The sequence below is a fragment of the Caballeronia sp. LZ034LL genome (genome assembly GCF_031451215.1).
In the GTDB taxonomy this organism is placed as follows: domain Bacteria; phylum Pseudomonadota; class Gammaproteobacteria; order Burkholderiales; family Burkholderiaceae; genus Caballeronia.
On record NZ_JARUXR010000004.1, the window covers coordinates 113,856 to 169,831 of the forward strand.

General features: G+C 63.2%; 50 protein-coding genes and 2 pseudogenes (2 of these 52 cut by a window edge). 26 read left to right on the forward strand and 26 right to left on the reverse strand.

Going from position 1 to position 55,976, the window contains the following annotated elements; translation table 11 throughout:
- The 7 genes from QCE83_RS27905 to QCE83_RS27935 all read right to left on the reverse strand — a co-directional run.
- Nucleotides 1–151, reverse strand: partial view of a choline ABC transporter substrate-binding protein gene (locus QCE83_RS27905; RefSeq protein ID WP_309818958.1) — the 5' end (the start) only. Its footprint begins 797 nt before the window's first position; only the first 151 of its 948 coding nucleotides appear in the window; it begins with the start codon at nucleotides 149–151; the stop codon falls past the left edge of the window.
- 97 nt (nucleotides 152–248) lie between these two features.
- Nucleotides 249–1,241, reverse strand: coding sequence for a GlxA family transcriptional regulator (locus tag QCE83_RS27910; protein ID WP_309818960.1), 993 nt, complete (start codon nucleotides 1,239–1,241; stop codon nucleotides 249–251).
- Between the two features lie 11 nt (nucleotides 1,242–1,252).
- Entirely contained in the window at nucleotides 1,253–2,155 is a 903-nt protein-coding gene (gene choW / locus QCE83_RS27915; RefSeq protein WP_309818962.1) for a choline ABC transporter permease subunit, read from the reverse strand.
- Nucleotides 2,148–3,326 (reverse strand): glycine betaine/L-proline ABC transporter ATP-binding protein, encoded by a 1,179-nt coding sequence (locus tag QCE83_RS27920; RefSeq protein ID WP_309818964.1) that lies wholly within the window; start codon nucleotides 3,324–3,326, stop codon nucleotides 2,148–2,150. Before QCE83_RS27920 ends, choW begins: the two co-directional genes overlap by 8 nt.
- 432 nt (nucleotides 3,327–3,758) lie before the next feature.
- The gene (locus QCE83_RS27925; RefSeq protein ID WP_309818966.1) at nucleotides 3,759–3,911 is read right to left on the reverse strand and encodes a hypothetical protein; all 153 of its coding nucleotides are present in this window, start codon (nucleotides 3,909–3,911) and stop codon (nucleotides 3,759–3,761) included.
- Between the two features lie 260 nt (nucleotides 3,912–4,171).
- The gene (locus QCE83_RS27930; protein ID WP_309818967.1) at nucleotides 4,172–5,209 is read right to left on the reverse strand and encodes a hypothetical protein; all 1,038 of its coding nucleotides are present in this window, start codon (nucleotides 5,207–5,209) and stop codon (nucleotides 4,172–4,174) included.
- A 112-nt stretch (nucleotides 5,210–5,321) separates the two neighbouring features.
- The gene (locus QCE83_RS27935; protein ID WP_309818968.1) at nucleotides 5,322–6,005 is read right to left on the reverse strand and encodes an MgtC/SapB family protein; all 684 of its coding nucleotides are present in this window, start codon (nucleotides 6,003–6,005) and stop codon (nucleotides 5,322–5,324) included.
- A 134-nt stretch (nucleotides 6,006–6,139) separates the two neighbouring features.
- On the opposite strand from QCE83_RS27935, the gene QCE83_RS27940 reads away from it, so the two are divergent.
- On the forward strand, nucleotides 6,140–7,264 hold the full coding sequence (locus QCE83_RS27940; protein ID WP_309818970.1) for an AGE family epimerase/isomerase: 1,125 nt from the start codon (nucleotides 6,140–6,142) through the stop codon (nucleotides 7,262–7,264).
- A 35-nt stretch (nucleotides 7,265–7,299) separates the two neighbouring features.
- Here QCE83_RS27940 and QCE83_RS27945 read toward each other — a convergent pair whose 3' ends face one another.
- Nucleotides 7,300–8,841, reverse strand: coding sequence for a methyl-accepting chemotaxis protein (locus QCE83_RS27945; RefSeq protein ID WP_309818972.1), 1,542 nt, complete (start codon nucleotides 8,839–8,841; stop codon nucleotides 7,300–7,302).
- A 272-nt stretch (nucleotides 8,842–9,113) separates the two neighbouring features.
- Here QCE83_RS27945 and QCE83_RS27950 point away from each other — a divergent pair, with 272 nt between their 5' ends.
- Nucleotides 9,114–9,554 carry a PaaI family thioesterase gene (locus QCE83_RS27950; protein ID WP_309818974.1) on the forward strand — a complete coding sequence of 147 codons (441 nt, stop codon included), beginning with the start codon at nucleotides 9,114–9,116 and terminating at the stop codon, nucleotides 9,552–9,554.
- Between the two features lie 73 nt (nucleotides 9,555–9,627).
- Here QCE83_RS27950 and QCE83_RS27955 read toward each other — a convergent pair whose 3' ends face one another.
- From QCE83_RS27955 to QCE83_RS27970, 4 genes are all read right to left on the reverse strand, one after another.
- Entirely contained in the window at nucleotides 9,628–10,476 is an 849-nt protein-coding gene (locus QCE83_RS27955; protein WP_309818977.1) for an ureidoglycolate lyase, read from the reverse strand.
- A gap of 40 nt (nucleotides 10,477–10,516) precedes the next feature.
- The gene (locus QCE83_RS27960) at nucleotides 10,517–11,260 is read right to left on the reverse strand and encodes an SDR family oxidoreductase (RefSeq protein WP_309818978.1); all 744 of its coding nucleotides are present in this window, start codon (nucleotides 11,258–11,260) and stop codon (nucleotides 10,517–10,519) included.
- Nucleotides 11,261–11,333: 73 nt separating this feature from the next.
- Complete coding sequence (locus QCE83_RS27965) at nucleotides 11,334–12,170, reverse strand: amidohydrolase family protein (RefSeq protein ID WP_309818980.1); 837 nt, start codon at nucleotides 12,168–12,170, stop codon at nucleotides 11,334–11,336.
- The gene (locus QCE83_RS27970; RefSeq protein ID WP_309818982.1) at nucleotides 12,167–13,213 is read right to left on the reverse strand and encodes an aldo/keto reductase; all 1,047 of its coding nucleotides are present in this window, start codon (nucleotides 13,211–13,213) and stop codon (nucleotides 12,167–12,169) included. Before QCE83_RS27970 ends, QCE83_RS27965 begins: the two co-directional genes overlap by 4 nt.
- Nucleotides 13,214–13,588: 375 nt before the next feature.
- Between QCE83_RS27970 and QCE83_RS27975 the strand changes: the two genes are divergently transcribed.
- Together QCE83_RS27975 and QCE83_RS27980 are read left to right on the forward strand one after the other, a co-directional pair.
- Nucleotides 13,589–14,377 (forward strand): IclR family transcriptional regulator, encoded by a 789-nt coding sequence (locus QCE83_RS27975; protein WP_309818985.1) that lies wholly within the window; start codon nucleotides 13,589–13,591, stop codon nucleotides 14,375–14,377.
- A gap of 90 nt (nucleotides 14,378–14,467) precedes the next feature.
- Nucleotides 14,468–15,013 (forward strand): hypothetical protein, encoded by a 546-nt coding sequence (locus tag QCE83_RS27980; RefSeq protein WP_309818988.1) that lies wholly within the window; start codon nucleotides 14,468–14,470, stop codon nucleotides 15,011–15,013.
- Here QCE83_RS27980 and QCE83_RS27985 read toward each other — a convergent pair.
- Nucleotides 15,010–17,442 (reverse strand): GNAT family N-acetyltransferase, encoded by a 2,433-nt coding sequence (locus QCE83_RS27985; protein ID WP_309818990.1) that lies wholly within the window; start codon nucleotides 17,440–17,442, stop codon nucleotides 15,010–15,012. The genes QCE83_RS27980 and QCE83_RS27985 overlap by 4 nt on opposite strands.
- A gap of 707 nt (nucleotides 17,443–18,149) precedes the next feature.
- Here QCE83_RS27985 and parA point away from each other — a divergent pair.
- The 3 genes and pseudogenes from parA to QCE83_RS27995 all read left to right on the forward strand — a co-directional run.
- Nucleotides 18,150–18,812, forward strand: a complete 663-nt coding sequence (parA, locus tag QCE83_RS27990; RefSeq protein WP_309818992.1) for a ParA family partition ATPase — start codon at nucleotides 18,150–18,152, stop codon at nucleotides 18,810–18,812.
- A 24-nt stretch (nucleotides 18,813–18,836) separates the two neighbouring features.
- Nucleotides 18,837–18,942, forward strand: a pseudogene (locus QCE83_RS35185) (chromosome partitioning protein ParB); the annotation flags it as partial.
- Between the two features lie 92 nt (nucleotides 18,943–19,034).
- Nucleotides 19,035–19,901, forward strand: a pseudogene (locus QCE83_RS27995) (ParB/RepB/Spo0J family partition protein); the annotation flags it as partial.
- Between the two features lie 67 nt (nucleotides 19,902–19,968).
- Here the strand turns inward: QCE83_RS27995 and QCE83_RS28000 are convergent.
- Complete coding sequence (locus tag QCE83_RS28000) at nucleotides 19,969–21,336, reverse strand: replication initiation protein (RefSeq protein WP_309818996.1); 1,368 nt, start codon at nucleotides 21,334–21,336, stop codon at nucleotides 19,969–19,971.
- Between the two features lie 1,707 nt (nucleotides 21,337–23,043).
- On the opposite strand from QCE83_RS28000, the gene QCE83_RS28005 reads away from it, so the two are divergent.
- Nucleotides 23,044–24,243 carry a DNA-binding protein gene (locus QCE83_RS28005; RefSeq protein ID WP_309818998.1) on the forward strand — a complete coding sequence of 400 codons (1,200 nt, stop codon included), beginning with the start codon at nucleotides 23,044–23,046 and terminating at the stop codon, nucleotides 24,241–24,243.
- A 71-nt stretch (nucleotides 24,244–24,314) separates the two neighbouring features.
- Here QCE83_RS28005 and QCE83_RS28010 read toward each other — a convergent pair whose 3' ends face one another.
- Both QCE83_RS28010 and QCE83_RS28015 read right to left on the reverse strand, forming a co-directional pair.
- Nucleotides 24,315–25,310, reverse strand: a complete 996-nt coding sequence (locus tag QCE83_RS28010; protein WP_309818999.1) for a tyrosine-type recombinase/integrase — start codon at nucleotides 25,308–25,310, stop codon at nucleotides 24,315–24,317.
- 256 nt (nucleotides 25,311–25,566) lie between these two features.
- Nucleotides 25,567–25,926: a DUF2471 family protein gene (locus QCE83_RS28015; protein WP_309819002.1), complete on the reverse strand. Its 360-nt coding sequence runs from the start codon at nucleotides 25,924–25,926 to the stop codon at nucleotides 25,567–25,569.
- A 265-nt stretch (nucleotides 25,927–26,191) separates the two neighbouring features.
- Here QCE83_RS28015 and QCE83_RS28020 point away from each other — a divergent pair, with 265 nt between their 5' ends.
- Complete coding sequence (locus QCE83_RS28020; RefSeq protein WP_309819004.1) at nucleotides 26,192–26,380, forward strand: CsbD family protein; 189 nt, start codon at nucleotides 26,192–26,194, stop codon at nucleotides 26,378–26,380.
- 189 nt (nucleotides 26,381–26,569) lie between these two features.
- Here the strand turns inward: QCE83_RS28020 and QCE83_RS28025 are convergent, their stop codons facing one another.
- Nucleotides 26,570–27,166 (reverse strand): XRE family transcriptional regulator, encoded by a 597-nt coding sequence (locus QCE83_RS28025; protein WP_309819006.1) that lies wholly within the window; start codon nucleotides 27,164–27,166, stop codon nucleotides 26,570–26,572.
- Nucleotides 27,167–27,327: 161 nt separating this feature from the next.
- Between QCE83_RS28025 and QCE83_RS28030 the strand changes: the two genes are divergently transcribed.
- Nucleotides 27,328–28,530 (forward strand): glycine C-acetyltransferase, encoded by a 1,203-nt coding sequence (locus QCE83_RS28030; protein ID WP_309819009.1) that lies wholly within the window; start codon nucleotides 27,328–27,330, stop codon nucleotides 28,528–28,530.
- A gap of 142 nt (nucleotides 28,531–28,672) precedes the next feature.
- On the forward strand, nucleotides 28,673–29,710 hold the full coding sequence (tdh, locus tag QCE83_RS28035; RefSeq protein WP_309819011.1) for an L-threonine 3-dehydrogenase: 1,038 nt from the start codon (nucleotides 28,673–28,675) through the stop codon (nucleotides 29,708–29,710).
- 4 nt (nucleotides 29,711–29,714) lie between these two features.
- Here the strand turns inward: tdh and QCE83_RS28040 are convergent, their stop codons facing one another.
- Nucleotides 29,715–30,362 carry a YceI family protein gene (locus QCE83_RS28040; protein ID WP_309819013.1) on the reverse strand — a complete coding sequence of 216 codons (648 nt, stop codon included), beginning with the start codon at nucleotides 30,360–30,362 and terminating at the stop codon, nucleotides 29,715–29,717.
- Nucleotides 30,363–30,544: 182 nt separating this feature from the next.
- Here QCE83_RS28040 and QCE83_RS28045 point away from each other — a divergent pair, with 182 nt between their 5' ends.
- On the forward strand, nucleotides 30,545–31,063 hold the full coding sequence (locus tag QCE83_RS28045; RefSeq protein ID WP_309819015.1) for a hypothetical protein: 519 nt from the start codon (nucleotides 30,545–30,547) through the stop codon (nucleotides 31,061–31,063).
- 21 nt (nucleotides 31,064–31,084) lie between these two features.
- On the opposite strand, the gene QCE83_RS28050 is transcribed toward QCE83_RS28045, so the two are convergent.
- Nucleotides 31,085–31,978, reverse strand: a complete 894-nt coding sequence (locus tag QCE83_RS28050; RefSeq protein WP_309821150.1) for a LysR substrate-binding domain-containing protein — start codon at nucleotides 31,976–31,978, stop codon at nucleotides 31,085–31,087.
- A gap of 136 nt (nucleotides 31,979–32,114) precedes the next feature.
- Between QCE83_RS28050 and QCE83_RS28055 the strand changes: the two genes are divergently transcribed.
- The 4 genes from QCE83_RS28055 (at nucleotide 32,115) to QCE83_RS28070 (ending at nucleotide 37,426) form a co-directional block, all read left to right on the forward strand.
- Nucleotides 32,115–33,296, forward strand: coding sequence for a M20 aminoacylase family protein (locus QCE83_RS28055; RefSeq protein ID WP_309819017.1), 1,182 nt, complete (start codon nucleotides 32,115–32,117; stop codon nucleotides 33,294–33,296).
- Between the two features lie 28 nt (nucleotides 33,297–33,324).
- Complete coding sequence (locus tag QCE83_RS28060) at nucleotides 33,325–34,647, forward strand: MFS transporter (RefSeq protein ID WP_309819020.1); 1,323 nt, start codon at nucleotides 33,325–33,327, stop codon at nucleotides 34,645–34,647.
- A gap of 131 nt (nucleotides 34,648–34,778) precedes the next feature.
- Entirely contained in the window at nucleotides 34,779–36,491 is a 1,713-nt protein-coding gene (locus QCE83_RS28065) for an IlvD/Edd family dehydratase (RefSeq protein ID WP_309819024.1), read from the forward strand.
- A gap of 14 nt (nucleotides 36,492–36,505) precedes the next feature.
- Nucleotides 36,506–37,426 carry a dihydrodipicolinate synthase family protein gene (locus tag QCE83_RS28070; RefSeq protein ID WP_309819026.1) on the forward strand — a complete coding sequence of 307 codons (921 nt, stop codon included), beginning with the start codon at nucleotides 36,506–36,508 and terminating at the stop codon, nucleotides 37,424–37,426.
- A gap of 6 nt (nucleotides 37,427–37,432) precedes the next feature.
- On the opposite strand, the gene QCE83_RS28075 is transcribed toward QCE83_RS28070, so the two are convergent.
- Entirely contained in the window at nucleotides 37,433–38,413 is a 981-nt protein-coding gene (locus QCE83_RS28075) for a helix-turn-helix domain-containing GNAT family N-acetyltransferase (RefSeq protein WP_309819029.1), read from the reverse strand.
- Between the two features lie 210 nt (nucleotides 38,414–38,623).
- On the opposite strand from QCE83_RS28075, the gene QCE83_RS28080 reads away from it, so the two are divergent.
- Nucleotides 38,624–38,845, forward strand: coding sequence for a hypothetical protein (locus tag QCE83_RS28080; RefSeq protein WP_309819031.1), 222 nt, complete (start codon nucleotides 38,624–38,626; stop codon nucleotides 38,843–38,845).
- A gap of 65 nt (nucleotides 38,846–38,910) precedes the next feature.
- Complete coding sequence (locus tag QCE83_RS28085) at nucleotides 38,911–39,957, forward strand: Gfo/Idh/MocA family oxidoreductase (RefSeq protein ID WP_309819033.1); 1,047 nt, start codon at nucleotides 38,911–38,913, stop codon at nucleotides 39,955–39,957.
- On the opposite strand, the gene QCE83_RS28090 is transcribed toward QCE83_RS28085, so the two are convergent.
- The gene (locus QCE83_RS28090; RefSeq protein ID WP_309819036.1) at nucleotides 39,954–40,880 is read right to left on the reverse strand and encodes a LysR family transcriptional regulator; all 927 of its coding nucleotides are present in this window, start codon (nucleotides 40,878–40,880) and stop codon (nucleotides 39,954–39,956) included. The genes QCE83_RS28085 and QCE83_RS28090 overlap by 4 nt on opposite strands.
- Nucleotides 40,881–40,991: 111 nt before the next feature.
- Between QCE83_RS28090 and QCE83_RS28095 the strand changes: the two genes are divergently transcribed.
- Nucleotides 40,992–41,771: an SDR family NAD(P)-dependent oxidoreductase gene (locus QCE83_RS28095; RefSeq protein ID WP_309819038.1), complete on the forward strand. Its 780-nt coding sequence runs from the start codon at nucleotides 40,992–40,994 to the stop codon at nucleotides 41,769–41,771.
- A gap of 57 nt (nucleotides 41,772–41,828) precedes the next feature.
- Here the strand turns inward: QCE83_RS28095 and QCE83_RS28100 are convergent, their stop codons facing one another.
- Entirely contained in the window at nucleotides 41,829–43,238 is a 1,410-nt protein-coding gene (locus QCE83_RS28100; protein ID WP_309819039.1) for an MFS transporter, read from the reverse strand.
- A 263-nt stretch (nucleotides 43,239–43,501) separates the two neighbouring features.
- On the opposite strand from QCE83_RS28100, the gene QCE83_RS28105 reads away from it, so the two are divergent.
- A complete protein-coding gene (locus tag QCE83_RS28105) occupies nucleotides 43,502–44,269 on the forward strand; it encodes an IclR family transcriptional regulator C-terminal domain-containing protein (protein ID WP_309819041.1) in 768 nt (255 codons plus the stop codon).
- 244 nt (nucleotides 44,270–44,513) lie between these two features.
- On the forward strand, nucleotides 44,514–45,059 hold the full coding sequence (locus tag QCE83_RS28110) for a periplasmic heavy metal sensor (RefSeq protein WP_309819043.1): 546 nt from the start codon (nucleotides 44,514–44,516) through the stop codon (nucleotides 45,057–45,059).
- A gap of 246 nt (nucleotides 45,060–45,305) precedes the next feature.
- Here the strand turns inward: QCE83_RS28110 and QCE83_RS28115 are convergent, their stop codons facing one another.
- Entirely contained in the window at nucleotides 45,306–46,640 is a 1,335-nt protein-coding gene (locus QCE83_RS28115; RefSeq protein ID WP_309819045.1) for an MFS transporter, read from the reverse strand.
- A gap of 208 nt (nucleotides 46,641–46,848) precedes the next feature.
- Between QCE83_RS28115 and QCE83_RS28120 the strand changes: the two genes are divergently transcribed.
- From QCE83_RS28120 to QCE83_RS28140, 5 genes are all read left to right on the forward strand, one after another.
- The gene (locus QCE83_RS28120; RefSeq protein WP_309819047.1) at nucleotides 46,849–47,235 is read left to right on the forward strand and encodes a TerB family tellurite resistance protein; all 387 of its coding nucleotides are present in this window, start codon (nucleotides 46,849–46,851) and stop codon (nucleotides 47,233–47,235) included.
- Nucleotides 47,236–47,262: 27 nt separating this feature from the next.
- The gene (locus tag QCE83_RS28125; RefSeq protein ID WP_309819049.1) at nucleotides 47,263–47,853 is read left to right on the forward strand and encodes a universal stress protein; all 591 of its coding nucleotides are present in this window, start codon (nucleotides 47,263–47,265) and stop codon (nucleotides 47,851–47,853) included.
- A complete protein-coding gene (locus tag QCE83_RS28130) occupies nucleotides 47,811–49,427 on the forward strand; it encodes an alkaline phosphatase D family protein (protein WP_309819051.1) in 1,617 nt (538 codons plus the stop codon). Before QCE83_RS28125 ends, QCE83_RS28130 begins: the two co-directional genes overlap by 43 nt.
- A gap of 95 nt (nucleotides 49,428–49,522) precedes the next feature.
- The gene (locus tag QCE83_RS28135) at nucleotides 49,523–50,161 is read left to right on the forward strand and encodes a LysE family translocator (protein WP_309819053.1); all 639 of its coding nucleotides are present in this window, start codon (nucleotides 49,523–49,525) and stop codon (nucleotides 50,159–50,161) included.
- Between the two features lie 135 nt (nucleotides 50,162–50,296).
- Nucleotides 50,297–51,589 (forward strand): FUSC family protein, encoded by a 1,293-nt coding sequence (locus QCE83_RS28140; RefSeq protein ID WP_309819056.1) that lies wholly within the window; start codon nucleotides 50,297–50,299, stop codon nucleotides 51,587–51,589.
- Between the two features lie 33 nt (nucleotides 51,590–51,622).
- On the opposite strand, the gene zwf is transcribed toward QCE83_RS28140, so the two are convergent.
- The 3 genes from zwf to QCE83_RS28155 form a co-directional block, all read right to left on the reverse strand.
- The gene (gene zwf, locus QCE83_RS28145; RefSeq protein WP_309819058.1) at nucleotides 51,623–53,098 is read right to left on the reverse strand and encodes a glucose-6-phosphate dehydrogenase; all 1,476 of its coding nucleotides are present in this window, start codon (nucleotides 53,096–53,098) and stop codon (nucleotides 51,623–51,625) included.
- Between the two features lie 168 nt (nucleotides 53,099–53,266).
- On the reverse strand, nucleotides 53,267–54,175 hold the full coding sequence (locus tag QCE83_RS28150) for a LysR family transcriptional regulator (RefSeq protein WP_309819060.1): 909 nt from the start codon (nucleotides 54,173–54,175) through the stop codon (nucleotides 53,267–53,269).
- Between the two features lie 101 nt (nucleotides 54,176–54,276).
- Nucleotides 54,277–55,976, reverse strand: the 3' portion of a protein-coding gene (locus tag QCE83_RS28155) for a pyridoxamine 5'-phosphate oxidase family protein (RefSeq protein WP_309819062.1). 388 nt of this gene lie beyond the right edge of the window; 1,700 of the gene's 2,088 nt are visible here — the last part of the coding sequence; the start codon falls outside the window, past its right edge; it ends in the stop codon at nucleotides 54,277–54,279.

Below are 55,976 nucleotides of genomic sequence, written 5' to 3' on the forward strand. Positions count from 1 at the left end.
TCGTCGATGCGAGTCCGGTCGTCGCCGCGATATCGGTCCAGCCGACATCGGCAAAGCGCACGTTCCTGCACGCCGCAGGCTCGGCCGCGTGCGCCACGCTCACACCCGCCAGCATCGCCGCAGCGAGCGACGCGATCCACAAACGCTTCATGTTTTTCCTCTCTCTCAGCTTCATCAGGACGCAAGTCAGCCCGCGCGCGGCCCGTCACGAACCGGCGCGGAACAGAATAATTCAGACAATGGACGCGCTAGGCCGAGAGCCGCCGCTCCACGCTGGGCGCATGCCCGAACTGCGCGCGATACGCCTTGCTGAAGTGACAAGGCGAATGAAATCCGCACACGCTCGTCACACGTGCAATCGACGCATCCGTGTTGCGCAACAATTCGCGCGCGCGACGCAGCCGCAGCGTGAGGTAGTAATGCGTCGGCGAGACGCTGAGGAACATCTTGAACATGCGCTGCAAGTGCCGCTGCGACAGATGCACGAGCCGCGCAAGCTCTTCGAGCGAGAGCGGCTCTTCGATGTTCGCCTCCATCAGCCGCACCACTTCCACGAGTTCGGCGCGCGAGAAGCCCACGCGGGCATCGACGGGAATGTGCTGATAGTCCGTCGAGCCGCGTATCCGTTCGACGATGAACTGTTCCGATACCTGCGCCGCATGCGCCTGCCCCAGCCGCATGCCGACGAGATTGAGCATCAGGTCGAGCGGCGCGGTGCCGCCCGTGCAGGTCAGTCTGTCCCGATCGATCACGAACAGTTCGTCAGCGAAACGCACGTGCGGGAAGCGCTTGTTGACCGGCGACATGTCTTCCCAGTGCAGCGTGCAGCGATAGCCGTCCAGCAGCTTCGCGGCCAGCAAGGCGTACGGCCCGGTGCAGATGCCGCCCAGCGGAATGCCCGCCTCATGCGCGCGCTGCAGAAGGCCGATCACCTTGTCGTCGACGTAATCGGCGACCTGCCAGCCCCCGCAGACGATCAGCACATCGGGCATGCCGGTTTCGTCGATCGTCGTGGCCGGCTTGACCGTGATGCCGTTGCTGGCGCGCGCGGGTTCGCCGTCCGGCGTGATGATCGACCATCGATAATGCTGCGCACGGCCCACGTAATTGGCCATGCGCAACACCTCGACCGCGCTCGTGAATGCGATCATCGAGAAGTTCGGAAGCGTCACGAAGCCGAAGTGCGCGAGATTGGACAACGGTGAATCCACAGCCGCCGGGACGATCGCGTCGCGCTTCATGCACCAGCCTCTCAGCTTTGTTGGGTCGCCGGCGTGCGGCGCACTTTCATCACGCTCTTGAGACCGGCGAACAACGGAGCGCGCGCCATGCCGGGCGAGCGGCCGAAGCTTTCCGTGATGCGGTCCAGGATGATCGCCAGCAACACCACGGACAAGCCGCTCTCGAAGCCCAGGCCGATGTCGAGGCGCTGGATCGACGCCAGCACGTCGTTGCCGAGACCGCCGGCGCCCACCATCGACGCAATGATCACCATCGACAACGCCATCATGATGGTCTGGTTCACGCCGGTCATGATCGACGGCAGCGCGTTCGGGACCTGCACCTTGTAGAGCAGCTGCCACGGCGTGCAGCCGAAGGCCTGGCCGGCTTCCACGATCTCGCGGTTCACATGCTTGATGCCCAGCGACGTGAGACGCACGGCAGGCGGCATCGCGAAGATCACGGTGGCGAGAATCCCCGGCACGCGGCCCAGGCCAAACAGCATCGCTGCCGGAATCAGATAGACGAACGCCGGCATGGTCTGCATCAGGTCGAGCACCGGACGCACGATCATCTCGACCGTCCGGCTCTTCGAAGTCCAGATGCCGAGCGGAATGCCGAGCAGCAGGCTGATGAAGGTCGATGACAACGTGAGGCCCAGCGTAATGACCATCTGATCCCAGAAGTTGGTCGCGTAGATCAGCAGCAGCGCGGCCAGCACGAACGCCGCGAACCGCCAGCCGACCCGCCACAGGCCAATGCCCACGAAGATGGCGATCATCAGCCACATCGGAATGGCCTGCAGGCCATGCTCGACTGCCGCGGCGAAGGTTTCGATGACCTTGCCGATCGAATCGAAGGTCTTCGCGTCGTGATCGAGGAGATAGTGGACGCCGTGGTCCACCCAACTGCCAAGCGGAATGATTTCAGACATGGGAACCTCGATGGTGCGTAAGGACCTTCAGAACGTTGGCCTTGTTGATCGAACCGCAATAGAAGCCGTCGGCATCGACGACCGGCAGCGGCGCCGGACTCGCAACCACGCGGTTCACGACATCGTCGAGAGCCATGCCGCGCTCAATGCACTCGATGGGATTGATCTGCGGCACCGCATTGCCATTGCCGTCGCGGCCGACGAAACCGCGAATGCGGCGCTCGCCGTCCATCACGAACGCGTAGTCCGCGCTGCCGTTGAGCGTCGCCGCCACGCTCGACGCGTCGATCTGCGGCGCATGCTTGATGAGCGGCACGGCGTCGGTCTGCATGAGATCGCCCGCCGTCAGATAGCGGCTCGTGTCGATGCCCTCGAAGAAGGCCTCCACGTAGTCGTCGGCGGGGTTGGTGATGATTTCCTGCGGCGTGCCGATCTGCACCACGCGGCCGCCCTCCATGATCGCGATGCGCGTACCGATGCGCATCGCCTCTTCGAGATCGTGCGACACGAACAGGATCGTGCGGCGCTGCTCGCGTTGGAGATCGAGCAGCACGTTCTGCATCTCCTTGCGCTTGAGCGGATCGAGCGCGGAGAAGGCCTCGTCCATGATCATCAGCGAGGGATTCACCGCCAGCGCGCGCGCCAGTCCCACGCGCTGCTGCATGCCGCCCGATAGTTGCGCAGGCAACTTTTGGGCGAACGGCGCGAGGCCGACTTGTTCGAGCACGGTCATCGCCCGTGTTTCGCGCTCCTTCTTGCCGACGCCCGCGACCTCGAGGCCGAATGCGGCGTTGGAAAGAACAGTGCGCTGCGGCATCAGTGCAAAGGACTGGAACACCATGCTCATGTCCTTGCGGCGCAGTTCGGTGAGTTCCGAGCGGCGCACGGCGGCCACGTCGCGGCCGTCGATCAGCACTTTGCCGGCGGTCGGTTCGACGAGCCGGTTGATGAGGCGGATCAGGGTGGATTTGCCGGAGCCTGAGAGGCCCATCAGCACGAAAATTTCGCCTTCCTGGACGTCGAACGAGACGTTATGGACGCCGACGATCTGCCCGGTGCGCTTGAAGACTTCTTCCTTCGTCGCACCGCCGGCCAGCATGTCGAGCGCTTGCTTGGGACTGTTGCCGAAAACCTTGCACAGTCCCTCGACTACCACTTTGGGGGAATTCATCGAGTCTCTCCTGGCGGGGCGGACGTGCGTCCGCGCTGTGCATACATAGTTGCCAGAAAAAAGTCACGTCAGCCGACTAATTGCGACAGGCACATGTGGAAATACGACACTGGAATAAGGCCGAATGGTCTCAATGCTCGTCGGGACCTTGCTGGATAAGGCTTTGCCGCCAGCGGCATGAAACTGCTCGGGTATTTTTGCGTGTCGCGTCAGGACAAGTCCGGATGCGTGTTGACGATGCAGGCGAGTTGCCGGGTAGACGTCAGACAGACGAAAGGAGAGACGATGCGATTGCGCGCAGGAGGCGCATGGGGAACGGCGAGAAGATGCTAGAAAAACTACATGAAGCGGTGACTTGGCGGGCGGGTCGTACGGCAGAGGGCCGTCGTATGTTGCTTGTGTTGTGTTTCCCGCGCCGCCGTCAGCGACGCATTACAGGCGAATGCCGAAAGCCGTGCCGCGTGCCTTGCGCTGACGCTCCGAATCACGGAAACGTGCTTGATACGAGTAGTCTTTATCCAGCGGAAGGTTCGGCGATTCGAACAGCGAAACAAATTTTTGCAGCAGGGCGAAGAGGTAGCTCATGTCTGGCTCCGGTTAGCGTTAAAGGGTTTTCCCTTAGCACGCATTATAGGGTTTGCCCTTATTCATTTCTAGTGCGACGCAGCATTTTTGAAGAAATTTGTTGTAGTTTTTCTACATTTTACCGATTTGAGGGCGTGGTTGCGCGTGCCCGAATGTGGGGACAGTCCGCGAACGCCCGTGCGACCGCCTTTCGGCGTCTGAACGCGCGAAAACGCGACACGCCGCCGCAGTGCATGCCGATGAAGCAAGAAGGCAGTGGATCAGTGTGCCGTCGAACCGGCGTGATGGTGCGCCGAACGCGCGTGCTTTCCGGGCGCGGACTGCGGGCTGACCGCGCTCACCGGCTGGACCGGCGAGGCATTGCCGTCGTACGGATCGCGCGCATACGCGTTGTGGCGCAGGCTGACGGTGTCCGAATCGGTATCGAAAAGAGAGGCAAGCGTCGCCTGCTGGTTGAGCATCAGCTGCTCCATGCGGTCCTGCTGCAATTTGCCGTCGCGGCCCATGTGCACCAGCAGCACCGTTTGCACGATGCCGGTCGCCACCGTCACGAGCATCACGCAGACGATGATCGACAACATCGTCTTCATCCGGCGCGCGTGCGCGGTCGCTGACATGCGCTGTTCGATCATCACGGCATGAAGCGCGTCCACCGTGTCGGCGAACGCCGCGGCACGCGCACGGTCAAGCTCAGGCTCGGCGCCGGCCTTAACCTGCAGCGGCATCTCGACAGGCGCTTCGGAAGATTGCACCGGCTGCGACGCCTCGCCGGCGCCGTGCTCGTCGAGCGCAACGCAACTCACGCTCGCCGCGCGCGGCACGGCGGCGGCGAGCGCGCAGGATTTCACGGGCTCCGTGCCGTCGCTATCGCTGGAAGGAGACGGCGGCGCTTCGTCCTGGAAGAGACCTTGCACCGGTTCGACCGGCGCCACGTTCGTCTTCGACGCCCGTTTCGCGGCCGCCTCGGACGGCGACACCGCGTGATTCGACTGCACCGCGGCGAGAAACACCTCAGGCAGCTCGAAGCCTTCGAACGTGCCCTGACGGATGTCGGTATTCAGTGCCTGAAGATGCGCGCGCTCGGCGTCTTCGGCGAACAGGTCGAGCGTTTCGCCATTGCGCGCGCCATCGCTCAGTTGCGCGAGACGCTGCGCGGAGCGCGCCGCGCGGGCGAGTTTCTTTTCGAGGTCGACGCCGTCGTGTCTGACCGGCGGCTCAGGCTCCTGTCGCGGAACGGCGCGTCCGGCGGCGTCGCCCGGGAGCGGGTCAGGCGTTTTGTTTGCAGCGGAATCTGGCATAGGTTCGAAAGGCCGCGGCCCTGGACGCACGGCGGTCCGGCGGTCGCGGCGAATTCTTCGAGAGGCCGCATTGTCTCACGCGGCGGAGCGCCGTCTGCATCCCTCAGGCAAATTAGCTGGCATCGTCCTCGCGAAATTCGCGCACGACGTCGAGATGCCGCAAGCGATCGCAGATCGCTCGATATTCCATCGACGATGCACGCGACAGCTCCACGCGCACTTCATCGAGATCGGGCGAATCGTCGCTCTGCTGGACGACGAACTGCTTCACGCGCACGCTGCCGGGGCCTAGCGCTTCGTGCAGTCCATGAAACGTCAGCGAGCCGCGCTCGACCAGCATCGTCAGTTGCCGGCGCTGCTTGACGCTGATGAAGCGCCGTTCCAGCGGCTTGATGCCCGCGAGAATGATGAGGATGATCGCCGTCGCCGCGATCGACGCCGTGTACAGCCCGCCGCCCACCGCCAGCCCGATGGCCGCCACCGACCACAGGCTCGCCGCCGTGGTCAGTCCGCGCACGATCTCGCCGCGCAGGAGAATCGAGCCTGCGCCGAGAAAGCCGATGCCCGACACCACCTGTGCCGCGACCCGCGAGGGATCGAGCACGACGTGATCGCCCTTCAAGGCTTCCTCGAAACCGTAGGCCGACACGATCATGATCAGCGCCGAGCCGACGCACACGAGCATGTGCGTACGCAATCCCGCCGCCCACGAGAGCCTTTCGCGCTCGAAGCCGATGACGCTGCCGAGCGCCGCCGCCATCACGAGCCGCGAGATGATTTCAATATTGCCCAGCATGTTAGTGACCTCCTCTTTTTTCCAAAGCCTAAGGTGCCGTCACGGGAACGAGTCGGCTCCACGCTCGTTTGCTATGCTTCCGTGCTGCGCGCCTCGAGCAAGGGCGCGTCCCCTGGGTCCATCCGAGTCTATCCATGCAGGATCAGCAAACCAACGCGCAGTCCAATGCTCAATCGCCGCTGCAAGCAGTGCGCCCGGACTCCGCCGCCGCGCTGCGCGCGCATTACGCGGACGTCGTGCTGCCGATATGGCGCGGTCCTGGCTTCAACGCCGCGCTCGGCCTGGCGTATGAAGCCGTCGCGGCGCACGACCATGCGCCGCTGCCGCCCAAGCGGTATCGCGCGATGGCCTGCGCGCGGCAACTGTTCGCTTTCACGGACGCCGGCGACCTCGCGCATGCCGCCACGCTATTCGAAGCGCTACGACACTATTTTCTGGACCGGCGAAATGGTGGATGGTTCTACAGCGTCGACGCGAACGGCGCGCCGCTCGAGCGCCAAAAGGATCTCTACACGCATGCATTCGTAGTCTTCGCGTGCGCGCATTATGCGAAGCGCAGCGGCTCGGCCGACGCGTTCGCGCTGCTCGACGAAACCTCACGTCTGATCGAAGCGCGCTTTTCGAGCGGCGGCGATCTGCTGAACGCGGTGCTCGCCGAGGACTTCGGCGCCACGCTCGAAACCCCGTTGCAGAATCCGCTGATGCATCTCGCGGAAGCGTGGCTCGCCGCGCGCGAAGCCACTGGCGACGCCGCCTACGACCGGCGGCTCCTGCAACTCGCACGCTCGGTCGCTGACGCGTTCGTGCATGCGCCGAGCGGCTCGATCGCCGAATTGCCGATGGGCGCACCGGGCAACCGGCTGGAGCCGGGTCATCAATTCGAATGGTATTTTCTGGCGCTGGGGAGCCGGCACGAGGCGTTCGAGGCGGCCGGGCTCAACGAAGGACTCGTGCGCGCCTTCGAATTCGCACAACGTCACGGCGTGGATTCGGTGACTGGCGGCGTGTGCGCGGCCATCGACGAAAGCGGCCGCGTGATCGACGGTACCCAGCGCATCTGGGCCCAGACCGAACATCTGCGCGCGCTGGCCACGCGCGGCGATGCGCCCGGCGAGCAGATCGCGCGCTTCGGCGCGCGCTTCCTGCATGACAAGGGCTGGGTAGAAGCCCGCTCGGCGCAGGGAGAGATCGTTCGCGCCGAGATGCCGTCGACGACGCCGTATCACCTCGCGACGTCATACGCGGCCTTGACTGACTGACGGACGCGGCCCGTTCCGGGCTTCGGGGCTCTGGCTCAGGCGAGCTGGAACACCGACACCGCCGCCTTGAGCTGCCGCGTCTGCTCATGCAGCGACGACGCAGCGGCGGCCGCCTGCTCGACGAGCGCGGCGTTCTGCTGGGTCATTTCGTCCATCTGCGTGACGGCCTGGTTGACCTGCTCGATCCCGACACTCTGTTCGAGCGACGACGCGCTGATCTCCGCCATCATCTGCGTCACGCGTGAAATCGACGCCGACACGTCGCGCATGGCCGCGCCCGCGCGTTCGACGAGCATCGAGCCGTCGCTCACCTGCGCCACCGACTCGCCGATCAGCGCCTTGATTTCCTTCGCCGACTGAGCCGAGCGTTGCGCCAGTCCGCGCACTTCTCCGGCCACGACCGCGAAACCGCGCCCCTGTTCGCCCGCGCGCGCCGCCTCGACGGCCGCGTTCAGCGCGAGGATGTTGGTCTGGAAGGCAATACCGTCGATGACGGAAATGATCTCCGCGATCTTGTCCGAGCTGGACGCGATGCCGCGCATCTTCTCGACGACATCATCCACGACGCTCGAACCGCGCGAGGTTGCCTGGAGCGCTTCACCCGCCAGCGTGTTGGCCTCGCGCGCGTGCTCGGCGTTCTGCCGCACCGTGGCGGTCAGCTCCTCCATGCTCGATGCCGTTTCCTCCAGCGAGGCCGCCTGGTTTTCGGTGCGCGCGGACAGATCGGCGTTGCCGCTCGCGATTTCGTCGGCGCCGAGGTTGATCGAATCCGACGTCGCGCGCACCGCCTTGACCGTGCTCGCGACGCTCGCCTGCATCGTCGCGAGTCCGGCGAACAGCCGGCCGATTTCGTTGTTGCCGCCGCGCTCGATGCGTTCATCCAGACGCCCGTTCGCGATGCGTTCGAAGTGCCGTCCCGCTTCCTCCAGCGGCGCGATCACGCCACGGCGCAGCGCCACGTGCGTCAGCGCGATGCCGGCCACGAGCGCCACCAGAATCACGATGCCAACTGCGCGAAACCATGCATAGCGCGTGTCGATTGACGCGAGATAGGCGCGCCCGGCTTCATCGCCGAAATTGACAAAATTTTGCTGTTCCGCGAGATAGTGGTCCTGAAAGCCTTGCGTGGGCTGATCCAGAAACGCCTGGATGTTGCCCGCGTCGAGATACTGGGCGAGCTCCGACAGCGCCTTCGCATACTCCGCGTACTTGCCTTGCAGCGCGGTCGAGCGTGCGACGTTCTCATCGCCCGTCTTGGGCGCATTCAGGAACGCGTTGAAGGACTTGTCCGCCGCCGCGATCTGTTCGCGCGCGTGCTGCACGATGTCCGTCGGCTCGCTGCCGCCGCGCACCATGCGGGTGCCGGCGCGAGACAGGTTGATACGCGCATCCATCAGATGCTGCGTGGTCTGGTTGACTGCATTGACCTGCTTGAGCGCGATGTCGGAAAGACTGCCGACATCGTCATGCGTGCGTGAGAGGGACCAGAAACCGAGCCCTTCGGTGACCAGCTGAAAGAGACAGAACACCACGAGTACCGCCAGCAAACCCGTTGAAACCTTGATCCTTGCGAACATCACCCGCACTCCGAATTTGCGAAATCACACCCGCCCGAGCGGGAACAGTGAGGGTTTACGGCAATGCCTTCGGAAACCTTGAATCGTTTGCGGTACCGGCTGTCTACGCGAATGCGGAGATCGCTGCGGCTTTGACGGGGCATCGTCTAAGCCGCGCGTCACGCGGTCCGAACGCTCCATTGCACAATATTTGCAGGAGTTTCTTGCAGTGCGCGCGATCGCTTTCTATTGTCTTTGCAGGACGGCACCGAACCCACCCAAGGAGTGTCCGAATGGCCGAAATAGTCGATATCGCGCGCGGTGCGCTGAATGCGCAACCGTTCAGCGCCTTGCTTGGTACCAAACTGATGCAGGTCGATTCAGCGAGTCTCACGCTGTGTCTGACCATCAGGGACGAACTCAGGCAACAACATGGCTTCGTACACGGCGGGGTGGTGAGTTATCTCGTGGACAACGCGCTGACCTTCGCCGGCGCGCTGCGGCTGGGGCCGAAGGTCGTAACAGGCGAATACAAGATCAACTACTTGCGCCCGGCGGTCAGCGGCACGCTGATGGCCCGTGCGCGCGTCGTGCATGCCGGCATGACCCAGGCCACCTGCCAGTGCGATGTATTCGTCACCGATGGCGGCGCTGAACGGTTGGTCGCCGTCGCACAGGGGACGATCACGCGCATCAGTGAAGGCGTCGCGAGCGAGCCGGTTTTTCACGCCTGAGCCGCACTCTTCCTTCATCCCGTCGTCCAGAAGAAAACCTCGCCGCAGCGAGGTTTTTTTCGTTGCGCCGCTCTTACTTGGCTGCGACCGTCTTCTGCGTCTGCTCGCCGAGCCCTTGAATGCCCAGCTTCATCGTCTGACCGGCCTTCAGGTACACCGCGTTCGGCTTCACACCCATGCCGACGCCCGGCGGCGTACCGGTGGAGATGACATCGCCCGGCTGCAGGCTCATCACCTTCGACAGATACGCCACCAGTTGCGCGACCGTGAAGACCATCGTCTTCGTGTTGCCGTTCTGATAGCGCTTGCCGTCGACTTCGAGCCACAGGTCGAGCTTCTGCGGATCGGCGATTTCGTCCTTCGTGACGACCCACGGGCCGATCGGGCCGAAGGTATCGAAACCCTTGCCCTTGTCCCATTGCGTGCCGTGTTCGAGCTGCCATTCGCGTTCGGAGACGTCGTTGATCACGCAGTAGCCCGCGACGTAATCGAGCGCGTTGGCTTCGTCGACATACTTCGCTTCCTTGCCGATCACCACGCCCAGTTCGACTTCCCAGTCGGTCTTGACCGAGTTGCGCGGGATTTCGACGTCGTCGTCCGGACCGCTGATCGCGCTGGTCCACTTGTTGAAGATGACCGGCTCGGTGGGCACCGGCAGGTTCGACTCGGCCGCGTGATCCGCATAATTCAGCCCGATGCAGACGAACTTGCCGATACGGCCGACGCACGGTCCGATGCGCGGATTGCCGTCGACGACCGGCAGCGTCGCGACATCCACCGCGCGCAGTTTCGCCAGGCTCGCCTCGGTCAGCGTCGCGCCGGTGATGTCATCGACGATCTTCGACAGATCGCGAATCCGGCCCTCGGCGTCCAGCAGACCCGGTTTTTCCTGACCCTTGGGGCCGTAACGAAGCAGCTTCATCTGAGTTGATCCTCCTGGTTCGAAAAAGAACGATGACCGGTCAGTTCGACCAGCCACCATCGATGATGTGAATCTGACCCGTCGTGAACGACGAGTCGTCCGAGCCCAGATACAGCGCGAGCGCGGCGATTTCCTCGGCGCGGCCGACGCGTCCCATCGGCTGGCGCGCGACGAAGGCGGCCTGCACCTGATCGACGGTGGCGCCCTGCGCCTTGGCCTGCTCCGCGATGCGGTCCTTGAGCGACGGCGACTCCACCGTGCCGGGACAGATTGCGTTGCAGCGGATGCCGCGCGTGACGAAATCGGCGGCGACAGACTTGGTCAGGCCGATCACGGCCGCCTTCGATGCGCTGTACACGAAGCGGTTCGGCACGCCCTTCACGCTCGACGCCGCCGACGACATGTTGATGATCGACCCGCCGCCCTTCTCCAGCATTTTCGGCAGGAACGCGCGGATCGTACGATACATGGCCTTGGCGTTCAGGTCGAAGGCGAACTCCCAGTCTTCCTCGGTCGCTTCGAGAATCGAGCCGGCATGCACGTAACCCGCGCAGTTGAACAGCACGTCGACCGCGCCGATTTCCTGCGCGAGCGCGTTGACCGCCTGCGAGTCGCGCACGTCGAGCCTGCGCACTTCGAAGGGCTTGCCGTCGAGCGACTCCGTGCGGATATCGGTGGCGATGACGCGTGCGCCTTCCTTCGCGAAAAGCTCGGCCGTCGCGAGGCCGATGCCCTGTCCCGCCGCCGTGATGAGCGCCGTCTTGCCTGCCAGTCTTTGTACCATCTACTGCTCCAGTCGAAGTTGTTTTTGAGACATCTTGGCTATAAGAGCCGGTTTGGGTTTGTTCCGAATCGCTTCAGAGTCGATAGAAATCTTTGGCGTTTGCGCCGAATATCGCGTCTTGCGCGGCTTCGTCGAGATGCGCGGTCAGACGGCTTGCCGTGGCGTGCCACGCGGCATAGTCGCCATTGAGATTGAGCACCGGCCAGTCGCTGCCCCACATCAACCGCGCGGACCCGAACTGTTCGATGAGATGCGCGATATAGGGTTTCAGCGTGGCTTCGGTCCAGCCAGCATTTGCCTCAGTCGCGAGTCCGGAAATCTTGCAGTGAAGTTGCTGCGGTAATGCGGCCAGTCTCGCGATGCCGTCGGCCCAGGGCTGCCAGCCGGATTCGATGCCGTCGCAGATCGGCGGCTTGGCCGCGTGATCGACGACGATTCTCAATGTCGGATAGCGCTCGACGAATTCGATCAGCGACGGAATATGCCGCGTGAAGATGAGCGCGTCGAAGGCGAGGTCGAGATCGATCAATCGACGGATCGCCGCCGGGTGTGGCGCGTGTGCGATCCATGTGTCGTCGGGCAGATCCTGAAGCATCGGTCGCACGGCCTTGAACTTCGGCTCGCGAGCGAATGTGTCGATCATCTGCACGGCATCGGGTGAATCGAGCGGCAGCCAGCCGACTACGCCGGCAATCGAATCTTCGGTGCGGGCGAGATCGAGCAGATAGCGTGTTTCATCGACGGTCGGCGCAGCCTGCACGACGACCGTTCGAGCGATGCCGGTTGCTTGTCGCAAGGGCGTGAGGTCATCGGGTGCGAAGACGCGGTAGAGCGGCTTCATGTCCGGCGTGAGCCAGCCGTAGTCGCCTCGCGCCGGATCCCAATAGTGTTGATGCGCGTCGATGTTCATCGCGGCACCGGCGCATCTGCACGCAGCAGACCTTCAGCGCGCAGTGCATCCCATAGCGCGGGTGGAACCGGCATCGCAAATGATGCCGCGTTCTGACGCACTTCATCCGGGGTGCGGGCGCCCATCAGCACCGTGGCCACGACTTTATGCGCATAAGGAAACTGGATGGCGGCCGTCGACAGCGCTACGCCGTGCTCCCGGCACACGCGCTCGAGCTTGCCGACACGCTCGACGATGTCCTTCGGCGCATCGCCGTAGTTGAACTTGAGATCGCCATGCGCTTGATCGTCGAGCCCGCGCGCCAAAATGCCCGAGTTGAACGCGCCGCCCAGCAGAATGCTGACGCCGCGTTTTTCGCATTCGGGCAGGAGATCGTCGAGGGTATTCTGTTCGAGCAGCGTGTATCGTCCCGCGAGCAGCGCGCAGTCGATGTCGTACTCGGCCATCATCTCGCGCACAGCGGCGCCTTCATTCACGCCGAGCCCGACCGCCTTGACGCCGCGCGACTGCTTCAACTCGTCGAGCGCGCGAAAGCCGCCTTCGTTGGTCAGTTGCTTCCAGTAATGTGCGTTGTTTGCGCCATGGGTGACCCGGCCGATGTCGTGAATCAACACGATATCGATGTCCTTCATGCCAAGGCGCATCTGGCTATCCTCGAAGGAACGCAGGATGCCGTCGAACGTGTAGTCGTAGATCGCCTGGAACGGGAGCGGTGCGGCCCAGCCTTCGCTGCCGTCGTCGGGCGTTGTGCGTGGAACGAAGCGGCGTCCGACTTTGGTGGACAGCACGAAGTCTTCACGCGGATAGCGCCGTAGTGCATCGCCGAGACGATGTTCCGCCTTGGTGTGGCCATAGTGCGGCGCGGTATCGAAGAAACGAATGCCGGCTTGCCAGGCGGCGTCGACGGTGGCGCGCGCTGCGTCTTCAGTGAGCTCGTGGTACAGGCCGCCGAGCGGCGCGGTCCCGAGCGACAGCGCGCTCACTTCGAGCGGCGTGCGGCCGATCTTGCGCCGGCGCGAAACAGCCTGGGTGTCTCCAGTCATGTGCAAGCCTCGGTGATTACCTTCAGTATGAAGCGCTCTCCGCCGTGCGAGACGCCACAGTACTCTGTCGCGCTGCGCCTCGCAAACCTGCGGGCCAGGACATGCGGAACGCGACGTCCCGGCCAAGGCCTTTTGCCGCAACGGCGCGCGGCAATCCTTGCAGTGCGTCGAATTCTTGTAAGCCCGGTCTGCGAGACATCATTTTCCCGATGCGATTATTCATCAGTGAACGTAATATTCATATTCGCACGATGCGAAGTCAAGGAAGCCGTGCGTTTGAATGGCAAGTAATTTCCCGGACGCGTCAGAAATGGGAGCGTCCTTCGTGCGGCTTACACTGACGCGCCAGATACAAAACACCGACCCCGATTGAGAATGCCTTCCGAACCGATCGACCAGGACGGCGATGCCGACCGCTACCGCGCGCCCGCGCTCGACAAAGGCCTCGACATCCTCGAACTGCTGTCTGAGCAGAAGTCCGGGCTGACGCGCGCGGAAATCACAAAGCGGCTCGGGCGCAATGCGAGCGAGATGTATCGAATGCTGGAAAGGCTGGTTGCGCGTCAATATGTCGTGCGTTCGCCGGAGGGCGATCGTTACTCGCTGAGCCTCAAGCTGTATGCACTTGCACATCGTCACCCGCCGATGAACCGGCTGATTGCAGCAGCCCTTCCCGCCATGCAGCGTTTCGCCGACGCCGCCGAGCAGTCCGTACATCTCGTGGTCTACGAGCGCGGCAATCTGCTGGTGATCGCCCAAGTGGATGGGCCCGGGACCTGGGGCATATCGGTGCGGCTGGGCGCGCGCGTCGGTCTGATCGATACCGGCTCGGGCCGCGTGATGCTCGCCTTCCAGACGGATGAACAACGCGAACACATGCTCGCCGAACATACGAAGGTCAAGGGTGAGATGACCGTGGACGGCGCAGTGCTGGAAGCCGACTACCAGCGGATCCAGGACGCGGGCTTTTCGAGGAAGGATAGCCAACAGAGTTTCGGCGTCACAGACGTGACGTTTCCCTTACTTGGACCTTCAGGCCAGGCGATTGCCGCCCTCACCTGTCCGTATATGCGGCGCATCGACGACTACGTGGCGCCGTCCATCGAACAGGTGACGGCCTTGCTAAAAGACGCATCGACCTCGCTTTCGATGACGCGTGACTGAGCACCGTGCGCGACGCGTTAGAATGGCGGCCCTTCCAAAAGGCGAGGCGTCATGACGGCGCATTGCCGTGTTCAACCCGACGCATTTCCGATGGCGAAACTCCTTTCCGATACCGAATTCCTGCGCTTCTCAGAACTGCAGCAAAAGCAAGCCAGCTTCACCATCACGACCGACGAAGCGGACGAACTGCGCGAGATTGTCGCTCGCGCACAGAAGAAGCGCGACGATCGCGCGGCCGCCATGCAATCGATCGAAACTTACATCGCGCAGTTCGACATCTCGCCGGACGAACTCTTCTCGGCTGAGCAGATCGGCGAAGCAGCGCGTACCTTCGGCCTCATTCCGGCCGCGAAAAAGGAACGCGCGCTGCCGCCGCAGTTGACGCACAACGGCAAGCCGTACCAGTGGACTTCGCGCGCACTGCCCGAGGAGATTCGCGCGCCGCTTTTCGATGCGTTCGTCTCGGGACAGTCGGTCAAGCCGTTCATCGCGACGCTCAAGGACACATCGCGCTGCGCGCTGACCATTGCGCGGCTCGAGAAGGAAACGGGAAATTCGTATGCCGAAGCATTGCTCGATGAGCTCTCGATCTCGCGCGCGCAGGTCGATGACGCGCGAGACAAACTGGCGGCCTAGTTCGGAGCCGGCTGGTTCGGCTTGACGCCCAGCCGCATCTTGAAGCCGACGACGCCCGGATCCTCGGTCTTCGTCAACTCGAATCCGGCACGACGCGCAAGCGCGATCATGCCGGCATTCTCGCGTAAGGCCTCGCCGACCAGCCAGCGCGTGCCGCGCTTTCTCTCGTAGTCGATGATGCGCGAGAGCAAGAGCCCGCCTAAGCCCCTGCCTTTCATGTCCGAGCGCGCCGCCACGGCGAATTCGGCTGTCTCATTGTCCGGATCAGCGATGGCTCGCGCGACGGCGAGCGTTTCCCCGGCGCTCGCATCGTCGGCGTGGGTGACGATCAACGCCATTTCCCGGTCGTAATCGATCTGCGTCATGCGGGCGAGTTGTGAGTGATCGAAACTGCGCACGGCACCGAAGAAGCGAAGACGCAAGTCCTCCGCGGTATTCGCCGCGACGAAGGCGCGATGGGCGTCCTCGTCCTCAGGTCGGATCGGACGTACTGTGATGCGCATGCCGCGCCAGTCGAGCGTCTCCTCGAGGCACCGCGGATAGGGGACGATCGCCAGCGGCTTGCGATGCACACCGAGTGTGAGCTGCGGCTCGTGCGCGGAGACGGAATCGCGCGTCACACGCAGAACCAGTCGAAGTGCGACGATTTCTTCGATATAGCAAACAAGTTGCGAAAGCGCGGTAAGCGCTGCGAGCAGCAACTCTGCAGGCAACTCACGCGAGCGCGGTGAGCGCATGACCAGATCTCGCGACAGGACTGGGTTGAGCGGCGGCAGCGCGAACTCGTGCAGTGCATCTGCCAGTCCCAGCGCGCCCTCGGCCTTGAACTCGAACACCGGACCGAACACACGATGGTTGAGCAAGCGCGCCTGAATCTCGACCGCGTCGCTCGCCAACGCGTTCGACGGTCCCGGTTTGACCGAAATGCCGAAGCGTTCGAGTACGCGTGCGGCTCTTTCTGCATCCAGTTCGGCAACGCCATTGGCCAGCGCAGAACGGATGTCGTTCTGCGCGGCATGCAGATCTCGCGGAAGCTCGGCCGGCTGACCATCGGGTGTCTGCATCAGCAACTCACGTCCCTGTCGAAAATCGACGAGCCGGGCAAAGGCGCGCGCCAGCCGATGCGGCGTCGTATGGACCGGAATGCCGTTCGCGTGGAGGGCGTCGCGCGTTGCGGAATCCACGCAACCGAAGAAGCACGCCAGCAATCCGCGATAGGCGTGATGGCGCTCGTCGATCAACGCGCGCGCGACATCCGCCACGGGCGCACTGTGCGTCGGCGCGTGCACGACAAACGCTGTGCCGGACTCGCGATGGCCCGCCAGTGCGCGGATGGCAGAGCCGAAATCGGCAGGCGTGGCATCGTCGCCGAGGAGGAGCGGATTGCTGGCATGAGCACGCGGAAGAGCAGACGCGATGGCATCGCGCGCGGCGGGAGGCCAGTGAGCTAGATCGTCTCCCGCGCTGCTGAATGCATCCTGCGCAAGAGCCGCGACACCACGATCACTCGTGATCAACGTAGCGACGTCACTCGACGCGACCCGGCCGATACCCAGTGTTTCGATTTCGTCGAGCAGATCATCGAGCGAATCGACGCGCACCAGACCCGCGCGGCGAAATACAGCGCCGTAGAGCCGATCGAACGGATCGTCGCGACCGGTGCGCAGGACCAGCACGGGTTTGTTGCGCGCGGCGGCGCGGGCGGCAGAGATGAATTTTCGTGCCGAACTCACGCTCTCGATGGCAAGCAGGATCGCCCGTGTGGAGGGATCGCTGGCGAGGAAATCGAGGATGTCACCGGAATCGACGTCGGCCTCGTCGCCCAGCGCGATGACTTTCGAGAAGCCGAGACCGCGTGCGTTCGCCCAGCCGAGAACGCCGTTCGTTAGCGCGTTCGATTCCGATACCCAGGCGACCCCTCCCAGTTTGACGTTGCAGGCGGGCGCCCCAAGACAAGCGCCGATGGCGGGTGTGACGACCCCTAGACTGGATGGCCCGATGATACGCATCAGGTAAGGACGCGCAGCTGCAAGAGCCCGCGCGGTCCACTCTTTGTTGCCAAGACTTGCTGCTTTCCACTGAGCTTGTTGATTAGCGGGGGAGCATCTCTCTTGCCGATCGGCCTCGCCGACGATCACCGCGGCCTTGGTTCCTCGTCTACCTAGTTCCTCGATGAGCGTCGGCCACGTTTCGGGGCGCGTACAAAGGATTGCGACGTCAACGCACTCAGGCAAGGCGGCGATAGTCGGGTAGACGCGGGCGTCGTTTAACGTTTCATGCTTCGTGTTGACGGGCCATAGCGATCCGGTGAATCCAGCACATAGCGCGCGCTTCCAGACCATCTCTCCAATACTTCCCGTCCGTGATGACGCGCCGATCACAGCGATCGACTTCGGCGCGAACAGGGTGTCGAGGTTGCGAACGGTCATGACGACTCCAGCGTCGATGCTTGCAATTGAGCGCTCAAGGATAGGCGATTTTGCTCGGTGGCATAGGCCGCATTAGAAGGACGCGGGGCGGCGCCTTTATGCGCATAAAGCCTGTCCATGGGGTCACCCTTAAGAGACGCCGCCATGCCCGCTATTCAGCTCGCTGGTGGCGCGGTGTATCCCGACTTTATGCGCATAAAGCTAGCGGTGATTGAGACAAGCCTGGAACGCGGCTCAGTTGGGACGCAAGAGGTTGTGTAGGAGCCTGATCAGGCGTGAAGCCATCGCAGCCTGCTAAAGGAGAGAGGCAAAGCCCCGCGTTGCCCTTCCTCATTCGAGGCGTCAACGCTTTTAAACAGCAGGATGTCGCCAGAATAAGAAGTCCGTTGCGGATGTATCGCGGCTGACTGAACCGACGCGAGGCGTTATGCGCATAAAGCTTTTACGACCTCCAGCCGCTGGGACACGCTCCACCACCATCTCTGAAATGTAAGTGCGCATTCTCATCACCCGCGCAACAGCGGTGCAAAGACACAATGCCGGTAGCAGTCGCCATTCAAACCTCTTGCTTCGCTTCCGTGCGGTCGAAGCTTTATGCGCATAAACCTAGGCCGAACGGCCAGCGCGCAACGACTTTAACCAATTTGACTGGAAAAATTACTACGTCAATGTAGAATTCAACGAACTTCAAAAACTCGGAGCAGACCGTGGCAGCGGAAATCATAGCGATCACGCAGCAGAAGGGCGGGGTCGGCAAGAGCACCATCGCGATGCACTTGGGGGCAGCCTTTCACGCGAAAAAGAAGCGAGTTCTTGTGGTGGATGCGGATGGTCAAAACACACTGGTTCATTGGTCCAGTGCGGCCTCAGACGGTGCCCACGGAATTCCGTTTCCCGTTGTGAACTTGTCGGAAGCGGGCGGACAGATTCACAGAGAGATCAGGAAGTTCGTCAACGACTACGACATCATCGTGGTCGATTGCCCGCCCTCGATCACGGAGAAGGTTTCCGGCGTGGTTCTGCTGGCGGCGAGCGTTGCTGTCATTCCGACGTCTTCATCCCCAGCGGATTACTGGTCGAGCGTGGGCTTGGTCAAACTGGTTCAGCAAGCGCAAGTCATGAATGAAGATCTGCGCGCCGTCTTCCTGCTTAACAAGACCGAAGAGAAGCGCATGCTGACGCGCGAACTCAAGGTAGCCCTCGAAGAGCTTGGTTTTCCTTTGCTCAAAACTCAGATCCCCACTCGCGAGTGCTACAAGCAAGCGATGGCACTTGGCCAGACCGTGCTTCAAATGACTGATCGTGGTTCGCGTCTCGCTGCGGTAGAGATTCGCGCCGTTGCCGATGAAATTCTCGGCATGCTCTCCTGACTTTATGCGCATAAAGGACCCTGAATGAAACCGTCCCAGTTTGCAAAGGGCTTCAAGGCCCGTCCCGACTCCACGAGCAGCGAGAAGCGCACGGCACTTGACCGCCTTAATGCGATCGACGGAATCGTCGATATCCAGCAGGCGAGCCAGGCCGCTGCAAACGGCCGCTCCAGCGCCTTTGTTGCTGAGGACGCCGCCGATGTCATCGCCGGAGCCGAAACCGATGAATACCGAGCCTGGAGACGAGCGAACCGCTATACCGCCGGCCAGATCATCGATTTACCGCTCAAGTCGATCAAGCCAAGCCCGTTCAATCCCCGGCATTTTTATCTGAAGACGTCGATCGCTGAACTTGCTGTCAACCTCGCGAAGCAAGGGCAGCAACAGGCTATCCACGTCATCCCGGACTACGCCAGCCCAGGAACCTTTTTCGTCAGCGATGGCGGCCGTCGTGTGCGCGCGCTGAAGGAGGCAAACAAGGAGACGGTCAAGGCGGTGGTCGTCGATTTGCCAATCGGCATCGAGAGCTACAAGCTCGGCTACGATCTCAACGTCCAGCGCGACTCACAGACCGTGTTCGACAACGCCGTAGTATGGCGGCGGTTCCTCGACGAGAAGCATTTCCAGAGCCAGCGCGAATTGGCCGAACATCTCGGACTCGACGAATCGACAATCGCCGTGGCTCTGTCCATCGCCAAGCTTCCCGAGAATGTCATGCAGGAGATGGTCACGCGACCAGACCGGTTCGGCTCGAACATGGCCTATCAAATCACGCGCTACCACACCGCTCGCGGCAGCGACGCGACGCTACGCCTCATCAACAAGATCACGTCCGACGATCTCAGTACACGCCAGGTCGCTGATATCGTGAAAGGACGCGCGAGCGGTCAGGCTGCATCCAAGACACCGAGCCGTCAGCGCTATGCCCAGCGACTCGAAATCAAGCTGGAGGGCATCGCCGTAGGTGATTTGAAGTCTTACGGAGAAGATCGACTCGAACTCCGTTTGCGTGGCTTGTCGCGGGAGAAGCGCGACGAACTGCTGCATCAGATCGAGACGATGCTCGAATCGGGAAAGCTCACGAAGTAAGTGTCGCCGTCGTCAGGGCTAGCCCTGACGACGCAATGGGCAAGTATCCTCCCAGCGGCGCCGACGTTCAGCCAGCGCGCGACTGGCTCAGCGTGAACGCGAGAAGGTCACCATCGGTGGGTTCGCCCCAGGTCTTTCGCGCAAGCCAGTCGAAGAACGACGTTTCGCCGAGTTTCGAATCCAGGCCGCGCTTGCGCCAATCCTCGCGCATATGCGTGCCCAGTCCCGGCAGCACATCTTCTTCGAACGACTGACGCGCGAGTTCCCGTTCATCCTCACCTTGCTCGTCGTAGAGCACGCGCGCTTCCTTGCGTCGATAAGCCGAGAACTCGCTCAGCAGACGCGCCTTCAGATCGTCCGCGCCATTGACCGCTGCGGCCACGGCAGCACGCGGCGCAGCACCGTTTGCAGCCGGCGGAACGGTGTCCACGGGCGGTGCGTAGCCTTTCTTCAGTGCGTCCTTGAATAAGGCAGCGGCGCTCCGCACTGCCGGCAACGTCGTGCTGCGCATGCGTTGCTCCGTCATCTGCAAGGCGGCGCGAATCCGGTTTTCCTCACTGTCCGCATAGAGCGTTTGCGCATCCTTGAGCGGAATGCCGATCTTCACCATCCGATCGACCAGCGTGCTATCGAAGACATTCGGATGCTCATCCAGCGCCAGCATGGGCTGTTTCCGCTCGGTCACGCGGAACTGGATCTCCGCGACTCGACGCCCCTCCCGGTGCTCCACCAACTCGACGAAGATGTTCGTCACGGCGTTGACTTCAGCGATGGCCGGACGCAAGTAATCCCGCTTGAAGTACTTGTACTCTCGCTTGGCCTCGTCACCCGCTTCCGTGTCCGGCGTACCGGATAGAATCGGCCGCCACCACTCCCAGGTCTCACGCATCGTCAGATGGCTGGGATTAGTCAGGTATCTCACGCAAATCTCGTATAGCGCGAGGCCGGCGCTGCTGCGCAACTGACTCTGAAACTGAAGGCTCAGACGGGCGTACTGGACGGGATCGAGCAGCTTTTTCTTGATCTTTGGCGCGAAGGAAAACTCCACCCAGACCCGACGCGTCGTCGGATCTTCGAGAATTTCCGCGTCTGCGATGAGCGTGGAGATGCCCCATTTGCGACCAGGCTTCTGGCTTGAGGTGCCCGTGCTCCATTCGACTTGCACCGACACCATGCGCCGCAAATGTTCCTTGACCAATGCGGTGTCGTTCGAATCGAACGCAGAATTGGCCACAATGTCCGACAACAGCGCGCGGTAGGTGTCGCCGGACTCGTCCGCCTGTTGGGCAACGGCCAAAAGCACGTTGAACAACTTGCGAGTCAGCAGCGTGATCTTTCCGCTTTTCGGCTGAATCGCAATGGCTTCGACGGCCTTACGCAGCTCCGCCGAGCTTGGGCTGACGACGTCGGTTTTCTTGGCGCGCTTGGTTGCCATGCGGTAAACAGATTCGGGATTGCGGAGAAGCATACCGACTGGGGTGAATCGCGTCTATAGGGTCAACCTCACCGTCAACCGGTGAAGCCTCACAAGTAGTGTCGACTCACTGCGGTGCGATCCCGCAAACACTCACCACTCACCAGTCGATCACATCGGAACAGCGCTGTATCCGCGCGGGTAAACGGAAGAAGCCCTTCTTTCGAGGTTTCCCAAGCCCGATCAACCAGTCCCGAAAAGACTCACCTCAAAAATTTTTCGGTCAGCGGACCCTTGTCGCACCGTGAGAACAGTGCACCGGTGGGTACCCATGCAGCGGTCATGCTGGCGTCGAGTGAAGACAACGGATCCTCGGAGTGACCTGCTTGCTCGTCAGATGCGGAGAAGCTCCCGAAGAACCTCACCTTTGCGCCATAACGACTGAACGCTACCCGCTTCCGAAGGCTCATTTGGCCTGCCTTCATGCTTCACTCGCTCCCGAATTGGCTCACCTAAGCCGAAGATGGGAGGCGCAAATCCTCGAAACGACAGTATTTCGGCTCCCCGAAAACCCTCACCTTTGGGCAACCGCAAATCAAAAAGCTCGTCTTTGCAGGCACTTATCTCGCTTTCCTCGTGCGTATTCGAGTGCAAGAACTCCCGTAGAACCTCACCTTTACTTGTTTCATGCTCTTGTTGCGGTGGATGTGACGGCTCCCGAAGTCTCTCACCTTTCGCCCTGCTCCAATTAGCACACTCCCTAAAAGTCGTTGTTTTAATTATGTTTTTTAAAGTGGAAGCGATTTCATCCATGCACACAGCCCGCCGCGAAACCGCCATGTCCTGTAGCTCCTCACCTTTCGCGTTATGACTCGCCCCGAAATCCAAGGCGTTATCAGCCCCAAGACGTCCCGAAAACTCTCACCTCAGGCGCAATCCAGGTCTCTCGACGGGCGAGCTAGGGCAAATCTGTCTCGGCGACTCCCGCAACCTCTCACCTTTGCAGCTCGACGCGCGCAAACATCGAGGCTTGAAGCCCTATCAACCCGAAAAGTCTCACCCAGATGATGCTTTAGCGCCCGAAAAGCCTCACCAATAAGTAAAAACTGCCGATTAAGCCCGCTATTTGGACGTCCAAAATCAGTCCCGAAAACCCTCACCTTCCTGTCGAGTACACAGAGAACCACCGGCACATGTGTCAACGGATTCCGCCTACTAGGCTCCCGTGAAGTCTCACCCCAGCCGAATGGACGGTCCCTGAATCCGCTCACGATGTCTCCTGTTGATTCTCACGATGCTCCCTGAAGCCCATCACCGCAGCCTCCCGGAGAGCTTCACCATCCTTCCCGGAGGTTCTCACCCAACCTCGCGGAAAGCCTTATCCAGCAAGGGTTTCGCGTGGCGTTAACGGTTTTAACAAGGTTCAAAGGTGTTTACTTTCTAATACTCTCAAGCGAGATCCGAGTTTTCCGAAGAAGAACAAAACAGCAATGAAGCGCCGTGAAACAGCGGCGATCAGACCGATCTGGCATTAAATCCATAGAAAACATATAGTTAAGGCTCTTAGCTCATTGTGTTTCACGAATAGAGCATGCTAAGCGTCGGTCAACGCAGGCCAATCTGTATTGCATGAGTGCAAACCCGTCCGCATACATCAAAAAACTTGAATTCAGTATCAAATAGAACGTAAAACGTTATGATCGATACCTCGACCTTGGCGTTTGAGCTATGAATCCAGACTTTCGTACCACGCTTAGAGATGAAATCGAGACAATGCGGGCCAACGGTGCGCGCAGGCAGGATCTCTCGCAGCACGCCTGCAAACGTCTCTTCTTCGACTTTGGTGTCAGGCCGTCGGTGACGACGGTGCGTGAAATCACGCAAACTGGCAGCGCCAGCGATATTCCCCGCGATATCGATGCATTCTGGACAGAGGTACGGACTGCGCTCCGCCCCCGGCTCGATGCCGGCGCGATCCCGGATTCGCTCAGAGATCGCGCCGGCGAGCTATTCGCGGCGCTCTACGACGACGCACTTCAGCACGCCCGCAATGCGCTTGCAGACGACAAAGCTCGTCTCGATATGGCCATACAGGCTGCCGAGTCCCAGGCTCGCGACGCAGACATCCGCTGTGAAGCGACCGAGCAGGCGCGAGAACGGGCCGATGCGCGCGCAGAGGCCGAAGTTGCTCGTGTCGCCGCGCTCGAAGCCGAGCTGAACGCACTCCGAAGCCAGCGTCTCGAGGCACGAGCCGGCCTGCGCGAGATCGTCGCTCGTTGGGAAACGGAGAATGAGGCGCTTTCCGCTCGTCTGCAACAGGAGCAGTCAACGGCGGCACGCCTGCAACATCGGGTTGATGAACTGCAGAGCGAGATGCGTCAAAGCGCGGAACACTACGCTCAGCAAATCAAGGATGCCGTCAAGGAAGCGGAACGGCGCGTGAGGCCCATGCTCGTCGAGCTCGATTCCCTGCGCGGCATGGCGGCTACGTACCAGACGGGCATGCGCGAGACGAGTCAAAAGGAATTCGACTTCATTCAGCAACTGAGCGCCGCCAAAGGCCGCGTCGAGAGGCTTGAGTCCCAGGTACGCGTTCAATCCGACGAGATCGACGCGCTTGTGCGCGAGCGCGACATCCGGGGAGCCCAGACGAGCGTCAGCAAGGAAATTGGCGAATTGCTCGCGGCGCTGGCGGGCGACGGGCGCCTGAGTACCGCGGAGATCGCCGGGCTCGGCACTCAGGTCGACAACTACGTCGTCACGCCGATCATCTGTCCAGGCTGCGATTCAGGCGAGCCCGAAATGCAGCGCCACGAGGATGAGTTCGAACTGTCCTGCCCGCACTGCGAAAGGACGTCGGGCGCCGTAGCATCGAAACTGGCGGCAGTGGATGAGTTTTTTCGCTCCGTCCGCGTCAGCCATTCCTGAAAGACAGGAAAACAATCTGCCTGACATTCAAAGGTGAGGATTTTCGGGACCGCTGTGGAGCCATCCTGGGCTTACGTATCGGCGCGAGTCTCATGTGCATGGGCCAGATCTCGCTCCCGTATTTGCTCACCCATCCAGTCCTGCCATGCACGATAGAGCCGGTGTGCGGAAACTGTTTGCTGAAGCCCCAGCCATTGTCCAACTCTGTCTGGATCCGTTCCGTTCTCGAACAGTTCAGCAGCGTAAGTGTTGCGGAGTGTTTGCGGGCTAGCTCTAGCGACGCGCGATGCGGCAATGCCGGATGCGTCCACGACGGCGTCGATCGCCCGCAGCATGGTGGCCTTGTGCATCGAGCGACCGGCCAATGCCGCGGGAAACAGCAGATCACCGGCATGTCCTGCGACCTTGCGTTCTGCCAGCCACTGGTCGAGCAAATCGAGCGCGAACGGTGCGAGCCGCGCCTGCCGAATCAGCAGCGGGTTGGCCGCGTCCACGGTGAGATACGGCGCGCCCGTTGCGTAACACTCGACGGTCAACTGCGCCGCCTCACCCGTCTTCACGCCTGCGCCGAGAAAGGCTGCTACCAACGCCCGATCGCGCCGCTCCTTCCAGCGCTGACCGGCCAGCAGCGAGCCCAGGGGCGAGTGCAGATGCGCGATGAGCAAGGCACGCTCGTCGTGCGTGAGAAAGCCGGTGGGTTCGTTGTCACGGGCCTTGCGCCACGCCGCGTCTCCATCCTGCGCGATGAACCGTGCAGGATTCGTCGCGGCCGATTCGACTTCCCGCACATGATCGAGCACACGCTCGATGAGTCTCAGATAGCGCATCCGCTGCGGCCGGCGAATGTCCAGCTGCGCCACGAATTGTTCGATGACAGGCCGCTGCACGGTATTGAGCGTCGCGCGACGAGAGGTCAGCCACTCGAGAAAGTTGCCCCATTGCGCACGATAGACATCCGCCGACGATGCACGGAACTCCTGTTGAGCAAGCCACGCGTCGAAGGCGGAGTGAGGGTCGGCTTGCCAGTCAGCGCGCTGTTGGTCGAAGAGATCAGAAGTGTTCGGCATGGTTTCGGTAGCGCGTGCCTCGCTGTGTTGCACTGTGCACAGGGTCGTGCCTCGTGCTTTCTACGTCAAGCACCGGTGTGATGGAGATAGGAACGCTCGTCCTGCGCGGGCCGGGCGCGATGATGTGGCCCATCTAGCCCACCTGATGAGAAAACTCCGATTTCTCGCCACCCATCATCGAAGCACCGGCTGCTCCGGCGGTAACTTAATGCTCGTGAGAGCACGCGGTTTGTGCCGCGTGCCAGGACGCTTGGCCTCAGTGTGCGGCGGCGATCGCCAGTTGCGGACGGCCATGTCGGGCAGCGCGCTCGTAGGCATCGACAGCGAACGCGAACACGGCGGGTAAGGCGTCGGACGAAGCGACGTCGACTACGTCGTCGGTTTCAGGGAAATGAAAGTTGTCAGGTCGCGCGAAGAGTTCACGAAGCGTGGCTTCGTGCCGCCCGGCGAAGCCCAGGTCCGCGACGGCCTCTGCTTCGATCGCATGCAGGAGGCGCCAGGTGAGCGGCACGCCCTTGTCGATATAGCGTCCGGCGATCTGGCGCGTGATGCGTTCCAGATCACGTACTGCACGAGCAAACTGCCTTCTGCTGAGACTTTCGCCGTTCGACTCCATGATTCACCCCTTTGCGAGCTGGTCTTATTGTACTGTATAAACATACAGTACTGGTGCGATGAAACTAGCGTCGCGCTACTGGTCCCTGATGTATGTGCGATTCCGCCTACGCGTCTTTCAGACATCCGCCGCTATGCGTGCTTTCCAACGAAGCGCACTGTGGAGTCATGCTTGGGAATGGTCCTGGGCGAGGTGCGCAGAGAGCGTCGAGTACATGTGAAAGGCGTTGCGCATCCATCACGCTGCATGACACGGGAGAACCGAGATGAACAAGGATCAAGTGGACGGTGTGGGCAAGCAGGTCAAGGGCAAGATCAACGAAGGCGTCGGCAAGATGACGGGCGACAAGGCTCAGGAAGCCAAGGGCGATATGCAGCAAGCCGCAGGCAAGGTGCAAAAGGGTGTGGGTGACGCACGCGAAGACCTCAAAGACAGCGTCAAAAAGAATCCCTAAGCGGATCTGACCGAGGCGATAACGGCGCGTAACTAGCGCCGGTTGAATGGGACGCTCAGTGTTGAGCGTCCCTTTTTCTTGTTTATAGGGTCGGGGCTGGCCTCTGACGGTGCGAGGCAAGGAGATACGTCAGACGTTTATGCGCATAAAGCTCCCCGATAGCCCGACCGTTGGCAAGCACAGCAGCAATCACCGATGAATAACGATAAGTAGCGCCTTGGCCTCTGCGCGCCCGACGTTGCAAATCGCGTGCGCTTCATCTGCCGCGTAGCGTGCGGTATCGCCGGCCTTTAATCGTCGTGCCGATCCAGACGCTTTGATCTCGATGGCCCCGTTGAGCACGGTGAGATGTTCACGCGTGCCGGGTTCATGAGCTTCCGAGTTAAGCGACGCACCGGTCTGTAGGGTGAGTTCATACCACTCGAATTTTCCAGCAAGCTCGATGGGCCCCCAGACGCGCAGTTGATAGCCGCCGTTGTCACCGGTCAAAGTCGGAATGTCGTGGGGACCGGCGACGCGAATGGCTTCCACCGGTCTTTGTTGCGCAAATAGTTGATCGAGGCTGATGCCGAGCGCATTGGTCAGTCGCCATGCAACCGCAATGGTCGGATTGGCTTTGTCTCGTTCGATTTCGGACAACATCGATTTCGACACACCTGCCGCGCGAGACAGGTCGTCCAGTGTCAGCTGTCGCTCACTGCGCAAGCGCTGAATCATTTCCCCGACACGCGGCGGGGTCGCGCCGGCGAATTCGCTCGCCTTTCCTTCCGGTCCTGAACTTGCCATGACTCGCACAATCCCTTAGAGTGTTCGGTATATCGGAAATATGTTCGAAATATCGAACATGTCCACCGTATTGAATGGACTATAACAGGGCTATTGGCTGTGCGCGTATGCTTGTCGGACTGCGTGCAACCTCCGCCGGCAGTCACGAACGAGGATTTGCCATGAACGACCAATACCTCAGTCATCTCCGCGAGACGCTCGAAGAAATTCGAGCAGCCGGTTTCCACAAGACCGAGCGGGTCATCGCCAGCCCGCAGTCGTCAGACATTCGTCTTGCGAACGGAAGCGGCGTGCTGAACTTCTGCGCCAATAACTATCTCGGGCTCGCGGACGATCGGCGCTTGATCGATGCAGCCAAGGATGGCCTCGACAAGGATGGCTTCGGCATGGCATCGGTTCGCTTCATCTGTGGGACGCAGACCGTGCACAAGGAACTCGAGCACGCCATCGCGCAATTCCTTAAGACCGAAGATGCCATTCTCTATTCCAGCTGCTTCGACGCCAACGGCGGTCTTTTTGAGACGTTGCTGACCGAAGAGGATGCAATCATCAGCGACGAGTTGAATCACGCAAGCATCATCGACGGCGCCCGACTCTCAAAGGCCAAGCGTCTGCGCTACAAGAACAACGATCTCGCGGACCTCGAGGCGCGCCTGCAGGAAGCCGACGCGGCCGGCGTCCGCTTCAAGCTCATTGCGACCGATGGCGTATTTTCGATGGACGGCATCATCGCCGATCTCGTCGGCATCTGCGATCTCGCCGATCGATATCAGGCGCTCGTCATGGTTGATGATTCGCACGCCGTCGGCTTCATCGGTGAGCATGGCCGCGGTACGCCCGAACACTGCGGCGTGCTGGATCGCGTGGACATCATCACGGGAACGCTGGGTAAGGCGTTGGGTGGCGCATCGGGCGGGTATGTCGCGGCAAGAAAGGAAGTCATCGACTTGTTGCGCCAACGCAGCCGGCCTTATTTGTTCTCAAACTCTCTGGCGCCGAGTATTGCGGCCGCATCGCTGAAAGTGCTCGAACTGCTCGCCAGCGACGAAGGCGCTTCATTGCGCAAGCGGGTCAAGGAAAACGGCAGCCGTTTCCGCGAGGCGATGACATCGCTCGGCTTCGATCTCGTACCCGGCGAGCATCCGATCATTCCCGTCATGCTCGGTGATGCGCAACTTGCGTCGAAGATGGCCGATGCACTGCTCGACGAGGGCGTCTATGTCATTGGCTTTTCTTACCCCGTGGTGCCTAAGGGACGTGCCCGTATTCGCACTCAGATGAGTGCAGCCCATACGTCCGAACAGATCGATCGCGCGGTCGAAGCATTCGCACGCGTCGGGCGCACGCTCGGGGTCGTCCGCTGACCGTCGAGGCAGGCTTTATGCGCATAAAGGCTCAAACGACCGCCTAAGCAACGCGGGGACGCGTGCCGGGTCACAAGCCCGCGCCAACCGAAGCACGCGATTCCACGACAAACCGTCAAGACCACCGTCAGGACCAAAAGCAATGAAAGCTCTCGCCAAACTGGAACGCGCCCCGGGCCTCACGCTTACACGAGTGAAGCGGCCCGAAGTCGGCCATAACGATGTCCTCATCCGCATTCGCAAGACCGCGATCTGCGGGACCGATATTCATATCTGGAAATGGGACGACTGGGCGCAGCGGACCATTCCTGTGCCGATGCACGTTGGACATGAATACGTTGGCGAGATCGTGGAGATGGGCCAGGAGGTGCGCGGTTTTGCGATCGGCGACCGCGTGTCCGGTGAAGGTCACATCACGTGCGGCTTCTGCCGGAACTGTCGCGCGGGGCGGCGTCATCTGTGCCGCAATACGGTTGGCGTCGGAGTCAATCGCGAAGGCGCGTTCGCCGAGTATCTCGTCATTCCCGCCTTTAACGCGTTCAAGATTCCTTCGGACATCTCGGATGATCTCGCCGCGATCTTCGATCCATTCGGCAACGCAACGCATACCGCCCTTTCGTTCAACCTTGTCGGCGAGGACGTGCTGATTACCGGCGCCGGCCCCATCGGCGTGATGGCGGCGGCGATCGCGCGGCATGTCGGCGCACGTAACGTCGTGATCACCGATGTCAACGACTACCGGCTCGAGCTCGCGCGCAAGATGGGCGCAACGCGTGCCGTCAATGTGTCGAATGAAAATCTGCGCGACGTGATGAGCGAACTCGGCATGACCGAAGGTTTCGATGTCGGACTGGAGATGTCCGGCGTGCCGAGCGCGTTCACCGCCATGCTGGAAGCGATGAATCACGGCGGCAAGGTCGCGCTGCTGGGTATCCCGCCGGCACAAACCGCCATCGACTGGAATCAGGTCATCTTCAAGGGACTCGAGATCAAGGGAATTTACGGTCGCGAGATGTTCGAGACCTGGTACAAGATGGTCGCGATGCTGCAAAGCGGTCTGGATCTCTCACCCATCCTCACGCACACCTTCCCCGTCGACGACTATCAACGCGCGTTCGACACGATGCTCTCCGGCAACAGCGGCAAGGTCGTGCTGGACTGGACCGCAGAAGCAGTCTGAAACCTCACTGCGCCGAATCCGCGCGCGGCTTTGAAAACTCGGCCTGGATGGCGACGTGCACATCGTCGCCGACCGCCGGATACCACGTCGTCAGCCCGAACTGCGAGCGGTTGAAGTGTCCATCGGCCGAGAAGCCCAATGTCTGCAGCTTCGTGAGCGGATCCACCGCGTGACCGTTGAAGGTGACGTTCAGGCTGACCGGCCGCGTCGTACCGCGAATGGTCAGGTCGCCGGTCAGCGTGCCTTTGTCGTCACCGGTGCGCTGGAAGCCCGTACTGACAAAAACGATTGTCGGGTAGCGCCCCACGTCGAACATATCCGGTCCCTTCAGCATGCGATCGAGCAGCGGCACATTCGTGTTGACGCTCGATGCATCGATGGTCGCTCGCACGGAACTGCCGGACAATCCGTCCGCATTCCAGTCGAGTTGCGCCGTTGCCTTGTCGAATCGAATGACGAAGCGTGAATAGTGAAGATGATCGACGTCGAAACTCACATTCCAGTGATGCGCATCGAGTTGATACTGTCCTGGCGGAACGCTCGATTCGCTCGACGACACATGGTGCGTGACCACCTGCAACGGCGTGCAGGCCCCGAGCGTCACGACAATCGCGACAAGACTGGTTGAAACCAGCGCCTTGAAAACTTTCATCGCTCACTACCTCGAATACGGAAATTACGAACTGGAAGATCGGACCAGACGCCGTAGAAACTCACGCCCGCCGTCACGTCGATTTCGTGCGTCCACACGATAATGACGCGATCCGGTAGAGTTCGCCTCGCCCTCTCTCTCAAAAAAAGGCGCCGTCGCTGCCACGCGATGGCGGAGAACATATGCGTCTGTCGTTACCCTGGCTGCGTTCGTTTCATTCCGTGTTGCTGACCATTGCCGCACTGCTGGCATCCGGCTGGACATCCGCGGCTCATGCAAGCCTGTGTGGCGACGGTCTCTGGGCGGACGCGATGATCGCGTCGCATCACGTTCATCCGGACAAGGACTTCGAGCAGTTCAATCCGGGTATCGGCGTCGAATGCTGGGTCGCGCCGCAATGGGCGGTGACGGGCGGTTATTTCCGCAATTCGCTGTCGAAACCGTCTTTCTATGGCGGCGGCGTGTGGAGCCCGGATTTCCTGCACTGGCAGTATGTCCGTTTCGCGGTCATGGCCGGGCTGATCTCCGGCTATGACTACGGCAGCTACGGCATCGGCCATAACCACACGGTCGGTCCCGTGGCCGCGCCGCTGATCATGCTCGAATACAAACGGGTCGGCGCCAATATCATCCTGATTCCGCCGATTCCATCGAGCGATCTTCCGTTCACGCTCGGCTTCATGCTTCGAGTGAAGTTCTGAGCCAGGCGATCCCGCTTCCCTTCACACCGCCCGTGCAGCGTCTCTCAGACACTCGACCAGCATCGTCGCGGCCGGCGTAAGCGGACTGTCGCGGCGCGTAATCACGCGCACCGAAACCGCCGGCAACGGATCCGCCACCGGAAACACCGCGAGTCCGTCACGCGCCCACGGATGATCGAGCAAGCCCGCGGGCATCGACGCCACCGCATCCGATCCGCGCAGCAGCCCATGCGCGATGATGAAGCTCGGACATTCGATCACACGTCGCGGCACCGCCAGTCCGCGCTTCGCATAGGCATCGAGCAGCGCCTGGGTCGAGCTTTCGGGCGACGGATTCAACAGCCACTCGGCCTCTGACAATTCTGCGAGCGACGTGGCATGCCGCAGCGGATGATCGGCGCGCCCGACGATCGACGAGCGGCTCTCATACAGCTCCATGTGATCGAATTCCGGAGCGAGAAGCTCGGGCACGACCACCGCCACGACGAAGTCGAGCGAACCGTCACGCAGGCGCGGCATCGCCACGCCTGGAAAGCCCTCGATGAAGCTCACACGCGCATCCGGCATCTGCCGCCTGAACGCCCGGTACGCTTGCGGCAGGATCGAGAGCGCGGCGGTCGGCGTAACGGCGGCGCTCACACTGCCCGCGCCGGCGCCTTTCATTTGCGCGATGTCGTCTTCGGCACGGCGCATCTCGCTCACGATCAGATGCGCACGCACCCGCAACTGCTGACCGAACGCGGTCAGCTGCACGCCGCGCGCGGTGCGCAGCACGAGCGCCACGCCCAACTCCTGCTCCAGTTCCTTGATGGCCTTGGTCAGCGCCGCCTGCGACAGATGTAGACTGCGCGCCGCGGCGCGAATGCTGCCTTGCTCGGCCGTGGTCAGAAACGCGCGCAGCTGGTGGTACTTCATGCTCATGAGCGACACTCTAGGGTTAGTACCGACAACTATTAGTAATCACACATTCAATTTACCGTCTTTTGGTTGGCTTTTCGTCTTTATATGCTTGATGCACGTCGAATCGCATCGAACCAGGAGGAGCCCCACCATGTTGTCAGTCGAACCCGTTATCCCCGGCATCGCGGCCATTGCCCAGGAATTTGTCGACGTACGCCGTCGCATTCACGCGCACCCGGAACTGGCCTTCGAAGAAACCCGGACCAGCGAACTCGTCGCTGGCCTGCTCGCGCAATGGGGCTATGAAGTCCATCGCGGTCTTGGACGGACGGGCGTCGTCGGGGTGCTGAAGCAGGGTGAGGGCGGCAAGCGGATCGGCTTGCGCGCGGACATGGATGCGCTGCCGATCGAGGAAGCCACCGGGCTGCCCTACGCAAGCCAGCACGCCCGCACGATGCACGCATGCGGACACGACGGCCACACCGCCATGTTGCTGTGCGCCGCGCGCTATCTTGCCGACAGCCGCCAGTTCTCGGGCACGCTGATCGTGATCTTTCAGCCGGCCGAGGAAGGCGAGGCAGGCGCGCGGGCCATGCTTGAAGACGGACTGTTCGAACAGTTCCCGTGCGATGCCGTGTTCGGCCTGCACAACATGCCCGGACTGCCCGCAGGCGACATGTTCTTCACGCCGGGTCCGGGCATGGCGTCGTCGGATCGCGTGAATATCGTGGTGCGCGGTGTCGGCGGCCATGGCGCGATGCCGCATGCGGCGCGTGATCCGATGCCGGCCGTCGCCTCGATCATGCTGGGGCTCAACAGCATCGTGGCCCGCGAAGTGGATGCGCAGAAGCCTGCGGTGGTTTCGGTGGGCAGCGTGCAGGCGGGCGAAGCCAATAACGTGATTCCTGAAACGGCGCTGCTGAAGCTCTCGGTACGGGCGCTCGATGCAGGCGTGCGCGCGCTGCTGCAGGAACGCATCACCGCGCTCGTCCACGCGCAGGCGCAGGCCTACGGCTGCACCGCCGAGATCGACTATGAGCTCGGCTATCCCGTGCTGGTGAATTACGCAGGACCCACGGCCTTCGCCACCGAGGTCGCCGTGCAGATGCTCGGCGCCCAGCGCGTCGACCCGGCGGCGAAGCCGTTGATGGGCAGCGAAGACTTCGCCTTCATGCTCGAAGCGTGCCCGGGCACGTATGCGTGGATCGGCAATGGCGTCGGGTCGAAGGGCGGCTGCATGGTCCATAACCCGGGCTACGACTTCAACGACGACATCCTCGCGACCGGCGCGAGCTACTGGGTGCGCCTGGCCGAAGCCTGGCTCGCCGACTGACCTTCGGCCCGACACCGCGGAACTCACGATGAATACGTCCACACTGGCCAGCGCCACTTCCTCATCCATTGCTCCGGCTTCCGCCAGCCGGGCGGCGCGCACGCGCCTCGTAGCGGCGGCGGCTGTCGGCAACGCGCTCGAGTTCTACGACTTCACGGTCTATGCGTTCTTCGCGCTCGTCATCGGCAAGCTGTTCTTCCCGGTGCACGATCCAGTCGGCCAGTTGCTGCTCGCCGTGGCGAGCTTCGGCGTGGGTTTCTTCACGCGTCCCGTCGGCGGCTTGCTGATCGGCATGTATGCGGATCGCGCCGGACGCAAGAAGGCGATGCTGCTGACGCTCGGCCTGATGGCGCTCGGCACCGCGATGATCGCGGTCGCGCCGACCTTCGCGCAGGCCGGCCTCGCCGCGCCGATCATTCTCGTGCTGGCGCGGCTGATTCAGGGATTTTCGGCGGGCGGGGAAGTGGGAGCTTCTACCACGCTGCTGCTCGAACAGGCGCCCGCCAACCGTCGCGGCTTCTATGCGTCGTGGCAGTTTGCCAGCCAGGGTTTGTCGGCGCTCGCGGGCGCGTTGACCGGCGTGGCGCTCACGGCGTCGCTGAGCCAGGCGCAACTCGAAAGCTGGGGCTGGCGCGTGCCGTTCATCATCGGTACGGCGATCGTGCCGGTCGGCTGGTGGCTGCGCCGCACGATGGAAGAAGCGCCCCGCGACACCCTCGAAGCCGCGCCGAAAGCGGCGAAGCTTCCGCTCGTGACCGTGTTGCGCGAGCATCGCCGCGCCGTGCTCAATGGCCTCGGCCTGACCATCGGGGGCACCGCGGCGCACTTCATCATCGTGTTTTATCTGTCCATCTACGGCGTGAAGACGCTCGGCCTGCCGGGCTGGACGTCGATGCTGTCAGGCTGCGTGTCGGGCGCGATTCTTTTCGTGGTGGCGCCGATCGGCGGCTATCTGTCGGACCGCATCGGCCGCAACCGGCTTGCTCAAGTTACCCGCATCGCGTTGATGATCGCGATCTGGCCGGCCTTCGTGCTGCTCAACAAAGTGCCCACCACCGGCACCTTGCTCACCGTGGTGACGGTGCTGTCCATCGTGCATTCGCTCAATGTCGGCCCGACCGGCGCGATGCTCGGCGAACTCTTCCCGCGTTCCGTGCGCGCGACGGGCGCGGCCATTGTCTACAGCCTCGGCGTCGCGATCTTTGGCGGCTTTGCGCAGTTTTTCGTGACCTCGCTGATCGTCCTCACGAAGAACGTGATGGCGCCTGCATGGTATGTGATGGCCTGCGGCGCGCTGTCCGTGATCGCGGTGGCCTGCATGCGCGAACGTTCGCAGGAGACGCTCGACTGAACCTGGATTGTCGCGCCGCAATCCGGACCGGACAGGCGAACGAGGTGTATAACTCGACCTGTCCGGCGCACGAGCGCTTCCTCGCGCTGGACCCCAAACCTTGAGCAGGCCAACAAGAAAAGGGGACATCCATGCGCAAGCTGCGTTCGCAAAGCTGGTTCGGCGGTAACGACAAGGACGCGTTCATCCATCGTTCATGGATGAAGAACCAGGGCATTCCGCACGACGAATTCGATGGCCGTCCGGTGATCGGCATCTGCAACACGTGGTCCGAACTGACGCCCTGCAACGCGCACTTTCGCGAGCTGGCCGACTACGTGAAGCGCGGCGTGCGGGAGGCGGGCGGCTTGCCGCTGGAGTTTCCGGTGATGTCGCTCGGCGAATCCAATCTGCGGCCCACGGCCATGCTGTTCCGCAACCTGGCGTCGATGGATGTCGAGGAATCGATCCGCGGCAATCCCATCGATGGCGTCATTCTGCTGGTCGGCTGCGACAAGACCACGCCCGCGCTGCTGATGGGCGCTGCGTCATGCAATCTGCCTGCGCTCGCTGTGTCGGGCGGGCCGATGCTCAGCGGACGCTTTCGCGGCGGCACGATCGGCTCCGGCACGGGCGTGTGGCAGATGTCGGAGGAAGTGCGCGCGGGACGGATGACGCAGGAGGAATTTGTCGACGCCGAGTCGTGCATGAACCGCTCGCGCGGCCACTGCATGACGATGGGCACGGCATCGACGATGGCCTCGATGGTCGAATCGCTCGGCATGGGCCTGCCGCACAACGCGGCGATTCCCGCCGTCGACGCTCGCCGGCAAGTGCTGGCCCACATGGCGGGGCGCCGCATCGTGGACATGGTGAGGGACGATCTCACGATGGACCGGATCCTCACGCGCGAGGCGTTCGAGAACGCCATTCGCACGAACGCGGCCATCGGCGGTTCGACGAATGCGGTCGTGCATCTGATCGCGCTGGCGAAGCGCATCGGCGTTGAATTGGCGCTCGAAGACTGGGAGCTCGGCAGCGAGGTGCCGTGTCTCGTGAACCTCCAGCCATCGGGCGAGTTCCTGATGGAAGATTTCTACTACGCCGGCGGACTGCCCGCGGTGCTGCGTCAGATGGGCGAGCAGGGGCTGCTGCATCGCGACGCGCTCACGGTGAACGGGCGCACGATCTGGGACAACGTAAGCGACGCGCCGAACTACGACGAGAAGGTCATCACCACGTTCGCAAAACCGTTCAAGCCGCATGCGGGCATCGCGGTGCTGAAGGGCAATCTTGCGCCGAACGGCGCGGTGATCAAGCCATCGGCGGCAACGCAGTCGCTGTTGAAACATCGCGGGCGCGCAGTGGTGTTCGAGAACGTCGAGGAACTGCACGCGAAGGTGGACGACGACGCACTCGACATCGACGAGCACTGCATCATGGTGCTGAAAGGCGCGGGGCCGAAGGGCTATCCGGGCTTTGCTGAAGTCGGCAACATGCCGCTGCCGCGCAAGGTGCTGCAGAAAGGCATCACGGACATGGTCCGCATCTCGGACGGCCGCATGAGCGGCACGGCCTACGGCGCGGTGGTGTTGCACGTATCGCCGGAGGCCGCGGCGGGCGGGCCGCTCACGCTGGTGCAAACCGGCGACATGATCGAACTCGACGTGCCGGCGCGGCGCCTGCATCTCGATGTATCGGACGAAGAACTGGCGAGACGCCGCGCTGCATGGCAGGCGCCTGAATTGCCGCGACGCGGCTATTACCGTCTCTACGTCGAACATGTGTTGCAGGCGGACCAGGGCGCGGACCTGGACTTTCTCGTCGGTTCGAGCGGCGCGCCGGTGCCGCGCGACTCGCATTGAGCGGAGCGCGATCCATGTCCACACAACTCTTGCCTCCGCCCGGCATGTGGCCGGTGCTCTACGCCTATTTCGATGCGTCCAACCAGCTCGACACGCATGCCACGCGCATGCAGATCGACGCGACGCTTGCCGCCGGCGCACCGGCCATCGTGACGCTTGGACTGGCGACCGAAGTGAATCGTCTGTCGGATGAAGAGAAGCGCGTGATGATCGATGTGTGCGCCGCGCACATCGCCGGCCGCGTGCCGCTCGCGGTGACGATTTCCGGCGACAGCGTCGTTGCGCAAGTAGCGCTCGCCGATCATGCGCTCGAACGCGGCGCGTCCTGGCTGATTCTCCAGCCGCCTTCGAAGCGCGGCGAGCCCGAGTCGTTCTACTACGACTTCTTCGCCGCCGTGCTCGAACGCACGGGCGCGCAGGCGGGCATCCAGAACGCGCCGGAATATCTCGGCGTGGGTCTGTCGCCGCAAGCGCTCGCGCAACTGGCCAGCGAGCGGCCCGGCTTCCGTCTGCTCAAGGGCGAAGGGCCCGCCGTAACGATACGCGCGACCATCGAGCATCTGCACGCACTCGGCCAGACGCTGTCCGTGTTCAATGGCCGGGGCGGACAGGAACTCATCGACAATCTGCGCGGCGGTTGCGATGGCCTGATCGTGGCGCCGGATGCGTTCGATCATCAGGTCGCGGTCCACACCGCGTTTGTCGAAGGCCGCGAGCAGGAAGCCGAAGCACGTTATGCGGACGTGCTGCCCGAGATTGTCTTCGTGATGCAGTCCCTGGAAACGCTCACCTGTTACGGCAAACGCATTGCCGCGTGGCGCATGGGCTTCGACGTGGCCTTCGATCGCGGCGCACAGCCCACGCCGTTCGGCATCGAATGCGCGCGGCGCTTCGCGCAACGTCTCGGGCCGACGTCACGCGCCGTCAGGCGTTGAATCAATTCAGCCCGGTGACGTCGGACGCCGCGTGAAGCGCTGTTCGGTCACCGTGGCGCCCCACTGCGTGCCTTCGGCCTCTTCCGCAAGCGTGAAGCCGAACGACTCGTACAGATGACGCGCGGCGTCGAGACTCTTGAAAGTCCAGAGATAGGTTTCGTCGTAATGAGCATCGACGAAGGCCATCGCGCGCGCCATGAGTTCCCGGCCCATGCCGCTGCCCCGCAAGCTGCCGTCGACGATGAACCAGCGCAGATGCGCGACGCGTTTCTTCAGATCGCCGTCGATGGCGAGCGAGCCGAGCGTGCGTTCGCCTTCCATCACGAGCCACAAGGCCCGGCCCGGTGCCGGCAGACCTTCGGCGAACGCGGCGAGTTCCGTGGCAACCCTGCGCTCGAAGAACACGCCGAAGCCCGCATGATGCGCATAGAAGCGCGCATGCAGGCTTGCGATATCGCCGATGCAGCCGGGCCGATAGCCATCGACGATACGTGCGTTGCTCACAGGCGGCGCGGCCGTGCGCGTGCGCTCGTGACCTTGCGCGAGCGCGTCCGCATAGAGCCCGAGGGAACGCACAAGTGTCTGCTGATCTTCGGGTACGAGACGCCGCAACGCATCGGAGACCTGGTCGGTTGCGAACTTGTCGATCTTGCGCCGCAGTTTCTGCCCCGCGGCGGTGAGGTAAAGCTCGGACGAGCGGGCGTCGTCGCTCGATGTCTGCCGCGTCACGAGCTCCGCCGCTTCGAGCCGCGCGATCTGGCGGCTCGCATTCGACTTGTCGAGACGGAGAATGCTGGCGATATCGCGCGCCTGGATGCCGGGCTTCGCGCCGATCTCGATGATCGCGTGTACCGCCGAAGGCGCTAGGCCGCTGTCGGCGAGCGTATGCCGCATGAAGCCCAGTTCGCGTACGAGCTTGCGTGAGAATTCGCGCAGTTCGAGAATGGTCTGGGCGCGCGGCTGAAGGGGTGTATCGATGATGTCCATGCTTGCTCCGTCGATCACGCGACTGTTTTTCCTGACTCAATATTAGTTGCGCTGTGCAACTTTATCAAGTCCTTGCCGTTTTCGTACGACTCCCGAAAACGCTCACCTTTAATCGTCTGCGGATTACACGCCCGGATAGAGCGCAAGAATCGGCGTGCGTCCCTGTCATACAGACGCGATGCTGGTCAGTCCTGTTTCAGGAGCACGTCGATGATGAAGGCTCTTACGCTGTCTCTCTGCCTGTACGTCGCATTGCACGGCGTGGCGCATGCAACGCAGGCATCGGCGCCTGTCGCCGCTTCGGCAGCCGAACCCAAAACCCTCAAGGAACGCCTGGGCGACAAAGCGAGCGACGAGCAGCGCGTGGACAATTGCCATGTTCGGCCGGAGCGTCGCGGAACGAAGGTTCGCCCCGACACCTGCGCGCCCTGAAGCGCACGCGATTGTGATACCGTTGCCGGGTGTGTACTAAATCGTACAAATAAGGAGAGCGTGCTGTGTCATCTCAATCGACTTCTTCCGTATTGCGTGTTGGCGTTCTCGGCGGCGCGAACATCGCGCGTCAGTTCACACGCGACGTCCGGCCGAGCCAGACCGTGCGTGTCGTTGCCGTCGCGAGCCGCAGCGACGCGACTGCGCAGGCGTTCGCCGAAGCCAACCACATCGATGCGTGGTTCGGCAGCTATGACGCCATGCTCGCCAGCCCCGACATCGACGCCATCTATCTTCCCTTGCCGAACAGCTTGCATGCTGAATGGGCGATCAAGGCCGCGAATCACGGCAAGCACATCCTGTGCGAAAAGCCGCTCGCGCTGGATCGCGATGAAGCCGCGCGCATGTTCGACGCCGCCGACCGCAACGGCGTGATGCTACTCGAAGCGTTCCCGTTCTATTTCCAGCCGCAGACGGCCGCGATGATGTCGCTGATCGGCGAGGGCGCCGTTGGCGAGGTGCGCGCCATCCAGGCATGCTTCGGTTTCACGGTGGGCAATCCGGGCGCGAACATCCGCATGAAGCCCGAACTCGGCGGCGGCGCGCTGCTGGACGCGGGCAGCTATCCGCTGAGCCTGATCCGACTCGTGATGGGCAGCGCGCCGAGCCGTGTCGATGCCGTGGCGACGTGGGCCGACAGCAACGTCGATATCAGTCTCATGGCGACGCTCATCTATGAAGACGGTCGGCGCGCGCAGGTGTCGTGTTCGATGGATGCCGCGAATCATCGTTATGCAACCATCATCGGCACGCAGGGCACCATCGATACCGAGTACCTGAATCACACGAGCGACCAGGCGTCCGGCGATGCGCACGGCTATCTGCCGAGCCAGTTGCGCGTGCGGCGCGGCATTCCGAACTCGGTGCCGTTCGAGGCGGTGCAGGCGGAAACGGGCAGCGGCTTCCTGTTCGCCGCCGAAAGCTTCGCGCGCATGGTCGCGACGCACGACACCGCGGCCATCGACTACTACGCGCAAGTCAGTCTCGACAACGCGGCGACGCTCGCGGCGATCATCGCCAGTGCGCGCAGCGGCAAGACCGTCACGCTTTAGGCGTCACTGTCGGCAGCGCCGGTCAGACCCACGACGAGATCGAGAAACGCGCGGGTCTTGGCCGGCGGATGATGCCGCGACGGATGATACGCATAGAGCGGAAAGCGCTCGTCGGGCCAGTCGGGAAACAGGTCGATCAGCTTGCCGTTCTCGATCAGGTGTTCATGGCCGAGCGCGAGAATCTGCGCGATGCCATAGCCCGACAGCAGCGTGTTCAGCATCGTGCCGGGATCGTTGAGGGTCAGGCGTCCGCGCGTCTCGACCGTCAGGCGCTTCTTCTTGCGATGAAACTCCCACACGAAGGGCCGTCCCGTTTCAGGATCGCGGAATTCGATGCAGGTGTGCGCGTCATCGGCGAGTGCTTGCGGCGTCGCGGGCTTGCCGCGACGCTTCAGGTAGGACGGCGCGGCCACCGTGCGGACCGGTGTATCCAGCAGCTTGCGCCCGATCAAGCTCGAATCGCGCGGCGCGCCAAAACGGATGGCGAGGTCGAAGCCGTCCGCGATCATGTCGCCGAGCCGGTCGCTCGTGATGAGTTCCAGTTCAAGATCCGGATGCGCCTTCAGGAAGGCATCGAGCTTCGGTCCGAGCAGGAGCCGCGAGAAGATCGGATCCACATTCACGCGCAGGCGTCCGCGCACCGAGGTCGCGCTGCCCGATGCCATGGCCGCGGCTTCTTCCAGACCCACCAGATGCGGCATGACGTGTTCGAAGAAGCGCCGGCCGTCGTCGGTGAGTGCGACGCTGCGCGTGGTGCGGTCGAACAGCCGGATCTTGAGGCGCGCTTCCAGCCGCGCAATGGCACGGCTCACGCCGGGCTGCGACATGCCGAGGCGGTCGCCCGCTGCCGCGAAGGTACCTGCATCGACGATCGCCGCGAATACGCTGATGCCGTTCAGCATGCGTTCATTGAAACCGGCCATTCATGCCTCCGCGTCATTGACTTCGTGACATTCATGTTATCGCGAAGCCGGGAGATTGCGCGCAGAATGGGTCCGGTTCAATCGGCAAGGCCAAAGCAAGGGAGCAAGCACATGGCACGCATATTCATCACAGGATCGACGGACGGACTCGGCGCCATGGCGGCCCGACTGCTGCTCGACGAAGGACATCGCGTCGTGCTGCACGCACGCAATGCGGCGCGCGCCGCTGACGCACATGCCGCCATGCCGGACGCCGAAGCAATCGTGACCGGCGATCTCGCAAGCATTGCCGCCATGCGCGACGTCGCCGCGCAGGTCAACGCGCTTGAACGTTTCGATGCGGTGATTCATAACGCGGGCATCGGTTACCGCGAACCGCGTCGCGTGGAGACCGAGGACGGCCTGCCGCAGGTCTTTGCGATCAACGTGCTCGCGCCTTACGTGCTGACGGCGCTGATCGAAAAGCCCGCGCGGCTCGTGTATCTCAGTTCGGGCATGCATCACGGGTCACGCGCGAACCTCGACGACCTCGCCTGGACGCAGCGGTCCTGGCGCGGCGCGCAGGCTTATGCCGAAAGCAAGTTCATGGACGTGCTGCTGGCGTGCGCGGTGGCGCGTTACTGGCCGGGCGTGTTGTCGAATGCGCTCGAACCGGGCTGGGTGCCGACGAAGATGGGCGGCGCATCCGCCCCGGACGACCTGGATCTGGCGCATCGCACGCAGGCCTGGCTCGCCGTCAGCGACGATGAAGCCGCGCGCGTGACGGGCCGCTACTTCTTCCACATGCGGGAGCGGGACTCCGATCCCGCCGCGCGCAACGAGGCGTTGCAGGATGCGCTGATCGAACAGTGCGAGCGTCTGTCCGGCGTGACAATCGAGCGCCGAGCATAAAAAAACGGGCCCTGCGAGGTTGCAAGGGCCCGTCCAATCACTCCAGCACGATCCGTATCAGGCGTGGCGCGCCTTGGCGACCTTTTCCACGTTCATCGAGTCGGCGCGCAGGCGCTCGTACTCCTGTTCGCTCATCGGCACGGCGTCCTTCTTGCCGAGATCGTTCAGGCGGATGCGATACGTCTCACGCGCCGAGTACGCTGCAATCGAGGCGATGATCGTCACGCCGAACGCAATCGCGCCGACCGTCAGCGGGATGTTGTTCGATCCCGGCGGCGCGACTGCCGCGAACAGCGCGGGCAGCAGGGCCGTGATGGTCGTGCCGATGTTCTGCGCGATCGCCATCGCCGAAACACGCGAGCGGGTCGGGAACAATTCCGGGTAGAAGCTCGGGAAGATCGCGTTATAGCCTTGGTACACGACGCCCCACATCAGCAGCGACATCAGGAACGCGAGCGGCACGTTGTGAATGCTGATCGCGTAGAGATAGCCGAACGACAGCAGGCCCGAGACCAGGGAGCCGCCGATCATCATCGGGCGTCGGCCGATCTTGTCCGACAGGTTGCCGACGAACGGAATCACCAGCACCGCAACGATGTTGCCGACTACCGGAATCCACAGGTACACGCTCTTGTGGAAGCCGATGCCATACGACGACTGCACCGCATAGGCCGCACCGAAGATCGTCGCGACGACGGGAATCACGTTCATCAGCGCCATGCAGACCACGCGGACCATGTCGGGCGTGCTGTTGGCGAACGCTTCCTTGATCGGCGACTTGGGCAGATCGCCGTGCGCGCCTTCGGACGTGAAGGCCGGCGTTTCATGCACTTCCTTCCGGATGATGTAGCCGGCCACCAGCACGAACGCGGACAGCAGGAACGGCACACGCCAGCCCCACGAATTGAACATGTCTTCCGGCATGAAGGTGGCAAGCGGCAGGAACACGGCAGCCGCGAGAATCTGGCCGGCCTGCACGCCCTGCAGCGTGAAGCTCGCGTAGTAACCACGGCGTCCGAACGGCGCGTGTTCGAGAATCATCGAGCTGGCGCCGGAGATCTCACCCGCCACCGCAAAACCCTGGACCAGGCGCAGGACCACGAGCAAGGCGGGCGCGAGCATGCCGATCTGGTGATAGGTCGGCAGGAGGCCGACGGCCATCGTCGAGAAGCCCATCAGGAACATGCAGATCAGCAGGACGTTCTTGCGGCCATGCGTGTCGCCGAGATGGCCGAGCACGAATGCGCCGATCGGACGCGCCACGTAACCCACACCGTACGTCGCCAGCGACGCGATGATCGCCACTTTCGGATTGCCCGACGGGAAGAACAACTGCGGGAAAATCAGCGCGGCCGCTTGCGCGTAGATGAAAAAGTCGTAGTACTCGAGCGCCGAACCGATCCATCCGCTCGCCGTCGCTTTTTTCGCCTGGCGGCCGCCGTGCGCGTCTTCCATAGGGCTAGCCATAGAAATGTCTCCGAAATAGGTTTATGGAGTTGAGCCTGGGAAACTGGCCGAGCGGCGGAGAGTCGAGTCTGAAACACGCGTCGCTCTGAAAGTGATTGGAGAATAAGAGCGCAACCCCTTTCAATCAACATTCTGTGTTAGATTTTGCGCGATTATCGTACGCGTGTGTGCGTTAATCGAACGCTTTTGGGGTTAGCACTACCCAATGCGTAGCTATAGCGGCCGAAACAGCCGTCGTTCCATAACTAAACAAGCATGTCCGCATGACTAAACCTGCACTCGACAAGCGCGACTGGATTGCGGGCCTGGAGAAGGGCCTGGCCATCCTCGAAGCCTTCGATGATCAGCACGCGCGCATGACGCCCACGCAGGCGGCCGTGCGCACCGGCCTCACGCGCACGGCCGCGCGCCGCTATCTGCTGACGCTCGCGCATCTCGGCTATGTGCAGACGGACGGCAAGCTCTTCAGTCTCACGCCGCGCGTGTTGCGCATGGGCTGGTCCTACTTCGAGTCGGCGCGCCTGCCGCGCATCGTGCAGCCTTATCTGCAACAGCTGAGTGCGCTGATCCACGAATCGGTCTACGTGAGCGTGCTTGATGAGTGGGACCTCGTCATCATTGCGCGCAATGGCTCCACGCGCGTGATGACCACCGGCTTCGTGCTGGGCGCGCGGGTGCCGGCTGCGTTGATGTCGGGCGGCATCGCGATGCTTGCGTATCGGGAAGAAGCGGCCGTGCGCCAATGGCTGGACGACACCGAATTCAAGCCCTTCACACCGCTCACGATCACCGACAAGGAGCAGCTCTACGAGAAGATCCGCCACTCGCGAGTCGAGGGTTATGTCGAGATCGAGCAGCAATTGCAGATGGGTGTGCGCGGCGTCGCAGTGCCGATGAAGAACCGTCATGGCGAAGTGGTTGCGGCGCTTTCGGCCAACATGCCGATCGGGAAGGAAACCCGCGAAGCAGCGCTCGCTCGCGTGCTGCAGCCGTTGCAGGAAACGGCCTTGTCGATGCTGAACGTGATCTGAATCCTGGCCGTTCGACAGAGGCACAAAGGTGAGGGTATCCGGGATCGCGCTGCACTCGCTCCAGCAAAGGCCCTTATTCAAAGGGTTTCCGACTCCCGCAAACCGGCCAAAGGTGAGCGTTTTCGGGGACAACGCAAAGCCCTCATTCTTCGCTCATTCAACATCCTTACACTCGTTTCCATGGTTGCAACAGCGAAAGCGCGCAACTCCATCCGAACGTCGAACGAGGAAAAGGGGAACCGAGATGAGCCCGAACGTCAAAGTAGAACATGCCGCACATACGCACCTTGGCGCGCGTACCGCATTGCTGCTCAAGCTGTCCGTCGTGAGCGTGGTCACCGCGCTTTCGCTCGGCGTCGGCTCCGCGCCGGTCTATGCGCAGACCGCGCCGCTGGATAGCGACACCGCCATCCACGTTCAGCCGGTCAACATGCGTACGCTGCATGACCAGCTGAATCTCACGCCCGACCAGGAAGTGCAATGGCAAGCCGCGCTCGATGCAATGCGTGACACTCACGCCGCCGAGCGCATGAACGCAGACCAGATGCAGTTGCGCATGCAGACCTTGCTGAAGCAGCCGATCCTCGATCTCTCCGCGCTGCACGCGCTCGATCAAAAGACGGCGCAGCAGGACGCGCCGTTGTCCGGGCAGTCGGCGAAGGCCTGGCTGACGTTCTACGGTTCGCTGAACAATCAGCAGAAGCAGACCTTCAGCGATGCGATGCGCCCGCAGTTCGAGAACATCGCGCATCATCCGGCTCGTCCTTACGATCCGCGAACCGGCCTCTGATGCGACGATGCGCTGCACGCGCAGCGCAAAAAAACGGGCCGGCGCGCAAGGCAGCCGGCCCGGTCGCATCGCGTCAGTGGCAGGCAGCCGCGATGTGACGCGATCTTTCATGCATGCGGCGTGCCAATCATCGCGCAAGGCGCTTGAGCCTTGCGTGACAAGGCTCACGTCTTGAGACGGCAGAACGCGCTGTCTCATGCAGCCCAACGCACTCGCCAAGCTTGTGCGGTCTCAGCCAACAGTCACTCAATGCGCGGCCGCCATCGACGGATCCGCCTGGCCTTCGCCGGTGCGGATCGCGATCACGGCAAGCAGCGCGGCCGCGAGCGGCACGGCGAGCACGAGATAGAAGCCGCTCGGTCCGCCGAGGTTGAGGAACATGCCGCCGACTGCCGAGCCCACGATCGCCCCCACGCGTCCCATGCCGATGGCCCAGCCGGTGGCGGTGGCGCGCAGTGTCGTCGGATAGGCGCTGACCACCAGATAGTTCAGCGCAATCTGCTGTCCGCCGATGCCGAGTCCCGCCGCACCCGCGAGCGTGAACACCCATCCCCACGACGTACCCGCATAGGCCAGGCCGAGCGCAATGGCGATGCCCAACGCCAGCAGCGCAATCAACAGGCGTCGCGTGCTGATTTTCGGCAACGCGATGGAGAGCGGAATCGCGCAGACGATGAACACCGCGTTCACCACGACCGTGCCGAACGGCGCCTGCGCGGCGGGCAGACCGGCGGCCTTCAGCACCGTGGGCAGCCACGAAAGGAACATGAACCACGCGATCCAGTTGAAGCAGTACACGGCCCAGATTGCCACGGTGTTGCGCGCGTTGCCTTCGCGGAACAGCGCGCCGACGCTCGCCCTTGCGGCGGTTTCATGCACGGCGAAGCGCGCGTCCGGGGCAAGCGGTTGCGACACGATGCGCGCCAGCACCGCGCGGACGGCGCGATGATCGTCGCGCGAACGCGTCACGAGAAAGTGCAGCGACTCGGGCAGCACGAACCAGAGCAGCGCGAGCAGCACGAGCGGCGCCGCGCCGCCCGCAACGAACACGCCTTGCCAGCCGATCACGGGCAGCATGCGCGCGGCGAGCAGCCCGCCGAGCATGGCGCCGGCTGGCAGCCCGAGCAGTACGCCCGTCATGATGGCGCCGCGATGCCGTGCGGGTCCGTACTCGGCGGCGAGCGCGAGCAGGACCGGCGTGCAACCGCCCATGCCGAGGCCCGCGACGAAGCGCAGCGCGAGGATCTGCGTCGTATCGCTTGCGAAGGCCGTCGCGAGCGAAGCAAGGCTGAACAGCGCGACCCCGCCGAGCAGCGCGGGACGCCGTCCCACGCGGTCGCCGAGCAGCCCGAGCGTCATCGCGCCGAGGGTCATGCCGAGCGTGCCCGCAATGAGAATCGGCGCGAGATCGCCGGGCGCAAGTCCGAATGCCGCGATGATCGCCGGGCCCGTATAGGCGATGGCCTGGGTATCGAAGCCGTCGAACAAGGTGGTCATGAAGCACAGCAGGAAGATCCTCCACTGGAAGGGACGAACGCGTTCGCGGTCGATCAGCGACGCGATATCGAGAGGCGGTCTCATGAAGTCTCCGTTGTGATTGGCATGCCGGAGAGTAAGAGCAGGGTGCGCCGCCCGTCCAATACCGATGAGGACTGAGATCATACCGTCGAGGTATCGCGCTCATCTTCCGCTCATTCTGCGTTCCTACGATGCAAAGCAAAGGCGGTGCGTTCTCTTCAATCATCACGTACGGCCTTTCCTTCAGGAACTTTGATCGAGGAGTTGAGCCATGCGCCACTATCCATCGGACAGCCCGCGTGCCGCAGCGCGCATCGTCGTGATGTCGCTGATCGCGGACGGGCATATCAGCGGCAAGGAAGTCGAAGCGCTCGAACGGCGCGGTTTTTACAGACGGCTCGGCTTGCATGCGGGCGAACTGCATGAAGTCGTGCGAGAGGTGTGCGAGGACCTCACGCGGTCCTCTTATCTGACGTGGGACGAAGCGTGCTGGGTCGAAGCGGGCGTGGTCGAAGCGCTTGCGAAAGAAGTGCGCGACGAGCGCATCCGACGCGAGGTGCTGGCGCTGTGCCAGACAGCGGTGGTCGCGGATGGCCACATCACCTGGACCGAGGCGGTCGTGCTCGACGCCGTGAAGCGCGCGTGGCTCATGCACTGAGCCAGGTCATCGCAAGGAGGTGACATCATGCAGCAACATATCCTGGTAGCCGTGGGCCCGAGTCTCAGCCATGCCGCGCTTGCGCTCGGCATCGCGCGCGCCCGCGAAAGCAATGCACGTCTGACGGTGCTTCATGTGGTGGACCGTTTGCCGTTCTGGGCGCTGTCGTCGGTGCAGCACGACTTCGGCGCGTCGATGGCAGCTATCGAGCAACAGGTGCGCGAAGTCGAGAAGCGTACGTTGCAGGCCATACTCGCATCGAGCGTGAATGGCGTGTGCGTCACGATCGACCTGCCGAACGGCGCGACGGTCGCACGCGCGATCGCGCAGGCGGCGCGCGAGTTCGACGCGGACCTGATCGTCATCGGCCGCAGCCGGTCCGGCGCATGGCGCTTCTGGCAAGAGCGCATGGCCGACGCGGTGAGCCGTCACAGCAATCGCCGCGTGCTGATCGCGACCAACCGCGAGCCTGCCGACGCGGAATCTGCAACAAAAGCGACACCATTGCGCTTTACCATCACCGGTTCGACGCAGCGCACACCTGCCCCATCGTACCGTTCGAGAGGAAGCTCGCCATGCCGGATCGCATCGTCAAACCGTCCCGACGCACCTTGCTGAAGGGCCTTGTCTCCGGCACCGGACTTGCGCTCAGCGGCGCGGGTCTGGCCGATGCACTAGCGCAAGGCGTGGCGCCCGCCGTCGTCACCTCGGACAAGTTGCGTCCGCAACTACCCGGCGGCGTGATGAGCGGCGATGTCACCGCAACCAGCGGCATTGTATGGAGCCGTTCGGACCGGCCGGCGCGCATGATCGTCGAGTACTCGACGAGCGAGAACTTCAGCAGCTTCCAGCGGCGCATCGGGCCCGCGGCGCTGGAAGGCAGCGACTTCACGGCGCGTGTCGACCTGACCGGCCTGCCGCCGGGCGCGGACATGTTCTATCGCGTGCGCTTCCAGGATCTCGTCGATGGCAAGGCCATCAGCGAGCCGGCGACGGGCCGCCTGCGCACCGCGTCGCTCGATGCAACCAGGCCGGTCTGCTTCGTTTTCTCCGGCGATGAAGCCGGGCAGGGCTGGGGCATCAACGAAGGCTTCGGCGGCTATCGCATCTACGAAGCGATGCGCCGTGAAGCGCCGGACTTCTTCATCCATCAGGGCGACCAGATCTACGCGGACAGCGTGATCGAAGCCGAAGTCAAACTGCCGGACGGCACGCTGTGGACCAACCTCGTGACCGAAGGCAAGTCGCACGTGGCGCAGACGCTCGGCGACTATCGCGCAGCCTTTGCCTACAACCAGCTCGACCGCAACAAGCGCCGCTTCGCCGCCGAAGTCCCGTTCCTCGTGCAATGGGACGATCACGAAGTGCGCAATAACTGGTATCCGGGACAGCAGATCGGCGCGGCGGAAAAGCGCTATCAGACGCGTTCCATCAACCTGCTCGAAGCGCGCGCGAAGCAGGCGATGTTCGAATACAACCCGTATCGCATCAACCAGCTGGATCCGGAGCAGGTGTATCGCGGCTTCCAGTTCGGTCCGCTGCTGGACGTCTTCATGCTCGACGAGCGCTCGTATCGCGGCGCCAATTCGCCCAACCGGCAGCCGCGTCTCGATGCGGACGCCGCGTTTCTCGGCTCGCAGCAGACGGCTTGGCTGAAGGCATCGCTGAAGGCTTCGCGCGCGACCTGGAAGGTGATTGCGAGCGACATGCCCATCTCGCTCGTCGTGCCGGATGCGAATCCGGACGTGCCGAAGGGCACCTACGAAGCGTGGGCCAACGCCGACAATGGCGCACCGCTCGGACGCGAACTGGAGCTGGCGGAGATCCTGCGCTTCATCAAGCAGGAGAACATTGAAAACGTCGTCTGGATCACGGCCGATGTCCACTATGCACAGGCGACGCACTACGATCCGTCGCGCGCGAAGTTCACCGACTTCAAGCCGTTCTGGGAATTCGTCGGCGGGCCGATCAATGCGGGCACCTTCGGGCCGAACGAGCTCGACACGACCTTCGGCCCCGAACTGCGCTATGTGAGCGTGCCGAAGGACAATCCGCAGAACCGCTCGCCCGCGGCGCTGCAACAGTTTTACGGCCGCGCGAAGATCGACCCGGTGAGCCGCGCGCTGACCGTCTCGCTGCACGACCTCAACGGCAAGTCGCTCTATGAGGTGAAGCTGGACGTCGAAGCCTGAAAATTGGCCTGCCGGTTCCGGCGTCATCCATGCATGGACGCCGGCCCTGCGCCTTCGCGACAATGCCGACAACATTGAACGGAGACGCCCACGCCATGACCCCTCATGCCTTGTTCAGCGCGAATCTGCTGATTGCCTGGTCGGCGTATTTCGTCGGCACCGCGAGCCCCGGGCCGAGCAATCTCGCGATCATGTCGATCGCAAGCCAGTCCGGCCGCCGCGCCGCCTTTGCCTTCGCGGCAGGCGTGATGTCCGGCTCGTGCTTTTGGGCGATGCTCGCGGCGCTCGGACTGTCCGCGGCGCTCACCGCCTATTCGGGCTTTCTCACCGGCGTGAAGATCTGCGGCGGACTGTACTTGCTGTGGCTCGCGTTCAAGTCCGGACGCGCGGCGCTGCGTCCGCCGGTGCGGTCCTCCACCGCGCCCGCGCGCGACCTCGCCGCCCGTGCGCTCTACACGCGCGGCGCGCTGCTGCATCTCACCAACCCGAAGGCGATTCTCGTGTGGATGTCGGTGGCGGCGCTCGGCTCGTCGGCGGGCGAGGGGCCCGGTCACATGCTCGTGGTGGTGGCGGGCTGCCTGTGTATCGGCGCGAGCGTGTTCGGCGGCTATGCCGCGCTGTTCTCGATGCCGTCCGCACGACGCATCTACCAGCGCCTGCAACGCGGCCTCGACGGCTGCCTCGCGCTCGTGTTCGGCGCGGCCGGCATCCGTCTTCTGACCTCGCGTTCCTGACTTGCCGCACGTTGCGTGCATGGCGTCGACGATGGCGCATATGCAACGCCCGATGCAATTCTTTCGTCAATTGTTTTGCGCTCGGCTCCGCAGGCGACTACGCTCAAGCTAAACGCCAGACGGATCCCGAGCCCGATGCCGACCCACGATTCACCCCGCAGCACCCCTTCCATCGAATCCCGCAGCAAGGCACTAGGCGCCGATGTCTTGCGCACCGTGCGCGACGCCTTCGTGTCGCTGGGCCGTGAACTCGCCGCCTTCCGCCCGACGTCCGCGCGGGCACTCTTCGCGACCCAGGCCATGCTCTCGGTCGCGCTGGCCGTCGCTCTGGCCTACGCGTTCCATCTGACCAACATCTGGTGGGCCGCCATCAGCGGCTTCGCCGTCATGCAGTCGAAGTTCTCCGCCTGCGCGCAGCGCGGCGTGCATCGCGTGGTCGGAACCGTGGCCGGGGCCATCATCGGCGCGCTTGCCGGTCCGCTGATCGGCGACGTGCCGTGGATCTTCGTGCCGCTGCTCGGCTTGATTGCCGGCGTCTCGGTGTATCGCGCGCTTGCGTCCGATGCGGGCTACGCGTGGGTGCTGGGCGCCGTGACGTCGATGATGGTGACCTTCGAGGCGCATCGGCTCGTGTCCGCGTCGGCGACGGCTTCGTTCGCGTTGTTGCGGGTCGCCGAAGTGGTGGTGGGGACGTGCGCGTGCGTGGCGGTGTCGGCGCTGTTTCACGCGGGCCTGCAACACTTCCGCCGCACGCGCGGCGCGGCGCCGGTGCCGCGCGCGCAGGCAGCGTCCACGGTGGATCGCGTCGATGGCGCGGGCACGCAGGCCATCACCGTGATGCCTTCGGACGCGGCGCAGGCGGTGCAGGCGGTGTCGGCGTCGCATGTTGCGCGCGCCGCGCAGGTGGCCCGCGAGATGCGCAGAAGGCTTGCGTGGCAGAGCGCATGGGCGGTCATGATCCTGGCCGCGCTGGCTTATGCGTGGAATCTGCCGGGCTTCGCACAGGCGATGGTGACCGCCGTCGCCGTGCTGATCCTGCCGGCCTCGGCGCTCGGCAAGCCGACGCGCAAGCCCGTTGCGGAGCGCATGATCCAGCGTTTCATCGGCTGCCTGCTGGCGGGGGCCGTGAGTCTCGCGCTGCTGCCGCTGCTCGGCGATTCACCGTTGTTCTGCATGATCGCGCTGTGCGCGGGCGTGTGGATCGGCTGTCACGTGCAGACCGGCGCCCAGGGCGCGAGCTATGTCGGCCGGCAGTTCAGCATCGCCTTCATCATGGTGTTCGTGCAGGATCACCACTGGTCGTCCGACCCGACGCCCGCCGCGCTGCGGCTCGCGGGCATTCTCGGCGGAATCGTGGTGCTGTCGGCCGTGATGGCGGCCAGTGCCGTCTGGTGGGAGAAACGAACCGTGCGCACGGCGATGCGGTGACGGCAAGCCGTCCGCATCGCCACGCGTGTTTCCTCAGGCTTCTTCCGCCCAGGCCAGATTTTCGCGGGCCATCAACGCGCTGGACGCCGCCGGACCGAAGGTGCCCGCCGTATAGCCGCGCGGACGGTCGCCGAGTTCCTTCCAGCCGTTGAGGATCGGCTCGACCCACGTCCAGGCCGCTTCCAGTTCGTCACGCCGCATGAAGTGCGTGAGCCTGCCGCGAATCACGTCGATCAGCAGCCGCTCGTACGCTTCCGCGCGCCGCTGCGTCATGGCCTGCTGCAAGTCCAGGTTGAGCGTCACCGGCTGCATGTGCATGCCGCTGCCGGGTTCCTTCGCCATCATCTGCAACTGGATGGATTCCTCCGGCTGCAGCGTGATGGTCAGACGGTTGCCGTAGTGACGCGGGCCGTCGGGGATGATCGAGAACGGCAGGTCGGCGAAATCGATGACGATCTCCGAGCGGCGATTCTGCATCCGTTTGCCCGTGCGCAGGAAGAACGGCACGTTGGCCCAGCGCCAGTTGTTGATATGCGCGCGCACGGCGACGAAGGTTTCGGCGCGGCTGTCGGCGGGCACGTTGGCCTCCTCCAGATAACCTTTCACCGCCTCGCCGCCCACGGCGCCGGCCGTGTACTGGCCGCGCACGGTGTCACGCGCGATGTCGGCAACGCTCATCGGCCGTAGCGACTTCAGCACCTTGAGTTTTTCATCGCGCACGGCGTCCGGATCGAGCGACACGGGCGGCTCCATCGCGACGATGCACAGCAATTGCAGCAAGTGGTTCTGCACCATGTCGCGCAATGCGCCGGTATGGTCGTAGAAGCCCGCGCGGCTGCCCACGCCCACCGTCTCCGACACCGTGATCTGCACGCTCTTGATGTACGGCGCCTGCCACAGCGGGCCGAAGATCGCGTTGCCGAAGCGCAGCACCATCAGGTTCTGCACCGTCTCCTTGCCGAGATAGTGGTCGATCCGGTAGATCTGCTCTTCCTTGAAGTGCTTGCCGACTGCGTCGTTGATGGCTTGCGCCGACGCCAGATCGTGGCCGAGCGGCTTCTCCAGCACGACACGGGCGTGGTCGTCGAGGATGCCGGCGTTGTCGAGGTTGTCGCAGATGGTCACGAACAGCTCGGGCGAGGTCGACAGATAGAAGACCCGCTGCGAGCCCGGCCGCGCGGCCTGGCCGAGACGCTGGAAGTCGGACGGATTTTCCACGTCGATGCGCACGTAGTCGAACAGCGCGAGAAATTTGTCCCACGACTGCGCGTCGAACACCTTGTCTTCGATGAACGGCCGCGCCTGCTCTTCCATGAAGTTCTTCAGATAGTCTTCGCGCGTCCAGTCCTTGCGGCCGATCGCGAGAATGCGCGTGTCGGCGGGCAGGTTGCAGTGCGAGTGCGCCATGTACAGCGCGGGCAGCAGCTTGCGCGCCGCCAGGTCTCCGCCGCCGCCGAAGATGATCATGTCGAGCGGGCGTTCGTTCGAGGGAGAAGTCGGTTGGGTCATGGTGCGTGAGCCGTGAAGGGGTCTGAGAAAGCCAAAGGCGCGGCGATCGGTCAGGATCGGACGAGACAGCTATGTTGCATGTTTTGCCGGTTTTTTGCACGGCAGCGTGCCTGACGGCCGTTCGATTCGACGCCGTCGCGCCCGCGTCCGGCCGGTCGCGCCGGGTGTTTAGCCGTGGTAGCTCAACGCGGGATCCGCGCGCAGCGTGGCGACGGCGAGATCGAGGAACGCCCGCACCTTCTGCGCGACATGGCGGCCTTCGCGATGCACGAGATGAACGGGAATGGCGGGCGGCTCGAAGTCCGGCAGCACGACGGCGAGCCGGCCTTCCTGCACATGTTGCGCGACCTGATACGACAGCAGCCGCGCGATGCCGAAGTCCGCGAGCGCGGCGCCGATGGCGGAGTCGTTGGTGGTCGTGGTCAGGCGCGGATGCGCGCGCACGGGCACCTGCCGCTCGCCGTCGTAGAGGCGCCATTCGGGCGGCGTCGATGCACCGGTGGACGAGATGATGACGTGCGTGGCGAGATCGTCGGGATGACCAGGCGTGCCGTGTTCCGCGAGATACGCGGGCGACGCGCACAGCACGCGCCGCACGTTGCCGACCCGGATTGCCTGCAACGAAGAGTCCGGCAGTTCCGCGATGCGCACCGCGACGTCGATGCCTTCGTCCACCAGGTTCACGACGCGGTCGACGAACCAGCAGTTGGCATCGGCTTCGGGATAGCGGCGCAGATAATCGATCACGATCGGCGTGACGTGCAGGCGGCCGAACATGACCGGCGCGGTGATCGTGAGCACGCCGCGCGGCGACGTGTGCGTGCCGGTGGCGGACAGTTCGGCGGTTTCGATCTCACCGAGAATCCGGCGGCAGTCTTCGAAGAAGCCGCTGCCGGCGTCGGTGAGGCGCACGACGCGCGTGGTGCGCGTGAGCAGGCGCACGCCGAGATGTTCTTCGAGTTCGGTCACGACCCGGCTCACGACCGACGGCGACACCTCGAGCTTGCGTGCCGCCGACGCGAAGCCGCCGGTTTCGACCACCGTGACGAAGGTCGACATTGCCTGGATTCGGTCCATGGGAGAAGCGCTGCATGCCGGCTGAAAGGATGCCGTGCATTCTCGGGGATATGTGCGCGGGGCACAATCCACCGTCGCTGTCTCAGGGGCCTTTCCGGCGCTCACAAGTCGAGTTCGAGCGCGGCGTCCGAATCCGCTGCCGGCACGGCGCAGCAGATCAGGGCTTCGTCGTCGCCGACGTGGAACGCCGGTTCATTCTCGTACGTCACCGCGCCTTTCGCGATACGCGTCCGGCACGTGCCGCAGGTGCCGCCGCGGCAGTTGAACTCCGGCGCGAGGCCGCTCGCTTCCGCGAGATCCAGCAGCGAACCGCCGTCCGGCTGCCATTGCGCCGCCGTGCCGGACTTCACGAACTGCACCGTCACCGGTTTGGCGGCGGCGGGAGGCAGCGGCTTCACGTCCGCACCGCGATCCGCCGTGCGCCGCAGCGCCGACGGACCGAAGGCTTCCGCATGGATGCGCGTGTCGGCGACATTGAGCGCACGCAGGCCGTCGTAGAGCGATTGCATGAACGCGCCCGGGCCGCACAGATAGAAGTCGTAGTCGTTGAAGGGCAGGCGGCTCGTCAGCAGATCCAGATCGATCCGCCCCGACGCGTCGTAGTCGCGCCCGAGCACGGCGTCGCGCGTGTCGCTGAGCACGCGGATCAGGTTCACCGCGCCGCCCGAGCTTCGCACGAGCGCATCGATCTCCTGCGCGAACGCGCGGCTGGCGAGCGCATGCGCCGACACGATCATCCAGGTCGGGCGTATGCGGCGCTTGCGCAGTCCTTCGTAGACGATATGCCGCAGCATCGCGAGCATCGGCGTGATGCCGACGCCCGCCGCCATCAGCACGGCCGGCCGCTTCTCCAGCGCATCGATCGTGAAATCGCCGGCCGGCGCGCGCGCCTCGATCGTGCTGCCGGTTCGCAACGTGTCGTGCAGCCAGGTCGAGACGCGTCCGTCGCGCTTCACGCTGATGCGGTACACGCCGTCCGACGGCGCCACCGAAAGCGTGTAGGTGCGGATCGACGGTTTCGTGTCGCCCGGCAGCGTGACGCGGATCGGCAGATGCTGACCCGCGCGGTGCGGCACGAGTCCCGCGCCGTCGGCCGGTTCGAGATGGAACGAGCGGATCGAATCGCTTTCGTCGACGATCCGGCTCACGCGAAACGCGCGCCACGCATTCGCGAGCGCGGCGGCCTTCAGGCGTTCGGACACCTGGGTCCAGTCGCCGGTCATCAGCGCATTGGGCGACGCGCCGTCGTCGCGCGCCGTCCAGTGCAACGGCAGCGCATCCTCGCGGTACACGATGCGGTGCGGCTTGAAGCGCCACAGCCGCTCCGCGCCCTGGAAGGCGGCGATTTCCGGCGAATCGAGCAGCACCTGCGCCTCGCCCGAGAGTTGCAGCAGCGTGCCGTGTTCGAAATCCGCGAACACGAGGCCGGCGCGGCCGTTCTCGAGGATGTTGCCGAGCGTGTTGAAGAACAGGTTGCCGGCGAAGTCGGGAATGGTGAGAAAGCCGTCGTCGGAGAGGCGCACGAAGCCCGGCTTGCCGCCCCGATGCGACACGTCCACCTGCCGGCGCCCGTCATCGCGATCGAAATACGACGCGACGTAGAACGAATCGGCGCCCGTGATCATGGCTTGGGCGCGCGGCGTCAGGGCGTCCAGTTCGACGGGCGCGACCGTGCCGGGCGTGCCCGGTTCGCGCACGAATTCGAAGTCGCGCAGCTGGATGTATTGCGGGCAGTTGCCGTAGCTCTGCTCCACGGCGACGTCGAAACGCGTCTGCGCGCCGTCGCGATGGATCACGCCGT

What these genes read in the sequence shown, in the direction of transcription:
- QCE83_RS27910 (WP_309818960.1), bottom strand. Translation starts at nt 1,241, where the DNA reads ATGAAGCGCGACGCGATCGTCCCGGCGGCTGTGGATTCACCGTTGTCC.
- choW (WP_309818962.1), bottom strand. Translation starts at nt 2,155, where the DNA reads ATGTCTGAAATCATTCCGCTTGGCAGTTGGGTGGACCACGGCGTCCAC.
- QCE83_RS27920 (WP_309818964.1), bottom strand. Translation starts at nt 3,326, where the DNA reads ATGAATTCCCCCAAAGTGGTAGTCGAGGGACTGTGCAAGGTTTTCGGC.
- QCE83_RS27925 (WP_309818966.1), bottom strand. Translation starts at nt 3,911, where the DNA reads ATGAGCTACCTCTTCGCCCTGCTGCAAAAATTTGTTTCGCTGTTCGAA.
- QCE83_RS27930 (WP_309818967.1), bottom strand. Translation starts at nt 5,209, where the DNA reads ATGCCAGATTCCGCTGCAAACAAAACGCCTGACCCGCTCCCGGGCGAC.
- QCE83_RS27935 (WP_309818968.1), bottom strand. Translation starts at nt 6,005, where the DNA reads ATGCTGGGCAATATTGAAATCATCTCGCGGCTCGTGATGGCGGCGGCG.
- QCE83_RS27940 (WP_309818970.1), top strand. Translation starts at nt 6,140, where the DNA reads ATGCAGGATCAGCAAACCAACGCGCAGTCCAATGCTCAATCGCCGCTG.
- QCE83_RS27945 (WP_309818972.1), bottom strand. Translation starts at nt 8,841, where the DNA reads ATGTTCGCAAGGATCAAGGTTTCAACGGGTTTGCTGGCGGTACTCGTG.
- QCE83_RS27950 (WP_309818974.1), top strand. Translation starts at nt 9,114, where the DNA reads ATGGCCGAAATAGTCGATATCGCGCGCGGTGCGCTGAATGCGCAACCG.
- QCE83_RS27955 (WP_309818977.1), bottom strand. Translation starts at nt 10,476, where the DNA reads ATGAAGCTGCTTCGTTACGGCCCCAAGGGTCAGGAAAAACCGGGTCTG.
- QCE83_RS27960 (WP_309818978.1), bottom strand. Translation starts at nt 11,260, where the DNA reads ATGGTACAAAGACTGGCAGGCAAGACGGCGCTCATCACGGCGGCGGGA.
- QCE83_RS27965 (WP_309818980.1), bottom strand. Translation starts at nt 12,170, where the DNA reads ATGAACATCGACGCGCATCAACACTATTGGGATCCGGCGCGAGGCGAC.
- QCE83_RS27970 (WP_309818982.1), bottom strand. Translation starts at nt 13,213, where the DNA reads ATGACTGGAGACACCCAGGCTGTTTCGCGCCGGCGCAAGATCGGCCGC.
- QCE83_RS27975 (WP_309818985.1), top strand. Translation starts at nt 13,589, where the DNA reads ATGCCTTCCGAACCGATCGACCAGGACGGCGATGCCGACCGCTACCGC.
- QCE83_RS27980 (WP_309818988.1), top strand. Translation starts at nt 14,468, where the DNA reads ATGGCGAAACTCCTTTCCGATACCGAATTCCTGCGCTTCTCAGAACTG.
- QCE83_RS27985 (WP_309818990.1), bottom strand. Translation starts at nt 17,442, where the DNA reads ATGACCGTTCGCAACCTCGACACCCTGTTCGCGCCGAAGTCGATCGCT.
- QCE83_RS28000 (WP_309818996.1), bottom strand. Translation starts at nt 21,336, where the DNA reads ATGGCAACCAAGCGCGCCAAGAAAACCGACGTCGTCAGCCCAAGCTCG.
- QCE83_RS28005 (WP_309818998.1), top strand. Translation starts at nt 23,044, where the DNA reads ATGAATCCAGACTTTCGTACCACGCTTAGAGATGAAATCGAGACAATG.
- QCE83_RS28010 (WP_309818999.1), bottom strand. Translation starts at nt 25,310, where the DNA reads ATGCCGAACACTTCTGATCTCTTCGACCAACAGCGCGCTGACTGGCAA.
- QCE83_RS28015 (WP_309819002.1), bottom strand. Translation starts at nt 25,926, where the DNA reads ATGGAGTCGAACGGCGAAAGTCTCAGCAGAAGGCAGTTTGCTCGTGCA.
- QCE83_RS28020 (WP_309819004.1), top strand. Translation starts at nt 26,192, where the DNA reads ATGAACAAGGATCAAGTGGACGGTGTGGGCAAGCAGGTCAAGGGCAAG.
- QCE83_RS28025 (WP_309819006.1), bottom strand. Translation starts at nt 27,166, where the DNA reads ATGGCAAGTTCAGGACCGGAAGGAAAGGCGAGCGAATTCGCCGGCGCG.
- QCE83_RS28030 (WP_309819009.1), top strand. Translation starts at nt 27,328, where the DNA reads ATGAACGACCAATACCTCAGTCATCTCCGCGAGACGCTCGAAGAAATT.
- tdh (WP_309819011.1), top strand. Translation starts at nt 28,673, where the DNA reads ATGAAAGCTCTCGCCAAACTGGAACGCGCCCCGGGCCTCACGCTTACA.
- QCE83_RS28040 (WP_309819013.1), bottom strand. Translation starts at nt 30,362, where the DNA reads ATGAAAGTTTTCAAGGCGCTGGTTTCAACCAGTCTTGTCGCGATTGTC.
- QCE83_RS28045 (WP_309819015.1), top strand. Translation starts at nt 30,545, where the DNA reads ATGCGTCTGTCGTTACCCTGGCTGCGTTCGTTTCATTCCGTGTTGCTG.
- QCE83_RS28050 (WP_309821150.1), bottom strand. Translation starts at nt 31,978, where the DNA reads ATGAAGTACCACCAGCTGCGCGCGTTTCTGACCACGGCCGAGCAAGGC.
- QCE83_RS28055 (WP_309819017.1), top strand. Translation starts at nt 32,115, where the DNA reads ATGTTGTCAGTCGAACCCGTTATCCCCGGCATCGCGGCCATTGCCCAG.
- QCE83_RS28060 (WP_309819020.1), top strand. Translation starts at nt 33,325, where the DNA reads ATGAATACGTCCACACTGGCCAGCGCCACTTCCTCATCCATTGCTCCG.
- QCE83_RS28065 (WP_309819024.1), top strand. Translation starts at nt 34,779, where the DNA reads ATGCGCAAGCTGCGTTCGCAAAGCTGGTTCGGCGGTAACGACAAGGAC.
- QCE83_RS28070 (WP_309819026.1), top strand. Translation starts at nt 36,506, where the DNA reads ATGTCCACACAACTCTTGCCTCCGCCCGGCATGTGGCCGGTGCTCTAC.
- QCE83_RS28075 (WP_309819029.1), bottom strand. Translation starts at nt 38,413, where the DNA reads ATGGACATCATCGATACACCCCTTCAGCCGCGCGCCCAGACCATTCTC.
- QCE83_RS28080 (WP_309819031.1), top strand. Translation starts at nt 38,624, where the DNA reads ATGATGAAGGCTCTTACGCTGTCTCTCTGCCTGTACGTCGCATTGCAC.
- QCE83_RS28090 (WP_309819036.1), bottom strand. Translation starts at nt 40,880, where the DNA reads ATGGCCGGTTTCAATGAACGCATGCTGAACGGCATCAGCGTATTCGCG.
- QCE83_RS28095 (WP_309819038.1), top strand. Translation starts at nt 40,992, where the DNA reads ATGGCACGCATATTCATCACAGGATCGACGGACGGACTCGGCGCCATG.
- QCE83_RS28100 (WP_309819039.1), bottom strand. Translation starts at nt 43,238, where the DNA reads ATGGCTAGCCCTATGGAAGACGCGCACGGCGGCCGCCAGGCGAAAAAA.
- QCE83_RS28105 (WP_309819041.1), top strand. Translation starts at nt 43,502, where the DNA reads ATGACTAAACCTGCACTCGACAAGCGCGACTGGATTGCGGGCCTGGAG.
- QCE83_RS28110 (WP_309819043.1), top strand. Translation starts at nt 44,514, where the DNA reads ATGAGCCCGAACGTCAAAGTAGAACATGCCGCACATACGCACCTTGGC.
- QCE83_RS28115 (WP_309819045.1), bottom strand. Translation starts at nt 46,640, where the DNA reads ATGAGACCGCCTCTCGATATCGCGTCGCTGATCGACCGCGAACGCGTT.
- QCE83_RS28120 (WP_309819047.1), top strand. Translation starts at nt 46,849, where the DNA reads ATGCGCCACTATCCATCGGACAGCCCGCGTGCCGCAGCGCGCATCGTC.
- QCE83_RS28125 (WP_309819049.1), top strand. Translation starts at nt 47,263, where the DNA reads ATGCAGCAACATATCCTGGTAGCCGTGGGCCCGAGTCTCAGCCATGCC.
- QCE83_RS28130 (WP_309819051.1), top strand. Translation starts at nt 47,811, where the DNA reads ATGCCGGATCGCATCGTCAAACCGTCCCGACGCACCTTGCTGAAGGGC.
- QCE83_RS28135 (WP_309819053.1), top strand. Translation starts at nt 49,523, where the DNA reads ATGACCCCTCATGCCTTGTTCAGCGCGAATCTGCTGATTGCCTGGTCG.
- QCE83_RS28140 (WP_309819056.1), top strand. Translation starts at nt 50,297, where the DNA reads ATGCCGACCCACGATTCACCCCGCAGCACCCCTTCCATCGAATCCCGC.
- zwf (WP_309819058.1), bottom strand. Translation starts at nt 53,098, where the DNA reads ATGACCCAACCGACTTCTCCCTCGAACGAACGCCCGCTCGACATGATC.
- QCE83_RS28150 (WP_309819060.1), bottom strand. Translation starts at nt 54,175, where the DNA reads ATGGACCGAATCCAGGCAATGTCGACCTTCGTCACGGTGGTCGAAACC.